Source organism: Sphaerotilus natans, assembly GCF_900156335.1.
GTDB classification, from domain to species: domain Bacteria; phylum Pseudomonadota; class Gammaproteobacteria; order Burkholderiales; family Burkholderiaceae_C; genus Sphaerotilus; species Sphaerotilus natans.
In genome coordinates this window covers 111,662-166,873 of the sequence record NZ_FTMZ01000007.1, presented here as the reverse complement: position 1 = coordinate 166,873, position 55,212 = coordinate 111,662, and the positions used below count along the sequence as shown (strand labels likewise).

Below are 55,212 nucleotides of genomic sequence, written 5' to 3'. Positions count from 1 at the left end.
TCATCAGGCGAGCCAGTCCGGGGGTGAAGTGCCCGATTCTCGGTGTTGCCCTTTGTGCAGATCGCGCCCTGTTGTGGAAAAAACGGTAATGCTCCGTGTCCGAGGTCCGGAAACGACAAGGCCCCGCCGAAGCGGGGCCCTGGTCATCGGATCATCGACTCATCGAGTCATCGAATCACTTGACCAGCTTGAACACCCAGACCGAGCCGCCCTGCTCGAGGAAGCTGACCTTCTTGGCCACGTCGCCACCCCACAGCGGCACGGCGCCGCCCCAGCCCGAAGCCACGGCGATGTACTGCTCGCCCTTGTCTTCCCAGGTGACCGGGGGCGCCACGATGCCCGAGCCGGTCTGGAACTTCCAGACCACCTTGCCGGTCTTGGCGTCCGCCGCCTGCAGATAGCCTTCCGGCGTGCCCCAGAACACCAGGTTGCCGCCGGTGGTCAGCACGCCACCCCACAGCGGGGCGTTGTTGGGCACTTCCCAGACGATCTTGCCGGACTTCGGATCGACCGCGCGCAGCGCGCCGATCGGGCCGTCGCCCAGCGTCTTGATGGTGAAGCCGGCGCCCAGGTAGGCGGCACCCTTCTTGTAGGTGATCGGCTCGTTCCAGATCTCCATGCCCCACTCGTTGGCCGGCACGTAGAACAGCTTGGTCTCCGGCGAGTACGCCATCGGCATCTGGTTCTTGCCGCCCAGGAAGGACGGGGCGGTGAACACCGAGCCGCCCTTCTTGCCGTCGGCCGAGGCGGTCGGGTCGCCCGGGCGGTTCTCCGGCACGAAGTTCGGGCGGCCGGTCTTCAGGTCGATGCCAGTGGCCCAGGTGATCTTCTTGACGAAGGGGAAGGCGTTGACCAGCTTGCCGGTCTTGGCGTCGTTGACGTAGAAGAAGCCGTTGCGGTCGGCCTTGCCGCCCAGCACCTGGCCGCCGTCGTCGAAGGTCACGAACTCGTTGACGCCGTCATAGTCCCAGCCGTCGTTCGGGGTGCTCTGATAGTGCCACTTGATCTGGCCGGTCTTGACATCGATCGCGACGGTCGAGGTCGAGTACAGGTTGTCGCCCTTGCGCAGGTGGCTGTTCCACGGCGCCGGGTTGCCGGTGCCGAAGTAGGCCAGGCCGGTCTTCTTGTTGTAGCTGCCGCCCAGCCAGGTGGCCGCGCCGCCGGTCTTCCACAGATCGCCCGGCCAGGTCTTGCCGCGCTCGCCGGAAATGCCGTTCTCGATCTTGTTGCCGTCCTTGTCGAACTTGTAGCCCATGTGGCCTTCGACGGTCGGACGCACCCAGACCAGCTCGCCGGTCTTCGGGTTGCGTGCCTCGACGCGGCCGACGATGCCGAACTCGCCGCCCGACACGCCGGTCAGCAGCAGGCCTTCGGCGATCAGCGGGGCGGCCGACGACGAGTAGCCGTCGGCGTAGTTGTCGATCTTTTCCTTCCAGACGACTTCGCCGGTGTCCTGGTTCAGCGCGACGATCTGGGCGTCCAGCGTGGCGAAGATGACCAGGTTGTCATAGAGCGCGGCGCCGCGGTTGATCACGTCGCAGCAGGGCATGATGCCGTCGGGCAGGCGATGCTCGTACTTCCACAGCTTGGCGCCGGTCTTGGCGTCCAGCGCGAAGATGCGCGAGTACGAACCCGTCACGAACATCTTGCCGTTGTGGATCAGCGGCTGGCTCTGCTGGCCGCGCTGCTTCTCGCCGCCGAAGGAGAAGGACCAGGCCGGCACCAGCTTCGACACGGTGCTGGTGTTGATCTTCTTCAGCGGGGAATAGCGCTGGCCTTCCTGGCCGATGCCCCAGCTGAGCACGTCGCCGGGGGTCGCGGCGTCGTTCTCGATCATCTTGTCGGTCACGGTGGCGTGGGCGATGGACGAAAGTCCGGCGCACACCAGCAGGCTCAGAAGTTTCTTCTGCATGGTCGGTCTCCTCGGAGAGGTGGCTGTGTCACGGAACGGCGAGGGTGCCGTTCGGGAACGTTTCCCGGGCAACAAATGTGCCACTGGCAGAAGACCGGCGAACCCTGGGGAACCTACTAGCTCCAGCCCCTGTGCGGCCGGCTTTGCGGTCGCTTTTGACGCTTCTCGGGCTTCGGGAACGCTTCCCGATCCAGGGTAAATGCGGAGGGTTGTTCCAGCCTCGCACAGCCGTGTCACGGTACGCCGCGGGGCCCACCTGTGCGCCCTGCGGGTGGTTCCCGTTCAGACCAGGCCGTCGAACAGCCAGACCTCGACCTCGTCGCCGGCGGCCACCGAGCCCTGCGCGTGGCCGAGCACCACCAGCGCATTGGCCTCGCTCATGCTGCGCAGCACGCCGGCGCCCTGGGTGCCGGTCAGGCGCACCGCCCAGCGGCCGTCCGCGTCGGGCGAGACGATGCCGCGCTGGAACTCGGTGCGGCCCGGGCGCTTGCGAACCGCGGTCGTGCAGCGCGCACGCAGCACCGGCAGCGGCTGCGGCGCGGCGCCGCCCAGCGTCAGCAGCGCGTCGCGCACGAAGGCGTAGAAGGTCACCAGCGCGGCCACCGGATTGCCCGGGAGCGCGAACAGCCAGGCCGCGTCCGCCTGTTCCGCGCGGCGCAGCGGCCCGAAGGCGAAGGGTCGGCCCGGGCGCATCGCCACCTTCCAGAAGGCGATCTCGCCGCGGCGGGCCAGCAGGTCCTTGGTGAAGTCGGCGTCACCGACGCTGACGCCGCCGCTGGTCAGCACCACGTCGGCGCGGGCGATGGCCTCGTCCAGCGTGGTGGCCAGGGCCTCGGGGTCGTCGCGCACCAGCCCGAGGTCGATCACCTCGACGCCCAGGCGATCGAGCGCGCCCATCAGGCTGTAGCGGTTGCTGTCGTAGATGCAGCCGGCGTTGAGCGGCTGGCCGAGCGTGCGCAGCTCGTTGCCGGTGGAGAACAGCGCCACCCGCAGCCGGCGCACCACCGCGACCTCGGCGATGCCCAGCGAGGCGATCAGGCCCAGGTCGGCCGGGCGCAGCCGCTGGCCGGCGGCCACTGCCGGGCGCCCACGCGTCAGGTCCTCGCCGCGCAGGCGGCGGTTGTCGCCGGCGCGCAGCGTGCCCGGCGCGATGTGGATGCGGCCGTCTTCCAGCCGGCACAGCTCCTGCGGCACCACGGTGTCCAGGCCCGGCGGCATCACCGCGCCGGTCATGATGCGCACGCAGTCGCCCGGCGCGGTCGTCATCGTCGGCACGTCGCCGGCATGCACGGTGGCGGCCACCCGCAGCACCGTCTCCAGGCCGTCGACCAGCGCGCTGCCGGCGAAGGCATAGCCGTCCATCGCCGAGTTGTCATGGGCCGGCACGTCGATCGGCGAGATCACGTCCTCGGCCAGGATGCGGCCGAGCGCCTGGCGCAGCGGCAGCGTCTCGCGGCCGGTGATCGGGCGGATGGCCGCGGCGATGGCGGCACGGGCAGCGGCGACGTCGAGCGAGTCGCCGCCGGTCATCAGGGGGGAGGGGCCGAGTTCGGGCATGGGGCGGGCGGGGTCGAAACAGATCAGATCGGCCGATGATAGGCCGATGCCTGCGCGTGCTGGCTATGCAGTCGTCGACATATGGTCAGCGGCAGGCGCTGCGGCAAGAATCGCGTCCGTTCCGATGCCGCCGCCCGATGAACACCTTCTCCGACAGCCTGAGCCTGGCCTGGCGCCTGATTTCCTCGCTCGATCCTGGGCTTCTCGACATCGTCGCGCTGTCGCTGCGGGTGAGTGCGAGCGCCTGCCTGCTGGGCGCGCTGGCCGGCGGGCTGCTGGGCGCCTGGCTGGCGGTGGCGCGCTTTCCCGGGCGCGGCGCGGTGCTGGGGCTGCTCAACACGCTGCTGGCGCTGCCCTCGGTGGTGGTGGGCCTGGCGGTCTATCTGCTGCTGTCGCGCTCCGGGCCGCTGGGCGCCTTCGGCCTGCTGTTCACGCCGACCGCGATGGTGATCGCGCAGAGCATCCTGGTGGTGCCGCTGATCGCGGCGCTGACGCATCGTCTGGTCAGCGAGGGCCTGCAGGAGGGCGGCGACCAGCTCGCCTCGCTCGGCGCCGGGCCGATGCTCTCGGCCGCGCTGCTGCTGCTGCACCAGCGGGTGGCGGCGCTGACCATCGTGCTGACCGCCTTCGGCCGTGCGGTGGCCGAGGTGGGGGCGGTGATGATCGTCGGTGGCAACATCGCCGGCTCCACCCGGGTGATGACCACCGCCATCGCGCTGGAGACCAGCAAGGGCGATCTGCCGCTGGCGCTGGCGCTGGGCCTGGTGCTGCTGGGCGTGGTCGGCCTGCTGCATCTGCTGATCGCGCTGGTGCGCTGGCGCGCAGCCGAGGCGGGCGCCGGCCGCGCTACCCAGGAGGCCTGGGCATGACCACGCTGCCTCCGGCGCCGCTGCTGCTGTCGCTCGAGAGCGCGCAGGTGCGCTTCGGCGCGCAGCAGGCCCTGCAGCCGCTCGACCTGCAGATCCATCGCGGCGAGCGCATCGCGCTGGTCGGCGCCAACGGCTCGGGCAAGACGACGCTGCTGCGGCTGCTGCACGGGCTGATCGTGCCGGCAGGCGGTCGCCGCGAGCTGCACCGCCTGCCGGCCGACGAGCGGCTGCCGCGCGCGGCGATGCTGTTCCAGCGGCCCTTCCTGCTGCACCTGTCGGTCTGGCGCAACCTGATGCTGGCGCTGTGGCTCGGGCGGGTGCCGCGCGATGAGCGGCGCGCGCGCGCGCTCGACGCGCTGGCGCGGGTCGGCCTGCAGTCCTGCGCCGACCGGCCGGCGCGTGCGCTCTCGGGCGGCCAGCAGCAGCGGCTGGCGCTGGCGCGGGCCTGGGCGCTGCAGCCCGACATCCTCTTTCTTGACGAGCCCACCGCCAGCCTCGACCCCAGCGCCCGGCGCGAGGTCGAGGCGCTGATTGCCGAGTTCGCCCAGGCCGGCCTGACGCTGGTGATGAGCACGCACAACCTCGGCCAGGTCAAGCGCCTGGCCACCCGGGTGCTCTATCTCGAAGGCGGCCGCCTGGTCGCCGACCGACCGACCAGCCGTTTCTTCGAGGCCCCGCCCGACGATCCGCTGCCGCCTGAAGCCGTCCAGTTCCTCAAAGGAGAGTTGCCATGGAATACCTGAACCCGAATCCGCTGCGCCGCCGCTGGGTGGCGGCCGCGGCGCTGTGCGTCGTCGCCGTGCTGCCGATGGGTGCCGCCGCGCAGGACGCGGCCAAGTCGATCGTCATGGCCTCGACCACCTCGACCGAGCAGTCGGGCCTGTTCGCGCATCTGCTGCCGAGCTTCAAGGCGGCCAGCGGTGTCGAGGTGCGCGTCGTGGCAGTCGGCACCGGCCAGGCGCTGGACATGGCGCGCCGCGGTGACGCCGACGTCGTCTTCGTGCACGACCAGGTGGCCGAGGAGAAGTTCGTCGCCGAGGGCTTCGGCCTCAAGCGCGTGCCGGTCATGTACAACGACTTCGTGCTGGTCGGGCCGGCCGCCGATCCGGCCAAGGTCAAGGGCGCGACCATCAGCGAGGCGCTGCGCAAGGTGGCCGCCTCGGGCGCGTCCTTCATCTCGCGGGGCGACAAGAGCGGCACGCACGCGGCCGAGCTGCGCCTGTGGCGCCAGGCCGGCAGCGATCTGGCCGCGCCCGGCGCGACCAAGCCCGCCGGCTACAAGGAATGCGGCTGCGGCATGGGTCCGGCGCTGAACATGGCCGCCTCCACCGGCGCCTATGTCTTCACCGACCGCGGCACCTGGCTGAGCTTCAAGAACCGCGCCGATCTGGCCGTGCTGGTCGAGGGCGACAAGGCGCTGTTCAACCAGTACGGCGTGATGGTGGTCAATCCCGCCAAGCACCCGCATGTGAAGCAGGCGGCGGCGCAGTCCTTTGCCGACTGGGTGACGTCGCCGGCGGGTCAGGCCACGATCGCCACCTACAAGATCAACGGCGAGCAGCTTTTCTTCCCGAACGCGCCGCGCTGAGCACATCGGGCCCCGGCTGCGGGGCCTGTCTCAGTCTGGAGCATTTGCAGCTCCGTGCATAAGGTGGCCCCTGCAAAAACCGCGGGGCGCACCGGTTCCCCTGCTGTTTCTAGGGTTAGGCCTAGGTTCCTTGCGTCGGTCGATATGCAGATGATTGCATAGACATCTGCCGATCACGGAGAACCGACCATGCAGAAAAGCCTCCACCTGAACCCGGACAAGTGCACAGGGTGCCTGCAGTGCGAGATGGCCTGCTCGTACGAGAACTACGGCGTGTTCGCGCCGGCGAAGTCCCGCATCAAGGTCTTCGACTTCCACGAGACCGGCCGCAAGGTGCCCTACACCTGCACGCAGTGCGACGAGGCTTGGTGCCTGCACGCCTGCCCGGTGGAGGCCATCACCATCGACAAGACCACCGGCGCGAAGGTCGTCGCCGAGACCACCTGCGTGGGCTGCAAGGTCTGCACCATTTCCTGCCCCTTCGGCACCATCAACTACGTCCAGGAAACCGGCAAGGTCCAGAAGTGCGACCTCTGCGGCGGCGAGCCCGCCTGCGCCGAGGCCTGCCCGACCGGTGCCATCACCTTCATCGACGCGAACTGGACCGGCATCGACAAGATGAAGGCCTGGGCCGACAAGCTCGGCAACCAGGCCTCCGCCTGAGCCTGTCCCGAAACATTCGCCTCACCCGGCACTAGGAGCACACACATGTCTTGGGCAGGAAAGATCCTCCGCGTCAACCTCACGAACGGCACCGTCGCCAGCGAACCGCTGCGCATGGACTGGGCCAGGCAGTACCTGGGCTCGCGCGGCCTGGGCACCAAGTATCTGGTCGAGGAGATGGACGCCACCGTCGACCCGCTGTCGCCCGACAACAAGATGATCTGGTGCACCGGTCCGCTGACCGGCACCATGGCCTCGACTGGCGGGCGCTACACCGTCATCACCAAGGGCCCGCTGACCGGCGCCATCGCCTGCTCGAACTCGGGCGGCTACTGGGGCTCGGAGCTGAAGGCCGCCGGCTGGGACATGGTGATCGTCGAGGGCGCCTCGGCCAAGCCGGTCTACCTCTACATCAACGACGATGTCGCCGAGCTGCGCGACGCCTCCCACCTGTGGGGCAAGAGCGTCTGGGAGACCGAGGAGTCGCTGAAGAAGTCGCACCAGGATCCGCTGCTGCGCATCTCCACCATCGGCCTGGCTGGCGAAAACAAGGTGCTGTTCTCGGCCATCGTCAACGACCTGCACCGCGCGGCCGGCCGCTCGGGCGTGGGCGCGGTGATGGGCTCGAAGAACCTGAAGGCGGTCGCGGTGCGCGGCACCAAGGGCGTGGGCAACATCGCCAACCCCAAGGAGTTCATGAAGGTCACCTTCGAGAAGAAGAAGATCCTGCATGACAACGCCGTCACCGGCGCGGGCCTGCCGACCTACGGCACCCAGGTGCTGATGAGCGTCATCAACGAGATCGGCGCGCTGCCGACCCGCAACCACCGCGACGTGCAGTTCGAGGGCGCCAAGGACATCGGCGCCGAGGCGATGGCCACCCCGCGCGCGACCGACGGCAAGAAGCATCTGGTGACCAACCAGGCCTGCTTCGGCTGCACCATCGCGTGCGGTCGCATCTCCAAGATCGACAAGACGCACTTCACGGTCGAAAACAAGCCGAAGTACTGGGGCGCCTCCGGCGGCCTGGAGTACGAGGCGGCCTGGGCGCTGGGCGCGGCCAACGGCGTCAACGACCTGGAGGCGCTGCAGTACGCCAACGTGCTCTGCAACGAGCAGGGCATGGACCCGATCTCCTTCGGCGCGACCATCGGCGCGGTGATGGAGCTCTACGAGATGGGCGTGCTCACGAAGGAGCAGCTGGGCATCGACGCCAAGTTCGGCGATGCACGCGCGCTGGCCCACTTCGCCGAGATCACCGCCCGGGGCGAGGGCTTCGGTGTCGAGATCGGCCAGGGCTCGGCCCGCCTGTGCAAGAAGTACGGCCACCCCGACCTGTCGATGAGCGTCAAGGGCCAGGAATTCCCGGCCTACGACTCGCGCGGCGTGCAGGGCATGGGCCTGACCTACGCCACCTCGAACCGTGGCGCCTGCCACCTGCGCTCCTACACCATCGCCTCCGAGGTGCTGGGCATTCCGGTCAAGACCGATCCGCTGACCGCCGACGGCAAGCCGGAACTGGTCATGGCCTTCCAGGACGCGACCGCCGCCTTCGATGCCGCCGGCATCTGCATCTTCACCAGCTTCGCCTGGACGCTGGCCGACGTGCAGCCGCAGGTGGCCGCGGCCTGCGGCGAAGAGTTCACGCTCGAGAACCTGAACCAGATCGGCGAGCGCATCTGGAACATGGAGCGCGACTTCAACAACCGCGCCGGCTTCACCGCCAAGGACGACACCCTGCCCAAGCGCCTGCTCGAAGAGCCCGCGCAGACCGGTCCGGCCAAGGGCTTGGTCAACAAGCTGCCGGAAATGCTGCCCAAGTACTACGAGATCCGCGGCTGGGACACGGAAGGCCGCCTGAAGCCCGAGACGCGCGAGCGCCTGGGCCTCTGAGCACGAAGGACGCAAGACGATGAGGCACGTGATCCTGGGGGCCGGCCCGTCCGGCGTCATCGCGGCCGAGACGATCCGCAAGCACGCGCCGCATGACGAGGTCATCGTCATCGGCGACGAGCCGGAGGCGCCGTACTCGCGCATGGCGATTCCCTATCTGCTGATCGGCAAGGTCGGCGAGGAGGGCACGCACCTGCGCCACGGCGAGGGCCACTACGAGCGGCTGGGCATCTCGCTGCGGCGCGGTCGTGCGAAGCGGGTGGACGTGCAGGCGCGCAGCGTCGAGCTCGACGACGGCAGCACGCTGGCCTTCGACCGGCTGCTGATCGCCACCGGCTCGTCGCCGGCCTCGCCGCCGATTCCCGGCATTCACGGCCGCGGCGTGCATCCGTGCTGGACGCTGAAGGACGCCCGCGCGATCGCCGCGCTGGCGCGCCCGGGCGCCAAGGTCATCCAGATGGGCGCCGGCTTCATCGGCTGCATCATCATGGAGGCGCTGCAGCAGCGCGGCGTCGAGCTGACCGTGGTCGAGATGGGCGACCGCATGGTGCCGCGCATGATGGGGCCGACCGCCGGCACCATGATCCGCGACTGGTGCGAGAAGAAGGGCGTGCGGGTGTTCACCAGCACCCGCGTCGAGGCGATCGAGCGCCGCGCGCCCGACCTGATGGACCGCTTGGCCGAGGCCGGCGGCATCGCCGACCATGTGCCGGTCACGCCGATGACGGTGCGCCTGTCCAGCGGCGAGCATCTGCCCGCCGACCTGGTCATCAGCGCCACCGGCGTGCGGCCGAACATCGGCTTCCTCGAGAACTCCGGCATCACCTGCCTGGTCGGCGTGCTGACCGACGAGCGGCTGCAGACCAATGTCGAGGGCATCTACGCCGCGGGCGACTGCGCCGAGGCCTTCGACAAGGTCAGCGGCCGGACCATCGTCAGCGCGATCCAGCCCAACGCGGCCGAGCAGGCGCGCGTGGCCGCGATGAACATGATCGGCCGCGACGCCACGCTCAAGGGCGTCACGCAGATCAACGTGCTCGACACGCTGGGCATGATCTCGGCGTCCTTCGGCCAATGGGACGGCGTGCCCGGGGGCCAGCATGTCGAGCTGACCGACCGCGAGGAGGGCCGGCATCTGAGCCTGCAGTTCGACGGCGACATCCTGGTCGGCTGCAACTCGATCGGCTGGACCGAGCATGTCGGCGTGATGCGCGGCCTGGTCGAGGGCCAGGTCCGCCTGGGCGACTGGAAGGACCGCCTGCTCGAGGATCCGACGCTGCTGATGGAAGCCTATCTGGCCTGTGCGCAGGCCCAGGGCGACTTCGGGGCGGTTCGCGCCAAGGCGTGATGCAAGGCATGATGCTGGCATGAGGATCACCTTCAAGCTGTTCGCGATGCTGGCCGAGCACCTGCCGGCCGACCGCCCGCCGGGCAATGCCGTCGATCTGGAGGTGCCGGACGGCTCGACGGTGGCGGCAGTCATCGAGCGCTTCCAGCTGCCGCCCGCGCTGGTGCATCTGGTGCTGGTCAACGGCAGCTATGTCGCGGCCGACCAGCGCGCCGCACGCGTGCTGGCCGAAGGCGACGCGCTGGCGATCTGGCCGCCGATCGCCGGCGGCTGACACGCCGGCGGCCGGACGTGAACGAGGTTCCCGCCGCCTTCTCGCGCGAGCAGGGCTGCACCGAGGCCGAGTGGCTGGGCTGGCTGCCCGGCGCGGTCGACGGCCGCGCGCTGGCGCTGCAGCCCGGTCAGGCGCGCATCGAGGGCATCGGGTCCGGTGGCCTGACGATCTGCTGGCGTGCGCTCGAGCCGCGCCGCATCGCGCTGATCCGCCTGCCGCGGCTGGCGGTGGATTTCCGCTTCGACGCGGGTGTCGAGGCGCCCGATCGTCAGCGCTTCATGCGCCGCTTCGATCTCTGGATGCAGCGCGGCGGAGGCTGAGGCGCGAGGTGCGCCGCGCTTTCCGCTATCGTCGCGGCCCATGAAGACCCGCGGCATCCATCTCCAGTACACCTTCGGTCCCCCGGACCAGCGCGGCGCCGACATCGGCAACCCGCTGTTCGACCTGCTCAGCGCCGTGCACGAGTGCGGCTCGATCCAGCATGCGGCGCGCTCGCTGGGTGCATCCTATCGCCATGTCTGGGGCGCGCTGAAGCAGTGGGAGGAGGCGCTGGGCGAGCCGCTGGTCACCTGGGCCCAGGGCCAGCCGGCGCGGCTGACGCCCTTTGCCGACCGGCTGCTGTGGGCCGAACGTCAGGCCCGCACCCGGCTGACGCCGCACATCGAGGCGCTGCGCGCCGAGCTCGAGCGGGTGCTGGCCGATGCCTTCGACGGCACGCAGCAGGTGCTGACGATTCATGCCAGCCACGACATCGCGCTGGCGCGGCTGCGCGAGCTCGCCAGCCAGGACGAGCGGCTGCACATCGAGCTGAAGTTCTCCGGCAGCCTGGACGCGCTGCGCTCGCTGGCCGAGGGGCGCTGCCAGGTCGCCGGCTTTCATGTGCCGGCGCTGGGTCAGGCGGTGCCGCTGTTCTCGCAGGCGCTCAAGCCGCTGCTCAAGCCGGGCCGCCACAAGCTGATCGGCTGCACGCGCCGGATGCAGGGCCTGATGGTCGCGCCCGGCAACCCGCGCGGCGTGCACGAGCTGAGCGATCTGGCTGGCCGCGGCCTGCGCTATGTCAACCGCCAGCCGGGCTCGGCGACCCGGCTGCTGGCCGATCACCTGCTGGAGCGCGCCGGGCTGGATGCCGCCACGCTCGCCGGCTGGAACGAGGGCGCGGAGGACAGTCATCTGGCGGTGGCCGCCGCGGTGGCCTCAGGCCAGGGCGATGCGGGTCTCGGCATCGAGGCGGCGGCGCAGGCCTTCGGGCTGGATTTCGTGCCGCTGGTCGAGGAGGACTATTTCCTCGTCGGCCTGAAGGAGACGCTGGACCATCCGGCGGTGCAGCGCCTGGGCCAGGTGCTGCAGGGCCCGCGCTGGCGCGAGCAGCTCGAGCGTCTGCCCGGCTATCACGCGGCCGAGCGCATCGGCGAGGTGCTGTCGCTGACCCGCGCGCTGCCCTGGTGGCACTACCGCACGCCGCGCGCCTGAGGCCCGGCCTGACCCAGCACCTTCTGCTCGTAGACCGGGTAGAGGTGCGCGACGTTGCGCACGTACTCGGTGCGGAAGGCCGCCCACTGGCGGAACTCGTCGGGCACCGGCGCGCGCAGCACCTCGTTCATGTCCCAGCCCTGCGCGGCCCAGGCGCTGAAGCTGCGGTCGATCCACTGCAGGAAGCGCCGGGTCTGCGCGATGCCTTCGGCTGCGCGCTCGGGGCCGATCTGCACCGGGCCGTGGCTGGGTACCAGCGTGCGCAGCCCCATCGCCTGCAGCCGCTCCAGGCTGTTCAGCCAGCGCTCGACCCGGGCGTGCGGCGTCGTCGGCACCCGCTGCACGAACACCAGCCCGCCGACGAAGGCCACGCCGCTGGCCCGGTCGATCAGCACCAGATCGGAGTCGGTGTGGCCGTCCAGCTCGACCAGATCGAAGCTGCGCCCGCCCACCGTCAGCGCGCCGCGCCCGCCCGTCGGCAGCGTGATGTCGGCGTCAGGCGCCAGCGCCTCGGTGCCGCGCATCCAGTCGCCGCACAGCCGGTAGAGGTTGTTCTCGTAGGCGGACGCCTCGCGGGCGATGCTGGCGCGTGTGACCGGCGTGGCCAGGCGCGGCACGTTGGCGAAGGCCTGGTTGCCGAGAAAGTAGTCCGGATGCAGGTTCAGATGGATGACCCGCGCGATGCGCTGGCCGGTGGTGCGCTCGGCCAGCGCGCGCAGCTGCTGGCCGTGCAGCCGGCTGGTGCCGGTGTTGACGACCACCGTGCCCTCGGCGGTGGCGATCAGGCCGAGATTGATGATGTTGCAGCCGTTGGCGACCGAGAAGTCGTCGTTGGCGCCCTCGACCACCCAGACGCCGTCGGCCAGCGCGCGCGCCTGCAGGCCGTAGTCGAGCCGGGCGACGTCGACCTGCGGCGCCTCGGCGGCAGCCGGCAGCGCGAGGCCACCGGCCAGCAGCGCGGCGGCCAGCAGCGCCGCCAGCGGGGAACGCATCGGGAGTTGCCGGTCGGTCCTCATGCCTTCACTCCAGCCGCGCGTCGATGCGGTTGCCGTTGTTGTCCGTGCCGACGATGCGCAGCTGCCCGGCCGGCTTGGCGGGAAAGTCGAAGGAGAACACTGGGTTCTCGCTGACCGGCTCGAAGGTCTGCAGGCGCAGCAGCTCGCGGTCCTGCGTGTCGCGCACGCTCAGGCGGTTGACGTAGAAGGCCGGGATGCCGCCGACCAGGCCGGTGTCCATCGGGTGCATGATCTTCAGCCGCAGCCGGCTGCCGGTGGCGACTTCCTCGGTGCCGGGCACCGGCGTGGCCTCGAAGACCCGGCCGCTGACCAGGCCGAGCGTCTGCGACCAGCTGCCGTCCTTGCGGGTGCTGCCGGGCACGGTGCAGCCGCCACCGGCCGATTCGACCCAGGTGCCGCCGATGTGCCAGACGCCGTCTGCGGTGCGCACCGCCGCGCGTACCGGACTGGCCTGCTCGAGCTTGAAGCGGAAGGACACGCTGGGCAGCGCGCTGACCGGCTGGTACTCGAGCACCTTGCGGATCGGGTTGCGGTCGACCAGCACGACGATGCGCTCGATGCCGGGCAGGTCGCGCACCGACACCGTGATCGGCACGTTCATCGGATCCTCGGCGAAGGCCGGGCCCTTGACCTGCACCCGCTCGTCGAAGACGGTGCGTGCGTCGCGGCCGAGGAACTCGCGGCGCATGTCCGGCCAGGGATGCGACTGGTAGGGGTCGCCCTCGAACAGGTCGGCCACCGTGGTGCCGGCCACCGCCGACAGCGCCGCCAGCGCGATGGCCAGCACCGCCGAGGCCAGGACCGGATGACGCGAGGAGAGGAACATCTGCAAATCTCCGTTGCGGCGCCGAGGCTCAGAATCGGCGCGAATAGCGCAGCGACACCAGCGCGCTGCGCCCGGCCGCCGGCTCGAAGAAACGGCCGTTGGCGTCGTTGACGATCACGCTGCCGACGACGCGGCGGTCGGCCAGGTTGTCGATGCGCGCCAGCAGCTCCAGCGCGCCCTCGGCATCCAGCGCCCAGCGGTGGCGGTAGCGCAGGTTGAACAGCGCATGACCGGCGGCGAAGTCGCTGTTGAGGTCGTTGACCGCGGTGCGGCCGCGTGCCAGCGCCTCCAGGCCCCACTCGCCGTCGGTGCTCCAGGGGGCGGCGCCAGCCAGTTCGAAAAAGCCCGAGGCCGGCTGGGTGCCGGCGATGCGGTTGCCGGCCGGCACGGCAGCGGTGTTGGTCGCCGAGCTCAGCGTGCAGGGCACGCCGGTGCAGGTGGTGAATCCATCCTGGTAGGACGCATGCAGCAGCGACAGCGCCATCTGGGCGCGCAGGCCCGGACGGATGCGCCAGGCACCGCCCAGCTCCAGGCCCCAGCGCCGGGTGGCGCCGACATTGCGGAAGGAGGAGCGGCCGCCCGCATTGGTCGCCACGCCGATCTCGTCGTCGGTGGCGATGTGGAACACGCTGGCGTCCAGCGAGAGTGCACCTTCGCGCCACTTGGCGCCCAGCTCGATCTGGCGGCTGGTCTGCGCCTTCAGGTCGGTGTTGAAGCCGCTGGCACCGTCGGGCCGGTAGGCCAGCTCGCCCAGCGTCGGCGATTCATGGCCGAGCGCGGCGGCCGCGTGCAGCGTCCAGGTCGGGCTGGCCCGCCAGCGCAGGCCGGCCACCGGGTTGGTGTAGCGGTAGGTCAGTTCGCCCGAGTCGTCGCCATTGCTCAGGTAGCGGTCCGCCACCTGCATGCGCACCCGGCCGCTGCGCACGCCCGCGCTGGCCTGCCAGGCGTCGGCCAGGGCCCAGTCGGCCTGGGCATAGGCCTCGCGGGTGTCGGCGCGGTTGGTCTCGTCGCGGCGCAGCCGGCCCTGCACGCCCAGCACCTGGCTGGCGCCGGTGCCGGTGTAGTTCTCGTAGCCTTGGCGGTCGTCCTTCTGGCGCTCCAGGCTCAGGCCGGTGGTCAGGTCGACCCGGTCCCAGTGCCACAGCGCGCGGGCGTCGAGGCCGTCGTAATGGCGGTCGAAGTCGACCAGGCCGCCGCCGTGGCGTGCATTGGCCTGGGTGGCCGGTGCGATCGCCAGGAACTGGCTGACCCCGCGCGAGCCGGCATAGGCCGAGACCCGGGTGCTCGAGAACGCGCCCGCATCAGTGAACTGGTGGCTCCAGCTCGCGCCGGCCTGGGTCTGGCGGATGGTCTTGCGGGTGTCGTACTGGGTGGCCACCGAGGCCGTCTGTTCCGGGTCGGCCTCGAACTGGGCGCGGGTCAGGCCGAGCGGATCGTCGGCGGTCTGGTTCTGGTCGCTGAGGGCCAGGGTGATGCGGTCGCGCTCGCCCTTCCAGTTCAGCCGCAGGTTGGCCAGACGGCGCTCGGCGCCGCTCTGCGGCCGGAAGCCGTCGATCGACATGTCCGAGAGGTTGCCCGACAGATCCAGCCCGTCGCCCAGTGGCGCGGCGAAGCCGACCCGGCCCTGGCGCAGGCCGGCGCTGCCGGCGTCCAGCCCGATCTCGAACTGGCGCTCGCGCACCGGCTTCGAGAACAGCGCGATCACGCCGCCGGAGGCATTGCCGTACAGCGCCGAGAACGGCCCGCGCAGCACCTCGACGCGCTCGGCGCCGGCGAGGTCGAAATGCGCCACCTGGCCCTGGCCGTCGGGCATGGTGGCCGGAATGCCGTCGGCATACAGGCGCAGGCCGCGCACACCGAAGCCCGCGCGTGCGCCGAAGCCGCGACTGCTGATCTGCAGATCCTGGGCGTGGTTGTTGCGGTTGGCCACCACCAGGCCGGGCACGCGCGCCATCGACTCCGACAGATTGATCATCGGGCCGCTGTCGCGCAGCGCGCTTTCGCCGACCGCGCTGATCGCGTAGGGCAGATCGGCGAGGCGGCGCTCGCGGGTCGTGCCGGTGACGACCACCGGCTCCAGCTCGGCCGCGGTGGCCGCCGGTGCGGTGGCGGCCGGCTGCGCGACGACCGTGCAGGGCAGGGCGCCCAGCAGGGCCAGCATCAGCGGGGACAGCCGCGCCGGCGAGGCGAGGCGGCGAAGGGGGCTCGGGCGGATCATGAGGCGGGACAGGTCATTCTGGAATCCTGGGCATGGTCCGGATCCGTGGCCTGCGCGGCCAGTCGGCATTTACCCGGTGCCCTGTCGTCGCCTCCGATCTGTACCGTGCGGGTGCGCCATAAAGTGACAGTCGTGTTCTTGGGCCGAAGGGTCAAGACCGCGGGAGGGTCTCCGATATCGACACCACTGCCTGTATCGGACGCGGCCCCGCGTTCTCCCGCCATGAAACCTGCTCTCCAAGACCGATCGCGCCTGTCTCTCGCTGTCCTGGCGCTGCTGCTGGGGGCCGGCCTGTCGCTGCAGGCGCGTGCGCAGTCTGGCGCCGGGGTCAAGGCGCTGGCCGAGCTCTCGCTCGAGGACCTGATGCGCGTCGAGGTGGTCAGCGCCGGGCGCGAGGCCGAGCGCCTGGCCGACGTGGCCGCGCCGGTCTTTGTCATCACCCGCGACGACATCGCCCGCACCGGGGTGCGCTCGCTGCCGGAAATCCTGCGCCTGGCGCCGGGCGTGGATGTGGCCAGGCTGTCGGCCGGGCGCTGGGCGGTCGGCGTGCGGGGCGACACCGGCCGCTTCTCGAACAAGCTGCAGGTGCTGGTCGACGGACGCAGCATCTATTCGCCCCTGTTTTCCGGCGTGCTGTGGGAGACGCATCAGGTGCCGCTGGGCGAGATCGAGCGCATCGAGATCATTCGCGGCCCGGCCGGTGCGGTCTGGGGCGCCAACGCGGTCAACGGGGTGATCAACATCATCACCCGGCCGGCGGACGGTGGCGGGCGGGCTGCCCGGCTCGAGGCGGTCGATGACGGCTCGCTGCGGCTGGACCTGCGTGCCGGCCAGAGGCTCGATGACGATGCTGGCGGATGGCGCGCCCATGCGCAGGTCGAGCGCCAGGGCGCCTCCGAGGCCCTGGAGGGTGGCGAGGCCCATGACGCCACCCGCGCCGCCACCGCCGGGCTGCGTCTTGAGCGCCGCATCGACGCGCGCACCCGGCTGGACCTGCAGGCCCAGATCGAGCAGTCCCGGGTCGAGGACACCCGGCTGCGCCAGATCGTGCGTCCGCCTTATCGGGAGGCCGTACCGACCCACCAGGACTATGACCGCGCCACCCTGAGCGGCACGCTGGAGCACCGGCTGCACGGCGGCTCCTCGCTGAAGCTGACCGGGCTGCTGATGGCCGACCAAGGCAGCGAGGCCGGCTTCGTGCAGATGCGCAGCCGCACCGCCGACCTGGAGCTCGAGCAGTCCTGGCGGCCCGAGGGCGCCGGCCACCAGCTCACCTGGGGCGGCGGGCTGCGACATCACCGCGATCACAACGAATCCCTCGGCGATGGCAGCTTCACGCCGGCGCAGCGCGAGATGAACGACTGGCGTCTGTTCGCCCAGGACCGCTGGACCTCCGAAAATGGACGGCTGGTGGCGGTGGGCGGACTGCGCGTCGACCACACCTTCTTCGGCGGGACCCGCACGCAGCCGAGCCTGGCGCTGTCCTGGCGGCCGACCGACGAGAACCTGACGCTCTGGTCCTCGGTGTCGCGGGCGGTGCGGGTGCCCTCGCGCGGCGAGAGCGATGCGAACGTGGCGGTGGCGGTGATCCCGCCCGGCCAGGCGGGCAATCCGCTGCCGGTACGGGTGCTGGCCAGCCACGTCAGCGGTCTGGTGGTGGAGTCGGTGCATGCGCTGCAGCTCGGGGCCCGGCGCCGCTGGGACGAGCAGCTTGCGCTCGATGCGGTGCTTTTCCGCCACGACTACGATCCGCTGAGCTTCAACCCGGTCGGACTGGGCACGCCCGAGCTGTCGATGCTGCCGCAGCCGCATCTTGACGCCGCGCTGCGGCGGGTTCCGGGGCGGGCGCGGATCACCGGCCTGGAGCTGTCGCTCGACTGGCATCCGCTGCCCTCGCTGCGCCAGCAGTTCAGCGGCGCCTGGAGCCGCGGCGAGGAGTTCCCGGCTGCCGCCGGCGACAGCACGCGGCTGCGCGAGCTGCTGCCTTCGCGCCTGCTGTCCTGGCGGACCTCGATCGATCTGACTCCGTACCTGGGGCTGGATGTCTGGGTGCGCCACACCGCCGCACGCGGCAGCGCAAGCACCGGCACCCGGGTGGATGCGCGCACCGTGCTCGACCTCAGCACCCGCTGGGCGGTCAGCCGCGATGTCACGCTGAGCCTGCGGGCCTGGAACCTGGGCGCGGCGAAGGCGGTTGAAATCCATCCGGATCTGGGCTACTCGAGGGCGGTCATCAGCAGTCCGGGCGTCGGCCTGCGCGCCGAGATGATCTTCTGAGCCGGGGCCGCGGCACCCCGCGCATCGCGATGAGAGCTGTCCTGTTCCCGCTCGTGACCGCGCTGGCCGTCGCGGTGCTGGCGCCGCTGCGCAGCGCGCAGGCCGGTCCGGACGAGGCGATGGTGCAGGCGGCCTTCGTCGCCAACTTCGCGCGCTTCACCCAGTGGCCGGCGGCCGTCTCGCCGCAGCGCCAGGGCGTGATGCAGCTGTGCCAGTACGGTCAGCGCGAGGACCTGGAGCAGGCGCTGCGCGCGCTGCAGGGTCGGCCGCTGCAGGGCGCGAGCGTGCAGTGGCGCCTGATCCAGCGGGCCGAGGAGGCGCGTGGCTGCCATCTGCTGTTCGTCACCGAGCCCGGCCTGGCGCTGGTGGCGCTGACCGGCCAGCCGGTGCTGACCATCAGCGACCAGCCCGGCTTCGTGCAGCGCGGCGGCATGATCGGGCTGCTGCGCCATGGCGGCCGGCTGCGCTTCGAGATCCATCTCGGCGCGGCCAGCCAGGCGGGGCTGAAGCTGTCCTCCGATCTGCTGTCGCTGGCGGTCGGCGTGATCGAGGCGCCGCTGCGGCGCGAGGGCGCACCATGATCGGCACGCTGGCCATCCTGCCCGTCCGGATCCGCCGCCGCTTCGCGCTGCTGCCGCTGCGCAGCAAGCTCGGTCTGCTGGTGGTCGGCTCGACGCTGCTGGCCTCGCTGCTGCTGTTCGTCGTCGTCACGGTGATGGAGTACCAGACCTCGCGCCAGCGGGTCGAGGAGCGCGGCCAGGCGCTGGCCCAGGTGCTGGCGCAGAACACCCGCGCGGCGCTGGCCTTTGCCGATGCGGCCGCCGCGCAGCGGGTGCTCGAGGCGCTCGGCCAGGTGGCCGAGGTGCGCTGGGCGGTGCTGGGCGATGCGCGCGGCGTCGTGGTCGCGCACTACCTGGCGCCGGGCGAGCCGATGCCGGACGCGGTGCACATGCTGGCGCTGCAGGCGGGCATCACCGATGCGGCCCGGGCGCATGCGGTGGCGACGGTCGAGCTCGACGGCGCGCCGCTGGGCCGGCTGCTGCTGTGCATCGATGCGACGCCGACCTTCAGTGCCACCGCGCTGCGCGCGCTGCTGGTGCTGCTGGGCGCGACGCTGATCGGCGGGCTGGCCGCGGCCGCGGCGATCGCCGGTCAGGACGGCGTGGTGCGGCCGATCGTGGCTCTGGCCGACGTGATGCGCACCGTCTCCCACACCCACGCCTACGCCACCCGGGTCAGCACCGACCGTGACGACGAGGTCGGCCAGCTCTACGCCGGCTTCAACCGCCTGCTCGAGGAGCTGGAGGTGCGCGAGGCGATGCTGAAGAAGCAGCAGCAGCGCCTGTTCACGCTGGCCCATGTCGATGCGGTCACCGGGCTGAGCAATCGGCATCATTTCAGGCTGCTGCTCGACGAGGCGCTGGCGGCGGTCGACACCCGCGGATTTGCGGTGCTGTGCCTGGACCTGGACCGCTTCAAGACGGTCAACGATGCGCTGGGCCATGATGTCGGCGATCGGCTGCTGAGCTGCGTCGGCGAGCGCCTGCGCGCCCTGGCCCGCGCGGGCGATCCGGTGGCGCGGCTCGGCGGCGACGAGTTCGCGGTGGTGCTGCGCGATGTGGGCTCGGCCGACGAGGCCCGTGCCTTCGCCGAACGGGTGCTGGCCGCGCTGTGCCAGCCGGTCGACATCGACGGGCTCACGGTGCCGATGGGCGTGAGCGTGGGCATCGCGCTGGCGCCAGCCGACGGCCGCCTGCCCGATCAGCTGCTGAAGAACGCCGATCTGGCGCTCTACGCCTCGAAGGCCGGCGGGCGCGGGCGTGCCAGCTTCTACTCGCCCCACATGAGCACCGGCGTGGTGCGGCGCCTTCAGCTCGAGCGGGCGCTGCGCAATGCCATCGCGCTGCGCCAGCTCTCGGTGGTGTTCCAGCCGCAGCTCGATCTGGACGAGGGCCGGGTGGTCGGCTTCGAGGCGCTGGTGCGCTGGCGCCATCCCGATCTGGGCCAGGTCTCGCCGGCCGAGTTCATCGCGGTGGCCGAGGATGCCGGCCTGATCAACGAGATCGGCGAGTGGGTGCTCGTGCAGTCCTGCCGCATCGCCGCGCAGTGGTCACGGCCGCTGTCGGTGGCGGTCAATCTCTCGGCGGTGCAGGTGATGACCCAGGATCTGCCGGCGCTGGTGGAGCGGGCGCTGCGCCAGTCGGGCCTGCCGGCGGCGCGGCTGGAGGTCGAGATCACCGAGTCGGTGCTGCTCAACGAGACCGAGGCGACGCTGGCGCAGCTGCACGGCCTGAACCGGCTGGGCGTGCGCATCGCGCTCGACGACTTCGGCACCGGCTACTCGTCGATGGCCTATCTGCGCCGCTTCCCCTTCGACAAGCTGAAGATCGACCGCTGCTTCGTCCAGGCGCTGAACCGCGATCCGCAGGCCCGGGTGATCGTGCGCGCGATCATCGACATGGCCACCGGCCTGCGCATGGCCACCCTGGCCGAGGGCGTGGAGACGCCCGACGAGCTCGAGGCGCTGCGTGCCGAGGGCTGCACGCTGGTGCAGGGCTATCTGGTGGCCCCGCCGCTGCCGGTCGAGCAGGTCGAGCCCTTCCTGGCGCGTCATGCCGCCTCAGGCGTGGCCGATCTGGGGGTCTGATCCGCGGACGGCGGCCACGCCGGTGATCCAGCCCTCGAGCGGATCGACCCCGGCGGGAAGGCCGAAGTCCGGCCGCTGGCCAGCCCGGGCGGCCTGCAACAGGCACAGCACGGCGTCGAGCCGGTCGCCGCGCGCGTCGTCGACCAGCGCGGTGCGCTGCTCGGCATCGATCTGCAGGCCGTCGTGCTGTTCCAGCGCCTGCACCAGCGTCTGTCGGGCCTGACGCCGGCTCTCGTCCTGGCGGGCCGGATCGTCGCTCTTGTAGCTGCGCCGGCCCAGCACCGCGCGGGCGCCGAGGCCGGGATAGCCCTCCAGCGCGATGCGGCTGCGGTCGCCCTCATGCAGGCCGGGCAGATGGCAGCCTGCGTCGAGCAGGGCGGGTGCGCCCGCATGCAGCATGAAGGCCACCGGCGGGTTGATCCATTTCATCGACGGCGAGGCGCCGGCTGGCCGATCGCAGGCCCGGTGCGCGAACTTCGCGCCCGCTGGCCGGGCAGCGCAGAAGGCGGCGAAGGCGGCGCGAATCTCCGGGCGCGACAGGCGCCGGTAATGCGCGATCAGCGCCGCCCAGCTGTGGTTCGGCCAGCCCAGCGTCTCGACCAGCTCGCGTGGCAGGCCGAACGGCAGATCGAAGGCGCCCAGCCAGGGGCCGGGCTCGGTCAGCAGGGCGGCGAAGGCGGCCGGGTCGGACAGCTCGCGCAGCCGGTCCAGGCGCAGCTGGCCTGATGCGTCGCACCGGTGGCCCTCGGCCACGACGATCGGCTTGCGCCGGTCGGGCCGGCTGCTGAAGTCGACGCCCAGCAGGCGCAGGCGCGGCGAAGGCTCAGCTGCCGGCACGCCCGACGATCGAGGCGGTGGCGATCAGCTCCTCGAGCATCGCCATCGAGGCGCGGCCCGGCACGGTGAACGGGTCGAGCACCGGACGGGCGCTGTACTTCAGCACGATCGACGGATTGACCCGGGTCAGGTTGACCACGCCCATCGTCCAGCCGGAGAAGCGCCGCTCGGCGATTTCCTCGAAATGCAGCAGCGTCACGTCGTGGTGGCGGCTGTCGCGCACGATCGAGCCGTAGAGCCGGTTGACCGCATCGCGCCCGCCCTCGAGCACCTGCATGAAGACATCGCCGCCGTGGCACAGGATGCCAGTGATGCCCTGCGTCGGATTGCGCGTGCGCGACTGCGCCAGGATCGCGTCGATCGTCTCGGGGCTGACCGCGGTGGCGCGGCTGGCATACAGAAGACGGACCATCATCGGGAATTCCTCTTCGCCCGGGAGGGGCAGTGGCAGGCGGTGGCAGGTTGTGGCAGGCGGTCGAGGTGCCGGGGGCGGCGGCCGTGCGGTCGGGCTCAGCCCTTGCGCTGCCCCAGCAGCGACAGGAATTCGCGGCGCAGGTTGGGATCCTTCAGGAAGGCGCCGCGCATCACGCTGTTGATCATCTTCGAGTCCAGATCGCGCACGCCGCGCCAGCCCATGCAGAAATGGTCGGCCTCCATGACCAGCGCCAGGCCGTCGGGCTGCATCTTGTTGCTGAGCAGGTCGGCGACCTGGATGATCGCCTCCTCCTGGATCTGCGGGCGGCTCATCACCCACTCGGCCAGGCGCGCGTACTTCGACAGGCCGATCAGCGCCGAGTGCTCGTTGGGCAGGATGCCGATCCACAGCTTGCCGATGATCGGGCACAGGTGGTGCGAGCAGGCGCTGCGCACGGTGATGGGCCCGACGATCATCAGCTCGCCCAGCCGCTCGGCGTTGGGGAATTCGGTGACGGCCGGCTGCGGCTCGTAGCGGCCGCGGAAGACTTCCTTCAGGTACATCTTGGCGACGCGGCGCGCGGTGTCCTGGGTGTTGTGATCGCTCTCGGTGTCGATCACCAGGCTGCGCAGCACGCCCGACATCTGGCCGGCGACCTCCTCGAGCAGCGCATCGAGCTCGCCCGGACGGATGAAGTCGGCGATGTTGTCGTTGGCGTGAAAGCGCCGGCCGGAGGCGCGGATGCGCTCGCGGATCACCGTCGAGATCGGCCGGCCCTCGTCATCCGGTCGGTCCTGCGGCGGGGTCGGAAGGCTCATGGCGCGGCGGGAGTCGTCGTTGTCTTGCACGTCTGTCTTTCAGGTCTCGGTCGCCATGCTAGCAGCGAGGTCATCCCCCCGCTTCCCGAGCGGTCGGGCGAACACAAAACCACACTTCGGTGCGGGCGAGAGGCTTCGGGTTTGCGAGAATCGACCCGCAAAGGATGTTCTGCCCATGTCTCGTCCGCCGCTGATCGGCATTTCCGCCCGCATCTATTTCCCGGCCGCGCCGGTGGCCGACATCGGCGGCGTCTTCACCCGCACGCTGCACTATCTGGAGCAGTCGGTGGCGCACTGGATCCTGGGGGGGCGGGCGCTGGCGGTGATGATTCCCGCCATCGAGAGTCAGGGCATGCTCGCGCGCAGCGAGATGAGCCTGGCCGAGTACGCCAGCCAGCTCGACGGCCTGGTGCTGCAGGGCGGCAACGACATCGCGCCCGAGAGCTATGGCGAGACGCCGCTGCGCCCCGAGTGGAGCGGCGACCGGGTGCGCGATCGCTACGAGATCGACCTGTTCGACGCCTTCGTCAGCGCGGGCAAGCCGGTGGTGGGCATCTGCCGCGGCTGCCAGCTGATCAATGTCGCGCTGGGCGGCACGCTCTACCAGGACATCCCGAGCCAGCGGCCCTCCGAGGTGCAGCACCTGCATGTGCAGCAGTACGACCGCCAGTTCCATGACGCCGAGATCCTGCCGGGCTCCGGGCTGGCTCGGCTCTATCCGGGCGTGGAGCGCACGACGATCAACTCGATCCACCATCAGGCGGTGAAGGACCTGGGACGCGATCTGGTGGTCGAGGCGCGCTCGGTGCCCGACGGTCTGGTCGAGGCGATCCGCTGGCGTGGCCCCAGCCTGGTCTTCGGCATGCAGTGGCATCCGGAGTTCATGGCCCAGGACCGGCACCACCCGTCGCAGCTCGACGGCCGGCCGATTCTCGAGGAATTCCTGGCCGCCTGTCTCAGGCGCCGAGGCTGAGGTCGGCTTCGGCGCGGTGGGTGCGGCAGCGCGCCAGCAGCGCGTCCATGTCGGCGGCGGCCATCGGCCGGCCGAGCAGATAGCCCTGCATCTCGTCGCAGCCCAGGCGGGTCAGCATCTCGTGCTGCGCGCCGGTCTCGACGCCCTCGGCGACGATGCGCAGGTTCATCTTGCGCGCCATCGCGACGATGGCCTCGACGATGGCGATGTCGTCGCCATCGTCCGGGATGCCGTCGACGAAGGAGCGGTCGATCTTGAGCCGCTGCAGCGGGAAGCGCTTCAGGTAGGCCAGGCTGGAGTAGCCGGTGCCGAAGTCGTCGACCGAGAGCTGCACGCCGATGCCGCGCAGCGCATGCAGCAGCGTCATCGTGCCGGCCGGATCCTCCATCATGCTGGACTCGGTGATCTCCAGCTCGAGGTAGGCCGCCTCCAGGCCGCTGCGGCGCAGCTCCGAGCGCACCGTCTGGTCCAGACCCCGGCGCTGCAGCTGGCGCACCGACAGGTTGACGGCCACCCGCATTTCCGGATGGCCCTGCCGCTGCCACTGCCGCACCTGCCGGCAGGCCTCGCCGAGCACCCAGTCGCCCAGCGGATGGATCAGGCCGCTTTCCTCGGCGATCGGGATGAACTCGGCCGGGCTGATCATGCCGCGCTGCGGATGGGGCCAGCGCAGCAGCGCCTCGACGCCGACGAGCCGGCCGCGGGCATCGAACTGCGGCTGGTAGTGCAGGCAAAGCTCGCTGCGGTCGATCGCATGGCGCAGATCGTTCTCCAGGCGCAGCCGGGCATGCGCCTGCCGGTCCATCTCCGGGCTGAAGAAGCAGTAGGTGCTGCGGCCAGAGGCCTTGGCGCGGTAGAGCGCGGTGTCGGCGTACTTCAGCAGCAGGTGCTCGTCATTGCCGTCGCGTGGATACAGGCTCACGCCGAGACTGGCGCTCACATGCAGGTCGTGGCCGTCGATCAGGAAGGACGGCTCGAACTCGCGGACCAGCTCCTCGGCGGTCTGCGCGACCTGGGCCGCCTCGGTCAGATCCTCGATCAGCACCAGGAACTCGTCGCCGCCGAGCCGCGCCAGCGTGACCTCCGGCGGCAGCCGCTGGCGCAGCCGCAGTGCCACCTGGCACAGCAGCTCGTCGCCGACCAGGTGGCCGAGCGTGTCGTTGATGTTCTTGAAGCGGTCCAGATCGATGAAGATCACCGCGAGCATGCGGCCACGGTGGTGCGCCATGCGCAGGCCCTGCTCGAGCCGGTCGAGCACCAGCGAGCGGTTGGGCAGGCCGGTCAGCGCATCGTGATAGGCCATGTGCTGGATGCGCAGCTCCTGCAGATGCTGCTCGGTCACATCCTGCGCGATGCCGGCGCGGCGCACGGTGCGGCTGCGCTCGTCCTGCACCGCGAAGCTGCGCAGATGCACGTAGCGCACTTCGCCGGAGGGCTTGATCACCCGGAAGCGGGTGTCGTAGTTGTCTCCATCGATGGCGCCGGCGCGAATCTCGCGCAGCGCGCGCTCGCGGTCCTCGGGATGAATGTATGCGGTCCAGGCATGCCAGTCGTTGAGCAGATCGGCGGCGGGCAGGCCCCAGATCCGCTCGATTGCCGGGCTGATGTACAGCAGCCGGCCGGCGACCGGATCGCTGAGCCAGACCACATCGTCGATGGCGTCGGCCAGCTCGCGCAGCCGGCGCTCGCTCTCGGCCAGCGCGCGGCGCTCGCGCTCGAGCTGCACCCGCAGGCAGGCCGATTCCAGCGCGATGTGCAGGCGCGGCATCGCCAGGTCGCGCTTGACCAGGTAGTCGTGTGCACCGAGCCGGATCGCCTGTGCTGCGGCCTCCTCGTCACCCTGGCCGGTGATGACGACGATCGGCAGGTCCAGGCCGCGCACCTCGCGGATCTCGTGGATCAGCTCGAGCGCGTTCATGCCCGGCAGCAGGTAGTCGATCAGCAGCGCATCGACCGGGCCGAGCCCGTCGGGGCTGCCGTGCTCGAGTGCGGCCAGCACCTCCGCGCCGCTGCCGACCACGTCGAGCAGGATGTGCGGCGCCTGCTGACGCAGGTGGCGGCGCAGCAGGTCGACATCGCTGGCGGTGCGCTCGGCGTAGAGCACATGCAGCACCTGGGCCGGCGCATGGTCGGGCCGCTCGAGCCGGCGCTGGCGCGCCGCGGCGATGGTCTGGGTCAGCGTGTCGAGATAGCGGGTGTCCTTGACGATGTAGTCGTCGGCACCGCTGCGCAGCGCGCGCACCGCCGCCTCCTCGTCGCCGCAGCCGGTCAGCAGCAGCACCGTGATGTCGGGCCGGCTGTGGCGGACCTGCGCCACCAGCTCGATGCCGTTGCCGTCGGGCAGGTTCATGTCGATCAGCAGCACGTCGCAGGGGCGGGCATCGTCGTCCAGCAGTGCGCGGGCCTGCCCGAGCGTGCCGGCCAGTCGCAGCTGCATCTGCGGGGCCTGCTGCGCCAGCATCCGGCGGGTCAGGTCGGCATCGAGCGGGTTGTCCTCGACGTAGATCAGGTTCATGGGACTGGGGCGCCGATGCTGCCGGCGGCAGGGGGGAATTCAAGCACGAAGGTGGCGCCGCGACCGGGCTCGGCGCGGGCGTGAATGCGGCCGTTCATGCGCTCCATCGCCTTGCGCACGATCGCCAGGCCGATGCCGGTGCCGGGATAGTCCTCGACCCGGTGCAGGCGCTGGAAGATCTCGAAGATGCGGTCGTGATAGCGCATGTCGAAGCCGATGCCGTTGTCGGCGATCGTCAGCTCGGTGCCGCCGCCAGGCGCCTCGAGCGGTCGCGCGGTGATCGTGATCTGGCAGGGCCGGTCCGGGCGTCTGAACTTGATCGCGTTGTCGAGCAGGTTGCGCAGCACCAGCAGCAGGCCGCGCCGCTCGCCCTGCACCGACAGCGTGCCGGTGTCGATGCGGATCTCGGCGGCGTGGCTGCTCAGGCTGTCGTCCAGCTCGGCCAGCGCCTGGTCGATCAGGCTGCGCAGCGGGATCGGCACCAGGGTCGGGCGCAGCCGCTCGACACGCGAGTAGGCCAGCAGATCCTCGATCAGCTGGCTCATCTGGCGGGCCGCCTGGCGGATGTTGTCGACGAAGAGCCGCCCCTCGTCGTCGAGCTGCTCGCACTTCTCGGTCAGCAGCAGCCGGCTGTAGCCGTCGAGCCCGCGCAGTGGCGCCTTCAGGTCATGCGAGACCGAGTAGGTGAAGCGCTCCATCTCGCGGTGCTTGGCCTCGAGCTCCGCGGTGCGCTCGCTCACCCGCTGCTCCAGAACGACGTGCAGGGCCTCGAGCTGCTGCTCCGCCCGCTTGCGCGCGCTGATGTCGAGCAGATAGCCGTAGGCGCCGGGCCGCCCGGCCGCATCGATCTCGATCGTGGCCCGGGCTTCGTGCCAGACCGGGCCGCGCACGGGATGCAGCAGGCGGAACTCATGATGGAAGTCCGTCCGATGAAGTGCGGCCTCGCGCATCGCCTGCGCCAGGGCGTCGCGGTCCTGAGCATGCACATGCGGCAGCACCCGGAAGTCCGGCTCGGCCAGCTCGCGTTCGTCGCGGCCGAAGGCCCGGCACAGACCCGGCGAGATGATGGTGAAGCGCAGCCGCGCCGGCTCGCCGTCGAGCTCTACCGCGAAGGGCGCGCCTGGCGAGAGCTGCATGAATCGCGCCAGCAGCCGGTCCGCCTGCTGGCGATGGCGCTCGGCGCGCACCCGCTCGCTGATGTCGACCAGGGCGCAGACATGGCTGGTCGTCGGCAGGCCCGGCAGCAGCGCCACCGAGGTGGCCGACAGGTCGAGCCAGCGCTCGGGGCGCCCGTCCCGCTCGGGCAGGCAGAGCTGTCGGCTGCCGCGCGGCTGGCCGGGAGCGGCCGGGGCCGCCAGCATCTCGTGCAGCATGCCGGCATCGAAGACACGCGGGCATCCCTGGTCGTCGAGATGGAGCCAGCCGAGCTGGTCGATGCGTCGGCCACGCAGCGCCTGGGGATCGAGCGCGAAGAGTTCCAGGGCCGCCGCATTGCCCGCCAGGACCCGGGCCTGGTGATCCACCACCAGCATCGCGTGCGGCATCGCGTCGAAGATGCGCAGGTGCAGCGGGTCATGGCGCTCCGGCCGGCCCAGCTCCTCGAACTGCCAGAGGCGCAGTCCTGCGTGGGCCGCGCCGACGCGCAGCATCGCCCGCGGGCTCAGGCCGGCCGGCGCCCCTGTCTCCAGCCGCAGCGGCAGCCGCCGCGCCACCGCTTCGACCGGCAGAGCGAGCAGATCGGCGAGCGCACGGCGGTTCTCGGCGCCGATCAGCAGGCTCATCGCCCGGTCCTGCTGCAGCGCAGAGCCGAACAGCTGCGTGGCCGCCGCGTTGAAGCCGCGCACCTGGCCGCTGCCGGCGTCCACCAGGACGGCCGCATCGGGCACGAGCGCTGCCAGCAGTTCAGGGGGCACGGTGGCGGACATGAGAACCGGAATCGAGTCGAAAAGATGAAAGATGTCGCAGAACGCGAGTCTGGCGGCAGTCTCGCATGGATGTCCGGTGATCTTTCTCGGATTCCCTCGTGTCAGACAGGAAAAACCTTCCAGTACCCTTGTCAACACCGGGTCAGGCCGGAACGCTGCAATCGTCGAATTGTGCTTTGATGCAGGCTGGTCGAGAGTTTCTTGACTCCTGGCCTTGACTTCCGACTCCAAGAACAGGGCTCGCCCGCATGACGGCTGCCCACGATCCCCATGAAATTTGCCCCCCTTTTCTGCCTTGGCAGGTGCGTCGAGGTCCGTGATGTCCTCTGATCCGCGCTCTCTGCGTCGCCGCGCCGCGGCACAGGTCCTTCAGCCGCTGCTGCATGAGGCGGCCCTGCACGAGGCGCTGTGGCTCCAGCACGACACCATGCGGGCCGATCAGGTCTCCGACATCATCGCCTTCGTCGATCGCCTGGCGGCGCAGCATCTCTTCGATGCGGCCACCGTCAAGCGGCTCTACAGCGACTTCTACAAGGCCCTGCGCGAACGCGAGGATCGGCTGCCTGTCGATCCCTGGCCGCAGATGCAGGCGGCCCGCGCCGCGGCTCAGCCGCCGGCGCCGGTCATGCCGCCCGCGCCGGTGGCGGCACCGGCCGCGCCGGCTGCACCGGTCATCAATCCGGTCGAGCGCGCCTTGCAGGCCGCGCGCGACGAGGGCCGGGTGCCGCCGGCAGCGCCGGCCGCGCCGCCCCGGGCGCCGGAGAGCGAGCCGGCCGCGGTGCTGTTCGGCGTGCTGGTCGGCGCGGTGGTGGCCGAGGTTCAGCGCTTCCATGTCGAGGCGCTCGACGAGGTGCGCCGCGACGTGCTGCGCCGTGCCGATACCGCCGCGGCGTCGCCTTCGCTGCGGCTGGCCTTCCGCGCCGCCTGGAGCCGGCCGCTCGACAGCGACTGGCGCCTGCCCGGCGCGCCCGGCGATCTGGCCGATCTGGTGCGGGTGCTGCATGTGGCGCTGGTCGATGCCTTCGGCCGCAATGGCGCCGAGCAGATTCTCGGCCGTGCGCTGCGCGCCGCCGAGGCACGCCCTGAGGCGGCGCACTTCGCGCCGCGCCAGCTGCTCGAGACGATCGCGGGGCTGCGCCTGTGATGTCCGCCGTCCTGTCCTTCCCCGCTGTTTCCGTCCTGGAGTGATCGATGTCCCGCCTGCCGGATTCCCCTGACCTGTCCGACGAGATCGATCGCGACGAGCGCCTGCCGATGACGACGCAGGAGCGTCGCCTGGTGCTGACCTCCTCGATCGGCACGATCTTCCAGTGGTACGACTTCTTCCTGTACGGCGCGATGGCCTCGGTCATCGCCCGGCAGTTCTTCACCTCGCTCGAGCCGGGTGCGGCCTTCATCCTGACGCTGCTGGCCTTTGCGGCCGGCTTCGTGGTGCGTCCGGTCGGTGCGGTGATCTTCGGGCACCTGGGCGACCGCATCGGCCGCAAGCAGACCTTCCTGGCCACCGTGCTGCTGATGGGCATCTCGACGGTGCTGGTGGCGCTGCTGCCGACCTACAGCACCGCCGGCGTGTTCGCGCCGATCGCGCTGGTGGCGCTGCGCATGCTGCAGGGTCTGGCGCTGGGTGGCGAGTACGGCGGCGCGGTGATCTATGTCGCCGAGCATGCGCCGCAGCACCAGCGCGGCGCTTACACCGGCTGGATCCAGACCACCGCGACCATCGGCCTGCTGCTGTCGCTGCTGGTGGTGCTGGGCGTGCGCACGGCGCTGGGCGAGGCGGCCTTTGCCGACTGGGGCTGGCGAGTGCCGTTCGGCCTGTCGGCGCTGATGCTGTCGCTGTCGCTGTGGCTGCGCCTGTCGCTGACCGAGTCGCCCGCCTTCCGGCGCATGCAGCAGGAGGGTCGCGGCTCGAAGGCGCCGCTGGCCGAGTGCTTCGGCCAGTGGAAGAACCTGCGGGTGATCGTGCTGGCGCTGTTCGGCCTGGTCGCCGGGCAGGCGGTGATCTGGTACACCGGCCAGTTCTACGCGCTGTTCTTCCTGACCGGCGTGCTGAAGGTGGAGGCCAGCACCGCGACCTGGCTGATGACGGTGGCGCTGCTGATCACGCTGCCGCTGTTCGTCGGCTTCGGGATGCTGTCGGACCGCGTCGGCCGCAAGCCGATCATCATGACCGGGCTGCTGCTGGCCTGTCTGGGCCTGCAGCCGCTCTATCACGCGCTGACCCACTTCGCCAATCCGGCGCTGGCCGAGGCGCAGCAGAAGGTGCGCATCGTGGTGCGCGCCGATCCGGCCACCTGCTCCTTCCAGGCCAATCCGCTGGCGACCGACACCAGCTTCTCGTCGGCCTGCGACATCGCCAAGCGCACGCTGGCCCAGCTGTCTGCCAGCTATCACAACGAGGCGGTGGCGCCGGGCACGCCCACCGAGGTGCGCATCGGCGAGACGGTGCTGCAGCCGCCCGAGGGCATCCTGATCGACGACGGCAGCCGTTTCGACCAGGACAGCCTGCTGGAGATCTCGCACTTCCGCAAGGAGGTGCTGCCGGATGCGCTGGCCGCGGCCGGCTATCCGGCCAAGGCGGATCCGGCCCGGCTCAGCCATGCCGGCGTGGTGCTGGTGCTGGTGGCGCTGATGGTGCTGGTCGCGATGGTCTACGGTCCGCTGGGCGCGGCCCTGGTCGAGATGTTCCCGACCCGCATCCGCTACACCGCGATGTCGCTGCCCTATCACCTGGGCAACGGCTGGTTCGGCGGTCTGCTGCCGTCGATCGCCTTCGGCATGTCGGCGCAGGACGGCAGCATGTACCACGGCCTGTGGTTCCCGATCGCGGTGGCCGGTCTGACTTTCGCGGTCGGCATGGCCTTCATCCGGGAGACCAAGGACGTCGACATCTACGCCAAGTTCCTGTACTGGCACCCGAACCGGCTGGGGCGCTGAGGCCCGGCCCGCTCAGGACGTGCCGTCGTCCTCGGCGCCCAGCGCGGCGAGGTCGTCGGCCTCGACCTCGCGCAGCGGCGGCGGCACCAGCGTGACCGGCACCCGGGCCCGGCGCACCACCTCGTGCGAGACGGCATCCTGCAGTCGCCCGAGCAGCGCGCCGTGGCTCAGCGTGGTCATGACGATTTGTTCGCAGCCCAGCAGCAGCGCCTGCTCGGCGATCTCGTGGGCGGCATCGCCGGTGACGACCACCGTCTCGAAGGCGATGTCTGCGGTCTGCAGCAGCGCCGCGGCCGGAGCGAGTGCATGTTCTCCAGCCTCGTGGCTGGCACTGTCGATCAGCTCGGCATCGGGCGCGAGCACCACCTCGTACAGGTGGGGCGGATCCTGCACGTTCAGAAGCACCGCCTCGATCTCGAGGCCCGCCTGCCTCATCCCGATCACGTGACGCACGGCGTCGAGCGCATGTTCGCCTCCATCCAGGGGCAGCAGGATGCGGATCATCAGGTTTTCTCCTTGGGACGATGGACAGGGCTCATCGTAGTCCCGCTCGACCGCGCTTGCAGGCCGAATGGCACAAGGAATCTCGAGAAAGGCGGGAGGGGGAGAAAGAAGAGAGATCGCGCGAGGCGGGGGAGGGTGACGAGCCTTGACCCTGGCACTGAGTGCTAACGGTTAGGGCTGCTTCGTTCCCGACCTGACCCGGTTGGCCGCGCCCCCATGCAGGGAGGCCCGTCAAATCGCATTGTAGCTGATGTTTTCCACACATTTCCCGCCGGGTCGCTCGGAATGGGTCTGTGCCACCATGCGCATGGTCCTCCCGCACCCGAGACAATCGACGGATGAAGAAGAACATCGAATCGCGGTCTGACACGGATGGCGCCGCAGATGGCGCGCATGACGGTCAGGCAGAACGGCAGATCGCCCTGCGCAAGATCCATCGCCTGATGGCGTTCTGGCGCATCGAGCCCCATGAGCTGCGCGGGCCGATCCCCCGTGCCGCGCCGGCTGCGCCGGCCGAGGTGCGCTATCGCCATCCGGTGTCCGGTGCCACCTGGGACGGCCAGGGCGCCCAGCCGGCCTGGCTGCGCGAAGCCCTGATCCGCGAGGGCTACACCGTCGACGAGCTGCGCCGTGCGGTCGGGGAGGGGTGATCGGCACCTGAAATGCAAAGCGCCGCAGGCCTGCGTACCGTGCGACGCGATGGAAAGCGCGGCGCTGACGGACAAAAGCGCCAACGCGGCAGCCAACAAGGAAAAACGCCCCAGCGCTTGTGACGCTAGGGCGTTGATCTTCTTGAACCTTTGGCTCCCCGACCTGGACTCGAACCAGGGACCTGCGGATTAACAGTCCGTCGCTCTACAACTTGGAGCTCCGGATGAATTGTTCTAAGTACTTGAAAGTAAAGGAAAACGCGGCGATTCGGCCCGACGGCATTGGACGCCAAAGCGGGCCGGATGGTGGCCATGCGGCTCCGGCGGGACCGGAATCAGACCGGCGCAGTGACCGAGCTCATCGCTTCGCAGCGGCCCTGTAGACCGCCTCGCGCTCCCGTTTGCCGACGGCCACGACCAGCACCGTGACGATCTCGTCCTGGACTTCATAGACCAAGCGGTAGCCGGCGTCGCGCAGCTTGATCTTGTAGCGGTCCTTCTGGCTGTGCAGCTTGGCCGATGGCACGTGCGGTTGCTCCAGGCGCTCGGCCAGCTTCTTCTTGAAGACAGCCTTCACCGACCCATCCAGCTTCTTCCACTCGTCCAGCGCAGCCGGCAGGAACGCCAGCTCATAAGTCACCGAGCGAGACCTTCACAGGGGCGTCACCGGCCGCCAGGCGAGCATCGACCAAGGCGTTCAGCTCGAGGTTTTCGAGTCGTTCCAGCAGCGCTTCGTAGGCCGATGCCGGCACGCAGTAGAAGGTCGGCTCGTTGCGGTTGAGGATCGCCACCGGCAAGCCTTCCCCCGCTGCGACGGTCGCCATCGGGTTGCGCTTGAGTTCGGAGATGCTGGCCGTGGTGGTCGCCAGGATGGTGTGGGCCATGAGATCACTCCTGATGACTCTTTGGGAGTGCTGATTTTAGTGCTGTTCTTGGTGCGTCAATCAGGGCGTATTGTCCCAGCCGGCTCTGGCCTGCGCCATGAGCGTGCCCCAATCATCAGGCGGTCGTCCCCGCCCGAGCATCTTCTGAAACACGGCGTAGGGGTCGGAGGAGCTGCCGGATGACCGCAGGGTAGTCTCGTCGTTGACCCAGGCGTAGACGATCACCTTGGACTTGGAATCGAAGCGGAAGAACAGCCTGAAGCGCCGCCCGATCTTGGCTCGCCGCCAGTGCCGGAAATCGGCCCCCATGGTGTTGCCCTGGCGGTAGTCTTCCCGGTTCGGGTCGATCGGCACGACCTCGAGGATCAGGTGCGACAGCGCCTTGAAGAGCTTGACGTTGGCGTTGCCCTCCGCCCCGCTGGGGTCCTGGCGCTGGGCCCGGGCCGCTGCGGCTTCTAGCTTGCGCAGTTGTTCAATCAGGCAATCGTGGAACAGCAGCGTCCAGCCGTGGCGCTGCATCACAGGTCCACGTCACCGCTGATGTCGGCATCGAGATCGACACCCCCATGCAACTGCGCCAGCATCGAGGTGGCCAGATAGGCCGGCAGGGTGCCGATGTGGCGCCCTTGCTGGATGTCCTGCGCCAGCAGCGACAGGAAGCTGCCGATGGCCGGGTCTTCGTGAACATCGGACTCCACTCGACTCACGACCACCTGTGAGCCGAGCAGGTCGAAAGCCACCTTGCTGCCGGTGTCCAGCCCCAACGCCTGCCGGACGGCCTTGGGCAAGGTGACTTGGCCCTTCGAGGTCAGGGTCGCGACTTCATGGATGTGGGGCATGTGTACTCCCGATGGATGCATGGATTGTAAGGATTACTCCTTACTTTCTGCAAGTGATCGGAAAGGGCAAGTAGGCTGGATTGATCGGTGTACCTATGCGTTCCTGGGCGATTTCCAGCACTTCGCGGCGGTCGTCGGCGCTGAGCCCGAAGATCGCCTCAGCCACGCAGCGCCTCCCGGCCGATGGCCGCGGCCATCCACGACGGCAGGCTGGCGCGTTGGCCCATCAGGGCCTGCCACTCCTCGGCCGGCAGGCTGTGGTGCAGCTTCTCGATCGATGCCTGAGCCTGCTCCCGGCCGGGATCCCAGCGCGAACATCCAGCGCGGTGCCTGGCGGACGATGACTTCCGACCGACCGACCGACCTGGAGAGCTTGCGGGTGCGCCCGGTGGTCAGGTAGGCCTCACGGATCGGCACCTGTTGGGTCAGGCCCAGCGCGTTGGCCGACGCGGCCTGATCCACCGCGGCCCGGCTGCCCAGGAGATGAGTCTGACCGGTCTGGCTGATGCGGGAAGACCGGAACGTGACCGGAGCACGTCACCCGCTGCGGTCACTCCGAGCGGTGGCGGCTGGTCCGATGCAGCTTCGCGGTCATGGGCTGGTCCTGTGGCGGACAGCCATCAGGCAGTTCGGCACAGCCGATGTGCGCGAGGAGGCCCGCTGCGACCGGTGATGTCTGTCTGGCGACCGGAAATTGACCAGAGCGTGGCCAACAAGGAAAAACGCCCCAGCGCTTGTGACGCTAGGGCGTTGATCTTCTTGAACTTTTGGCTCCCCGACCTGGACTCGAACCAGGGACCTGCGGATTAACAGTCCGTCGCTCTACCGACTGAGCTATCAGGGAACAGTCTGGCTGATGGTGCAGGTGAATCTGATGTTTGGCTCCCCGACCTGGACTCGAACCAGGGACCTGCGGATTAACAGTCCGTCGCTCTACCGACTGAGCTATCAGGGATCAGATTTGTCTGCGTCAGCTGACAAGAATTGAATTCTATTGCGAAACTTTGATGGTCTGCAAGAGATCAGGCTGCTTTTTTTTGCGATGTGTCGGATTGACGGGGATCCGAGCGCTCCGGGGCGGTGTGTGGCAGCCAGAAGTCGAAGACACCGCCGCCTTGCGGGTGGGGCTGGTAGCTCAGGTCACCCCCCAGTTCGCGCATGATCTGGCGGCAGATGGCCAGCTCGAGGCCGCTGCCCTGGCTGGCATTCGGGGCGGCGCCGTTGCGGCGGGACTGGAAGAAGGCGTCGAACACCGTCTCGTGCTCGCTGTCGGGCAGCACTGCACCGATCTCGCGAACACGCCAGTGCAGCCGCGCCTGCGTGTCGACCTCGGCGCTGAGCGTGATCGGCTCGGAGGCGGGTGTCAGCGACAGCGCCCGCTCGATCAGCAGTCGCACCACCTGCTGGAACCGCAGTGGATCGACACGGGCCCAGGCGACCAGATCGCTGGCGTGCTCGACCCGGATCGAGCGGCCCAGGCTTGCGGGTGCCTCGCGCGCATGTCCGACGACCTCGCGCACCAGCGCCAGGGTGTCGCTGGGCGTGCAGTGCAGCGTGCCGGCCGAGCTCTTGATCCGCGACAGGTCCAGCAGGTCATCGACCACGCCGAGCATGCGCAGACCGGCCTGATGCACATGTCCGAACAGCTCCTGCAGCGCTGCATCGCGCCGGGTGCGCAGCCGGCCCAGCTCGGAGAAGCCGATGATCGACTGCAGCGGCGTGCGCAGCGCGTGGCTGAGATTGCCGATGAATTCCGACTCGGCCCGGTAGGCGGCCTCGATGGTCTGGCGAGCCTCGGCCGCGCGCTGCTCGGCCTCGTGGAAGCTGGTGACGTCGGTCAGGCTGCCGATGATGCCGCCGGTGCGCTCGCCCGGGCGGCGCAGCGTGACCTTGGTGACCAGCATCTGCCGGCGCTCGCCGCCTTGGAGCACAAATTCCTCGACATAGTGGCTGCGTCCGCTGCCGCTGCTGCTCCAGAGCGCGTGGTCGAGCGCCTGGTGGTAGGCGAGCTGGCGCAGCCGCTCATGGCTTTCACCGCGCTGGCCCAGCAGCTGCTCGCGGCGCACGTCGAGCAGATCCTCGAAGGCCTGGTTGACCATCGCGTAGCGTCCGAGCGGGTCGATCACGAACATCGCTGCCGGCGCGGCCTCGATCAGGGTGCGCAGATGGCCCTCGCTGTCGACGAGCTGGCTGCGGGTCTGCTGCAGCGCGAGCATCAGCTGCTCCTGCGTTCTCAGGGCACGCCAGGCCAGCAGCGTGCCCAGGCCGATCAGGCCCATCGATGCGCACATCATCATCACCGACCACAGCAGCTTGTCGCGCACGATGGTCTCGACCGCGTCGACCGGTTGCTCCAGCAGCGTGAACACCGGCCAGCGCCCGCTGGCATCGAAGCTGCTGAGCGCCTGAGCGCCGTCGATGCCGGTGCTGTCGTAGTGGCCGTGCTCTCGTTCCGGCAGGAAGTCCTGCAGCGCCGGCAGCGTCGGGCGGGATTCGCCCGGGCTGGCGGCGAGCTGATCGGTGCCGCCGAGAATCTGGCCCTGGAAATCCAGCAGCGCGGCCGACAGCGTGCCGTGGCCCAGCAGGCGCTGCTGCTGCGAAGCCAGCGCATCGGGGTTGAGGGTGGCGATCAGATGGCGCACGGGTAGGCGTGCCGTGCCGACTTCAGGCGTCGCGATCCGGGTCGACAGGGTCATCACGCCCACGCCAGCGGGCGGCACGCCGCCCTGGCGCAGATCTCGGCCGGGCAGCCAGCCGCCCAGCCGGATCTCCCCGGCCTCGCTGGCCAGCGTCAGCCGGCCGGTGTCGAGCGGGCGCAGGTCCTGCGGCGCGTGGGTGGCCGCCAGGATCCGGCCTTCGGCGTCGATCAGCCACAGGCTGCGCATCTGCGGGGCGATGCGCAGGGTCGCGAGCATGTTCTCGCGCAGCGCGTCGGTCTCGCCCGCAGGCTGGCGGTCGATCTGGCTGGCCAGGGTCTGCAGCATCAGCGCGCTGGTGTCGAGCAGGCGCTGCGTCTCGCCCTGGAGCACCCGCACCAGCGTGTCCATGCGTCGGGTCTCGTCGGCGATGACGGTCTGGCGCTGGCGCGCGGCATAGGCGGCAGTCAGCAGCGCCACGCCGACCAGCAGCGTCATGCCGAGCCAGAGCAGCCGGCTGCTGTCGATCAGCGTGCGGGCTTGCGGCACCTCGGCCGGCTTCATGGCTCGTTCCTGGTGCGCTGGACGATCTCGGACAGGCCGTGCCGGCGCGCGGCGGCCGCGAGCCGGCCGTCCTGGCGAATGTGCGCGACGAACTGGTCCACCCGGGCCAGCCAGGCCACGTCGCCCTGCCTCAGCGCATAGGCGTAGGGCATCACGTGCAGCTGCTGGGGCGGGCTCAGCAGCCGCGCCCAGTCTGCGCTGTCGAGCAGGCGCCTGCTGTAGGGATAGTCGGTCATGAAGACATCGATGCGGCCGGATTCGAGTTCCTGCTCGCGGGTTTCCGGCGCCTTGACCACCACCAGCGTGGCGTGACGCAGCTCGTCGCGCATGACGGTCGCCATGAAGGTGCCGGCCTGCACGCCCACCAGCACGCCCGGACGGTCGATGTCCTCCCAGCGGCGCACCACCCGGTTGCTGCGGGTGGTGATCGCATGAATGCCGCTGCTCAGGTAGGGCTGGCTGAAGGCCAGATGCTGGCGACGCTGCGGCAGCGCCGCGACCGCGAACATCGCGATGTCGCAGCGGAGCTCGCGCAGGTCATCGATCAGGGTCGCGAACGAGGAGTCGACATGCTGCAGCCGCACGCCCAGCTCGCGCGCCAGCTCGGCCGACAGGTCGATGTCGAGCCCGCCGAGCTGGCGGGTCTTGGGATTGCGGTAGCTGATGCCGTAGTAGTCCGGCCAGATGCACACCCGCAGCTCGCCACGGCGCTGGATCTGCTTGAGCGTGTCGGCGCCGGCGGCCTGCGCCGTCGGCGGCAGCAGGGCGCCGGGCAGGCAGAGCAGAAGCGCCATGGCCTGGAGCAGGCGCGTGCGTAGAACCTTCTTCTTCATCTTGTTCGAGGTGTCCGCCACCGATGCGACGAATCAGAAGTGTGACGGCAGGGGTCCGGGTTCGGACAAGAGGGGGATGCGCTGCAGCGCTTTTTCCGATATTGCGCGTGCCGGATTTTACGGAAATAAGCCGTGCGAGGCGATGTCTCGCACTCAAGTGTCAGGCGTGTCAGATGTTTCAGGTGCGCCTACCGAGGCGCTGCTGCAGCAGCGTGCTGCTGCTGGTGTAGAGCAGCGGGCCGCGCTCGTCGGGGCGCAGGCGCTCGTGCGCGGCATGTGCGGCCAGCGTGGCCTCATGGAAGCCGCACAGGATCAGCTTCTTCTTGCCGGGATAGCTGACGATGTCGCCGGCGGCATGGATGCCGGGCTGGCTGGTCTCGAAGGTGGCAGGATCGACGCTCAGCAGCTTGCGCTCCATCGCCAGGCCCCAGTCGGCGATCGGGCCCAGGCGCGGGCTCAGGCCCAGGCAGACGATCAGCGCGTCGAGGTCCAGCGTGCACAGGCTGCCGTCCGGCTGCGTGATGTCGACCTGCAGCAGCCGGCCGGCCGCGTCCTGGCGCGCTGCGGCGAGTTGCGCCGCATGGAAGACGATGCGCCCGGTCTGGCGCAGTGCGTCGATGCGTGCCAGCAGCGGCGCCTCGGCCTGCAGCACGTCGCGGCGGTGCATCAGCTGCACCGGAGGCTGCCCGTCGCGCTCGGCCAGCGCGGCGGCGCGGCTCAGGGCCGCCTCGTCGCCGCCGATGACCAGCACCCGGCGGCCGGCAAAGCGCGCCAGCGTGGCGGCATCGGTGCCAGGGTGGTAGTGGAGATGGCGGCCCTCGAGGCCGTCGAGGCCCGGCACCTTCAGGCGACGCGGCTGGAAGGCGCCGACGCCAGCGCAGACGAAGACGGCGCCGGCGTCGAAGGCGGTGCCGGCGGCGCAGGCCACATCGAAGCGGCCGTCGTCACGGCGGGTCAGCCGTGTGACCTCCTGCCCGAGGTGCCAGCCCGGTGCCAGGGGCGCGAGCTGCGCCAGCAGCCGCTCGATCAGCTCGCGGCCGCTGCACTCGACGAGGCCGGGAATGTCGAGGATCGGCTTGTCGGCATAGAGCTCGACGCATTGGCCGCCGGCCTGCGGCAGCGCGTCGACGATCTGCACCGACAGGCCGAGCAGGCCGAGCTGGAAGGCCTGGAACAGGCCGACCGGGCCCGCGCCGATCACCAGCGCATCGGTGCGAAAGGTCGGTGCGGCAGGGGGCATCGGCAGGGCAGGACGCGGGCTGGCGTCAGCCGCTCAGCGGATCAGCTGGTCGAGCTTGCCGGTCACGTTCTTCCACTGCTCGTGGTCGGGCAGCGGATCCTTGCGCTTGGTGATGCTGGGCCACTTGGGCGACAGCTCGGCGTTGAGCTTGATGTAGGCCAGCTGGTCGGCCGGCACATCCTCCTCGGGGAGGATGGCGCTGACCGGGCACTCGGGAATGCAGACCGCGCAGTCGATGCACTCGTCCGGGTCGATCACCAGGAAGTTCGGGCCTTCGCGGAAGCAGTCGACGGGGCAGACATCGACGCAGTCGGTGTACTTGCAGCGGATGCAGGCTTCGGTGACGACGTGGGTCATGACGGAGGATTCGGTTCAGGGTTGAAGGGCGGGATTCTACGGGCTCAGGCCGTGGGGGCCGGGGCAGGGGCTTGATCGGTGTCATGCGCCTCGGGCGCATCGTCGGGCCGGACGGGGCGGGCGCCGGCGCCGACGGTGACCAGGGTCGGGCGGCCGTGGTGCAGCGCGTCGGCCTCGGCCAGCGTGGCCACCGTGTGGCGGCTGGAGCGCTCGTCGGGCCAGCCGGCGCGCGAGATCACCCCCACCGGCGTGTCCTGCGGCCAGCCGACCTCGGCCAGACGCTCGGCCAGCGAGGGCAGCTGGCGCCCGGCCATGTAGAAGACCTCGGTGTCGGCGCTGCGCCGGGCCTCGAGGTCGCCGGTGCGGGTCATCGCGGTGCTGAAGGCGACGCTGCGGCCGATGCCGCGCCGCGTCAGCGGCTGCTGCGTGGCCGCGGCCGCCGCCAGCGCCGAGGTGATGCCGGGCACCACCTCGCTGGCGATGCCGGCCTGGCCGAGCGCGTGCAGCTCCTCCTCGAGGCGGCCGAACAGGCTCGGGTCGCCGCCTTTCAGGCGCACCACCCGCGCCGAGCGGCGCGCCGACTCGACCAGCAGCAGGTTGATGCGGGCCTGACCGGTGCTCTCGGCGCTGAAGCCGCGCTTGCCGACGTCGATCCATTCGGCGTCGGGCGCCTCCTGGCGCAGCGCCGGGTCGGTCAGCGCATCGGCCAGCACGATCTCGGCCTGACGCAGGCGTTGCAGCCCGCGCAGGGTGATCAGGTCGGCCGAGCCGGGGCCGGCACCGACGAAGACGACACGCACCTCGCTCATGGCGGAGCTGCCGTGCTCAGGCGCCGACCAGCAGCGCGCCGCTGGTACGGTTGGTGGTCGGATCGACCACGATCAGCGCACCGCCGACGCGGTTGTCGGCATAGGCCTCGACCGGCAGGGCCTGCTGGGTCTGGATCTGCACGCGGCCGATCTCGTTGACCGACAGCTGCTCGGCCTCGACCTGCTCCAGCGTGTTGATGTCCAGGCGGTGCTCGATGGCGGTGATGCGCGCCTGCACCCAGCGGTTGCCGTGGCGCACCCAGTACTTGCGGCCCAGCACGGCCGGCTCGGTGTCGAGCCAGGCCAGCGTGCCGCCGAAGTTCTGCTGCACCGGCGCGGTGCCGGGCGTGAAGATCCAGTCGCCGCGCGAGACGTCGACCTGGCGGTCCAGCACGATGCCGGCGGACTGGCCGGCCTCGCAGCCATCGACCACCAGACCGGCGTGACGCACCTCGGCCACCACCGCGGTCTCGCCGCTGGGGAAGATCTGCACGGTGTCGCCGGCCTTCACGCCGCCGTGGGCGATGCGGCCCCACATCACGCGGTGCTGGTGGCCGGTGCCCTGGCCGTCGTCGCGGGCGACGTACTGCACCGGCACCAGCAGGTTGCCGTCATGGGCCTCGTCGGTGACCGGCAGGGTCTCGAGCAGCTGCAGCAGCGTCGGGCCGGTGTACCAGTCCCAGTTCGCCGACGGGGTGGCGACGTTGTCGCCGCGCAGCGCCGACACCGGGATGATGCCCTGGACCGCGATGCCGGCTTCCTGCGCGAACTTCTCCAGCGCGCGGGCGGTCGCCTCGAAGGCGGCCTGCGTGCCGGTCTCGATCGCGTCGAGCTTGTTGATCGCGAAGACGATGCTGGGCACGCGCAGCAGGCGCGCCAGCAGGCTGTGGCGGCGCGTCTGCGGCAGCAGCACCACCTCGTCGACCGAGGTGTCGAGCTTGGTGATGTCCACCAGCACCACCGCGGCGTCCGAGCCGGCCGCAGCCGTCACCATGTTGCGGGTGTACTGCTCGTGGCCGGGGGCGTCGGCGATGATGAACTTGCGGCTCTTGGTCGCGAAGTACTGGTAGGCGACGTCGATGGTGATGCCCTGCTCGCGCTCGGCCTCCAGGCCGTCGGTCAGCAGGGAGAGGTCGATCGGGGCGCCGGCGGCGCGCTTCTCCAGCGCGTCGAGCTTGTCGGCCAGGATGCCGCGGCTGTCGAACAGCAGGCGGCCGATCAGCGTGCTCTTGCCGTCATCCACGCTGCCTGCGGTCAGGAAGCGCAGGGCCTTGTGCGCGAGTTCCTCGCCGGCGTCGATGTGTTCCACGGTGCTGGTCACGTCAGTCATCAGAAGTAGCCTTCCTTCTTGCGGCGCTCCATCGAGGCCTCGGAGGTGCGGTCGTCCATGCGGGTGGCGCCGCGCTCGGAAACGGTCACCTGCAGCGTCTCGGCGACGATGTCGGCGGTGGTGGCCGCGTCGGACTCGACCGGGCAGGTGCAGGTCATGTCGCCGACGGTGCGGAAGCGCACGTCCACGGTCTCGACCACGTCCTCGGCCGAGGGCGGCGTCACGTCCGTCACCGGCACCAGCAGGCCCTTGCGGCGGTAGATCTCGCGCTTGTGCGTGTAGTAGATGCTCGGCAGCGGGATGTTCTCGCGGGCGATGTAGAGCCAGACGTCGAGTTCGGTCCAGTTCGAGATCGGGAAGGCGCGGAAGTGCTCGCCCGGCTTGATGCGGGTGTTGAACAGGTTCCAGAGTTCGGGGCGCTGCTCCTTGGGCTGCCACTGGCCGAAGGCGTCGCGGTGGCTGAAGATGCGCTCCTTGGCACGCGCCTTCTCTTCATCCCGGCGGGCGCCGCCGATCATGCAGTCGAAGCGGTGCTCCTCGATCGTTTCGAGCAGCGTCACCGTCTGGTGGCCGTTGCGCGACTCCAGCGGGTGGGCCAGGCGGATCGTGCCCTTCTTCATCGAGTCCTCGAGGTGCCCGACGATCAGGCGCTCGCCCATCTCCTTGATGCGCTCGTCACGGAACTGGATGACTTCGGGGAAGTTGTGGCCGGTGTCCACATGCACCAGCGGGAAGGGCAGGCGGCCGCTGAAGGTCGGGCGCTCGCCGGGCTTCGAGGTCTTCTGCTTGAAGGCCTTCTCGGCGAGGTGCAGCACCACGCAGGAGTCCTTGCCGCTGGAGAACAGCAGGCCGGGGCGCTCGAAGGCGCCGGCGACCTCGCGCAGGATGAAGATGGCCTCTTCTTCCAGCGCGTCGAGGTGGCGGTGGTCCACGTCGGGAAGCGTTTGGGTCATGGTCTCGGGGACAGTCGTCGTGTGTTCGGGAGGGCAGGGCGGGCGCGGCTCTCGCGCTCAGGCCGCCGGCTTCTGGGAGACGTGCAGGCCGCATTCCTTGGCCGACTCGTCCTCCCACCACCAGCGCCCGGCGCGGAATTCCTGCCCCACCGCGATCGCGCGGGTGCAGGGTGCGCAGCCGATGCTCGGCATGAACTGGTCGTGCAGCGGGTTGTAGGGCACATCGTTGGAGGCGATGTAGTGCCACACGTCGTTCCAGGACCAGTCCACCAGGGGATTGATTTTGGCACGACCCTGGTCGTCGGCCTCGACGGTGCGGACCTCGCCGCGGGCGTTGGACTGCTCGCGGCGCAGGCCCGTCACCCAGGCGCTGCGCCCGGAGAGCATGCGCGAGAGCGGCTCCATCTTGCGCACGCCGCAGCAGGCCTTGCGCAGCGCGATGCTCTCGTACATCGCCTGCTCGCCGTTCTTCTGCACGAACTCGATCACCGCCTGCTCGACCGGGCGGTAGACCTCGACCTTCAGGCCGTAGTGCGCCTCGATGCGCGGGATCAGCGCGACCGTCTCGGCGTGCAGCGCGCCGGTCTCCAGCGTGGCGATGGTGATCGGCAGCTGGTGGCGGGCGATCAGGTCGGTGACGACCATGTCCTCGGCGCCGAGGCTGGTGGCCTGGACGATGGTGCCGGGGTGGCTGGCGGCGGCGTCCTTCAGCGCCTGCAGGGCGGCTTCCAGACGATCCTCGAAGCCCGGCTTCTTGCGGCCGTACAGGGCGATCGCGCTCATATCGCGGCTCCGGCGTTGATGAAGTCGGTGCCGCCGGCCGCGGCCGGACGGGCGAAGACCGGGCGGGCTTCGCCGACCGCGCCCTGGTAGTGGCCGGCGAAGAAGCCCAGCGCCCGCTCGGCGGCCTCGCGCGACTGGTCGCGGCGCAGCACGACGGCGTCGAAGCCGGTGCGCTGCATCAGCGGCAGCATGTCGACCAGGGCCTCGCCGGTGGCGCGGATCTGGCCCGGGAAGCGGTAGCGCACCCGCAGCAGGCGGGCCTGGGTGTAGGCGCGGCCGTCGACCCATTTCGGGAACTGCAGCGCGACGAGCGACAGGCGCGGCAGGTCGGCGGCGAGCGTCTCGACGTCGACGCTGTTGGGCAGGATCACGCCGACGGCCAGGCCGGCCGGCCAGGTCTCGCGCACCGCGTGCCACTGCTCCAGCGTCAGCAGCAGGTGGTCCTTGGGCTGCGGATGCGGGATCGGGCCGTCCTCGCCGCCGACGGTGTGCCACGGGTCATGGGCGATGTCGATGAACTTCATGGTGTGTCGTGTTCCGGATGTCGGTCGGCCGCGGCTCAGGCGCGGGCGGTGGCGGTGCGCTGGGCGTTGGCCGCGGCCTTGAACGGGTCCAGGCCGATGCGGTGCAGCGCGTCGATGAACTTCTCGTCGGCCTGGCGCAGCTCGCGGTAGGTGTCGAGAATGGCCTCGACCGCGTCGGTGATCTCGCTGGCGGCGAACGACGGGCCGATGACCTTGCCCGGCACGGCCAGCGGCGCATGGGCCGAGCCGTCCGAGCCGCCCAGCGTGACCTGGTACCACTCGCTGCCGTCCTTGTCGACGCCGAGGATGCCGATGTGGCCGCTGTGGTGGTGACCGCAGGAGTTGATGCAGCCGCTGATGTGCAGGTCGATCTCGCCGAGGTCGAAGACCTCGTCGAGGTCGGAAAAGCGCTCGGTCAGCTCGGCGGCCACCGGAATCGAGCGCGCGTTGGCCAGATCGCAGAAGTCGCCGCCCGGGCAGGCGATCATGTCGGTGACCAGGCCGATGTTGGGCGTGGCGTAGCCGGCGGCCTTGGCCGCGGCGTGCACCTCGGGCAGGTCGCTGGCCTTGACCCAGGGCAGCAGCAGGTTCTGGTCGTGCGTGACGCGCAGCTCGCCCAACGAGAAGCGGTCGGCCAGGTCGGCGGCGGCGTCGAGCTGGGCGTCGGTGGCGTCGCCCGGGGCCTGGCCGGCGCGCTTGACCGACAGCGTGACCGCGCGCCAGCCCGGCACCTGGTGCGCGTGCACGTTGCGCGCGAGCCAGCGGGTGTAGGCCAGCGGCGCGTCCGGCGCGGCGGCCGGCTCGGGCAGCGGCTCGACGCCAGCCGGGCGGGTGAAGCAGGCCGCCACGCGGTCGAGCTCGGCCTGCGGGATCAGGTGCAGCGCGCCGTCCGGGTCGTTCTCGAGGATCTGGCGGAACTCGGCCTCGACCTGGTCGAAGTACTTCTGGCCCTCGGCCTTGACCAGGATCTTGATGCGCGCCTTGTAGGCGTTGTCGCGGCGGCCGTAGCGGTTGTAGACCCGCACCACGGCCTCCAGATAGACCAGGATCTGGTTCCAGGGCAGGAACTCGCGGATCACCGAGCCGATGATGGGCGTGCGGCCCATGCCGCCGCCGACCAGCACCTTGAAGCCGATCTCGCCGGCCTCGTTCTTGACCAGCTGCAGGCCCACGTCATGCCAGCCGATCGCGGCGCGGTCCTCGGCGGCGCCGGAGATGGCGATCTTGAACTTGCGCGGCAGGAAGGCGAACTCGGGGTGCAGCGTGCTCCACTGGCGCAGCACCTCGGCGTAGGGGCGCGGATCGACCAGCTCGTCGGCGGCCACGCCGGCCAGGCCGTCGGTGGTGATGTTGCGGATGCAGTTGCCGCTGGTCTGGATGCCGTGCATGTCCACCGCGGCCAGCTTGTCCATCACGTCGGCGGCCTGGCTCAGCGGGATCCAGTTGTACTGGACGTTCTGGCGGGTGGTGAAGTGCACATAGCCGCGGTCATGCACCCGCGAGATCTCCGCCAGCGCGCGGATCTGGCTGCTGCCGATGGCGCCGTAGGGCACAGCCACGCGCAGCATCGGCGCATGGCGCTGGATGTACCAGCCGTTCTGCAGGCGCAGCGCCTTGAAGTCGTCGCCGTCGAGCTGGCCGGCGAAGTGGCGGTCGAGCTGATCGCGGAACTGGGCCGCCCGGGCACGGACGAACTGGCGGTCGAAGTCGGTGTACTTGTACATGGTGGCTCTGGAGGCTCGGCTCGGTGATCCCGGACTCGGGGAGAACTCAGTGGAACGCCCGGTAGAGGTTGTAGATGCTGATGAGGGAGATGACGGTGCCGACCAGGGCCAGCAGCGCCTTCGTGTGCAGATGGCGGGTCAGCAGCGCGGCCAGCGGTGCGGCGAACAGGCCGCCGATCACCAGCCCGGCCACCGTCGGCCACGGGCTCTCGCCGACCAGCATCGCGAAGACGCCGGCGCTGACGAAGGTCAGGAAGAACTCGGCCAGATTGACCGAACCGATGGTGGTGCGCGGGTCGGAGCCGGTGCCCACCAGCGTGGTGGTCACCACCGGGCCCCAGCCGCCGCCGCCCACCGCATCGACGAAGCCGCCCACCAGCCCGAGCTTGGCGACATGGCGCGGCTCCTCGTGGCGGCGCTTGATGGTGCGGAAGATCTTGCTGATGACATACAGCCCCATCAGCAGCAGATAGATCGAGATGATCGGCTTGATGGTGGCCGCGTCGATGCTGGAGACCACCCAGGCACCGGAGATCGCGCCGATCATGCCCGGCACCAGCAGGCGCAGGAACAGGCTCTTGTTGACGTTGCCGAGCTTGATGTGGGAGATGCCCGACACGCCGGTGGTGAAGACCTCGGCGATGTGCACTGCCGCGCTGGCCACGGCCGGGCTGGAGCCGGTGGCCAGCAGGAAGCTGGTGGAAGTGATGCCGTAGGCCATGCCGAGCGCGCCGTCGACCGTCTGCGCCAGCAGGCCGACCGCCACCGCGCTCCAGAAGGCGCGGCTCTCCAGCGTCTCGGCGATGATCTGGAAGCCGGTGTGGCCATCGGGCTGGTTGAACAGCCGCGTGCCGAGGAAGACCGTCACGCCCATCAGCAGGAAGACCACCGACCACATCGCGAAACGCAGGACCGGATGGTCGCCCGAGTGCGTCACCGCATTCTCGAGCGGCGGCAGACCGAGCTGCTGGTGTTCGGCGTTGACAGGGCTGTCGGTGAGGTCGAGGTCGCGGATCTTCATACAGGGGGCGCATGCTATCCGGCCCCTTTATGGCGACAAACAACAAAAAAGTGAATAGCTTATGTCAGTTGGTTATTTGGTGGCGGTGCCGACCGGGCGAAACGGCTCACCGCCGATGCGGCTGCCGGCCGACAGGCCCTTCTTCGCGAACCAGCCCTGGTTCATCTCGAGCACGAAGCGCACCGGCTTCTTCGAGCAGTGCGAGTCCTCGGTCTGCGGCTTCATGTCCTCGATGTTGACGATGCGGCCCTCGTCGTCGAGAAAGGCCGCCGACAGCGGGATCAGCGTGTTGCGCATCCAGAAGCACTGCACGCCGGGCTGCTCGAAGATGAACAGCATGCCCTCGCCGGCAGGCATCGCGCTGCGGTGCATCAGCCCGATCTGGCGCTGCAGGTCGGTGCGCGCCACCTCGGCGCGGATCTGGTGCATGCCGGCCGTCAGCGTGATCGCCGGCAGCTTCTGCGGTCCTTCCTGGGCGACAGCGGCACCTGGCGACAGCAGGCTCAGCGCCAGACCCAGCGCCGACACCCGCGCCGACAGGGCCCGTCCAGACCGCTTCTGGCGCCGAGGGCGATCCGGATGTTGATCTTTCGTGGTGGAATCCCCACAGTGGTGCAGGTGGGTGAAGCGCGTCAACACGGCACATCCGGGTTGAACCGGATCGAACTTGATGTGGATCATGTTTTGAGGGGGGCTGGCCCCAAAGAATAGCGCATGCGTGGCGGCCGCCCGGTCGTCCCATGCCCCCCATGCCCGCCACAACCCCACCCTCCGCTCGTGTCGATGCTTCATTGACGCCGTCTTCGGCCGCGTCCGGAATCGTCACGTCGGTGGTGCCGGGGCAGTTCAGCGGCGACCCGGCGCTGACCGCCACCCAGGCCGCCGCGGTCGACGACCGCGCCCAGCAGCAGGCCTTCACTCAGTGGATCGACGACGGCCAGGGCGGCGAGCTGGGCCAGTCGCGCCTGCTGATCGGCGGCATGTACTGCGCGGCCTGCGCCGGCCAGATCGAGGAGGCGCTGCTGCAGGTCGACGGCGTGCGCCGGGCCGACGTCAGCGGTGCTGCACAGCGTGCGGTGGTGGTCTGGGATCCGAAGCGTACCCGGGTCTCCGCGATGATCGAGGCGGTACGCTCGATCGGCTACGGGGCTTTTCCCGACACCGGGGCGCAGGCCGTCGCGCTGGCCACCAAGGCGTCACGCCAGTCGCTGTGGCGGCTCTTCGTCGCCTCCTTCTGCATGATGCAGGTGATGATGTACGCCACGCCCACCTATGTGGCGGCGCCCGGCGACATCACGCCCGACATGCTCGGCCTGCTGAACTGGGCGAGCTGGGTGCTGAGCATCCCGGTGATCATCTTTGCGGCCGGCCCCTTCTTTCGGGGCGCCTGGAACGGCCTGCGCGAGCGCCGTGTCTCGATGGACCTGCCGATCGCGCTGGGCATCGCGGTTACCTTCGTCGCCAGCTCGGTGGCCACCTTCGACCCGGCCGGACCCTTCGGCTCGGAGGTCTACTTCGACTCGCTGACGATGTTCGTCAGCTTCCTGTTCGCGGCGCGCACGCTCGAGGCGCGGGCACGCCAGCGCGCGGCGCAGTCGCTCGACGCGGTGATGCGCCGGCTGCCCGATGCGGTCGAACGCCTGGACGCGGCCGGCCGCGGCGAACTGGTGCCCTCGTCGGCGCTGGCCGTCGGCGACCGGGTGCGGGTGCATGCCGGCCAGGCCTTCGCCGCCGATGGCCGCCTGCTCGAGGGCCGCACCCAGGTCGACGAGGCGATGCTGACCGGCGAGTCGCGTCCGGTCGACCGTGCCGTCGGCGACGAGGTCTCGGCCGGCTGCCTGAACCTGGGCGCGCCGGTGGTGATGGAGGTGCTGCAGCTCGGCGCGCAGACCCGCTACCAGCGCATCGTCTCGCTGGTCGAGCGCGCGCTGACCGAGCGTCCCGCCTTCATCCTGGCCACCGACCGGCTGGCCGGCCCCTTCCTGATCGCGGTGCTGGTGCTGGCGGCGCTGGCCTGGGGCGCGTGGATGTTCATCGATCCGTCGCGGGCGCTGTGGGTGGCCGTCGCGGTGCTGGTGGTGACCTGCCCGTGCGCGCTGTCGCTGGGTGCGCCGGTGGCGCTGCTGGCCACCGCCGGCGAGCTGGCGCGCCGCGGCATCGTCGTGCAGCGCCTGGACGCGCTGGAAGTCCTGACCCGGGTGGGCGACGTGGTCTTCGACAAGACCGGCACTGTCACCGAGGATCGGCTGGCGCTGGCCGCCACGGTCGAGATGCAGCCGGTCGCGCCGGTCTGCGCCGGTCTGCCGGCCGGGCTGCTGCGCGATGTGGCGCGCCAGCTGGCCGAGCGTTCCTCGCATCCGCTGTCGCGTGCGCTGGTGCAGGCGCTGCCGCCGGCCGACTGGTCGGCCGAGCCGGCCGATCTGCTCGAGCAGGCCGGGCAGGGCGTGCAGGCGAGCGTGCGCATCGCAGCCTGCAGCCTGGAGGTCCGCCTGGGCTCCGGCGCCTGGTGCGGTGCGGCCGAGGCGGCCGCCGCCGTGCAGCGCCCCCAGGTCTGGCTGGCGCTGCGCGATCGCGAGGCCGGTGCCGCCTCGCCCTGGCAGCCGGCGCTGCGCTTCGAGTTCGACGAGGTGCTGCGCGCCGATGCGGCCAGCGGCACGGCCCGCCTGGCCGCAGACGGCCTGGCGCTGCACCTGCTCTCAGGCGACCAGCCCGGCAGCGTCGCGGCGATGGCCGCGCGGCTGGGCATTGCCGACGCACGCTCGCGCTGCACGCCGCAGGACAAGCTGGAGGCGGTCGAGGCCCTGCAGCGTCAAGGCCGTGTCGTTGCGATGGTCGGCGACGGGATCAATGATGCGCCTGTGCTGGCGCGCGCCGACGTGTCGATCGCGATGGGCACCGCGGCGGCGCTGGCCCAGGCCCGCGCCGACGTGATCGTGCTGTCCGACCGCATCGAGGATCTGCCGGTGGTGTTCGCGACGGCGCGTCGCACGTTGGCGGTGGTGCGGCAGAACCTGCGCTGGGCACTGATCTACAACGCGGTGTCGGTGCCGCTGGCGCTGGTGGGCTGGATGCCGCCCTGGCTGGCGGGCGTCGGCATGGCGGCCAGCTCGCTGCTGGTGGTGGTCAACGCGCTGCGCCTGACGACTTGGCGGCCGCGTCTGCCGGGAAAGGGCTGAGCGATGGACATCCTTTTCCTGCTGATTCCGCTGTCGATCGTGCTGGTCTTCCTGATCATCGTGATCTTCGCCTGGGCCCTGAAGGCCGGCCAGTTCGATGACATCGAGCGAGAGGGCGAGCGCATGCTGCGCGCAGACCCGGACGAGCTTGATTCGAGTCAACCTCGTCGCTGACGGGGTGCCAAAGAATTCCCGTCCGGGATCGAGAGAGTTTCCAAGGAGCAACCAATGGCAATCAACACACAGACGGCTGGCCCCGTCTACAGCGATGCGGTGGTACGGCAGTTTGCCGTGGCCGCCGTGCTGTGGGGCATCGTGGGGATGTTCGTCGGGGTCGTGATCGCGGCCCAGCTGGCATTTCCCGAACTGACCAACGGCATTTCCTGGCTGAGCTACGGCCGGCTGCGACCGCTGCACACCAATGCGGTCATCTTCGCCTTCGGCGGCTGCGCGCTGTTCGCGACCAGCTACCACGTGGTGCAGCGCACCTGCCAGACCCAGCTGTTCGCGCCGGCGCTGGCCCAGTTCACCTTCTGGGGCTGGCAACTGGTGATCCTGGCCGCGGCCGTGTCGCTGCCGCTGGGCTTCACCTCGGGCAAGGAATATGCCGAGCTGGAGTGGCCGATCGACATCCTGATCGCCGTCGTGTGGGTCAGCTATGCGATCGTGTTCTTCGGCACGGTCGGCATCCGCAAGGTCAGCCACATCTATGTGGGCAACTGGTTCTTCGGCGCCTTCATCCTGGCCGTCGCGCTGCTGCACATCGTCAACTCGGCTGCGATTCCTGTCAGCCTGACCAAGTCCTACTCGGCCTACGCCGGCGTGCAGGACGCGATGGTGCAATGGTGGTATGGCCACAATGCGGTGGGCTTCTTCCTGACCGCCGGCTTCCTGGGCATGATGTACTACTACATCCCCAAGCAGGCCAACCGTCCGGTCTACTCGTACCGCCTGTCGATCGTGCACTTCTGGGCGCTGATCTTCACCTACATGTGGGCGGGCCCGCACCATCTGCACTACACCGCGCTGCCGGACTGGACGCAGTCGGTGGGCATGATCTTCTCGCTGGTGCTGCTGGCGCCGAGCTGGGGCGGCATGATCAACGGCATCATGACCCTGTCGGGCGCATGGAACAAGCTGCGTGACGACCCGATCCTGAAGTTCCTGATCGTCTCGCTGTCGTTCTACGGCATGTCGACCTTCGAAGGTCCGATGATGTCGATCAAGACCGTCAACGCGCTGAGCCACTACACCGACTGGACCGTCGGCCATGTGCACTCCGGCGCGCTGGGCTGGGTCGGCATGGTGTCGATCGGCTCGCTGTATCACCTGATCCCGCGCATGTTCGGCCGCAAGCAGATGTTCAGCGTGCGCGCCATCGAGCTGCACTTCTGGCTGGCCACCATCGGCATCGTGCTCTACATCGCCGCGCTGTGGATCGCCGGCGTCATGCAGGGCCTGATGTGGCGTGCCACCAACCCCGACGGCACGCTGGTCTACAGCTTCGTCGAGAGCGTCAAGGCGTCCTATCCGTTCTACGTCATCCGTCTGGGCGGCGGTCTGATGTACCTGACCGGCATGCTGCTGATGGCCTGGAACACTGTCATGACCATCCGCGCCGGCAAGGCCGAGCCGGTGGCCATCCCGCCGGTGGCCGCGGCCCACGCCTGACCCCGACCCACGGAGCAACATCACCATGGCAAACAAGAATGCACCGGTGACTGGTCACGAGAAGATCGAGACCAGCAACTTCCTGATGATCGTGCTGACGCTGGTCACCATCCTCTTCGGTGGCCTGACGGAGATCGTCCCGCTGTTCTTCCAGACCTCGACCACCCAGCCCGTGGACGGCCTCAAGCCCTACACCGCGCTGCAGCTCGCCGGCCGTGACGTCTACCTGCGCGAGGGCTGCTACAACTGCCACTCGCAGATGGTCCGTCCCTTCCGTGCCGAGACGCTGCGCTACGGCGAGATCTCCAAGGCGGGCGAGTTCGTCTACGACCATCCGTTCCAGTGGGGCTCGAAGCGCACCGGTCCGGACCTGCACCGCGTCGGCGGCAAGTACAGCGACCAGTGGCACTACGTGCACCTGATGAACCCGCGCGACGTGGTGCCCGAGTCGAACATGCCGGCCTACCCCTGGCTCGACACCGCGCCGGCCAATGTCGACATCGGCAAGAACATGGCTGCGCTGCGCAAGGTCGGCGTGCCCTACACCGACGACGAGATCGCCAAGGCGGCCGACGAGGTCAAGGGCAAGACGGAAATGCAGGCGCTGATCGCCTTCCTGCAGGTGCTGGGCACCGCAGGTGGCAAGGCGACCCCGGCCGCGACCACCGCGGCTGCGCAGTGACCGGAGGAGGAGCGTCATGGACATCGTCAACGACCTCCGCAGTCTCGTCACCGTCTTCTTCCTGATCCTCTTCCTGGGCATCGTCGCCTGGGCCTATTCCAGCCGCAACCGATCGGCCTTCGACGAGGCCGCGTCGCTCGCGCTCGAAGGCGACGAGCCGGCTGACCTCAAGACAAGCACAAGCAACGGAGGCACCCGTGAGTGACTTCATTTCGAGTTTCTGGTCGTGGTACATCATCGCGATCGTTGTGGGCGGACTGGTGTTCTGCGTGTTCGTGCTGGCGGTGGCCAGCAAGCGCACCGTCATGGCGGACGACAATTCGACCGGCCATGTGTGGGACGAAGACCTCAAGGAGATGAACAATCCGCTGCCGCGCTGGTGGATGGGCCTGTTCATCATCACGGTGGTGTTCGCTGCCACCTACCTGACGCTCTACCCGGGCCTGGGCGGCAGCAAGGGTGTGCTGAACTGGTCGTCCAAGGGTCAGCTCGAGGCCGAGCATGCCAAGGCCCGCGAGGCGATGGCGCCGATCTACGCCGGCTTCATGACGATGACGCCGGAAGCGCTGGCGGCTGACACGAAGGCCATGGGCATCGGCGAGCGTCTGTTCGTCAACAACTGCGCCGGCTGCCACGGCTCCGACGCGCGCGGCGGCAAGAGCTTCCCGAACCTGACGGACAACGACTGGCTCGGCGGCACCGGCGTCGACTACATCGCCAAGACCATCGCCGAAGGCCGTCAGGGCATGATGCCCCCGATGGCCGCGGCGGTCGGCTCGGCCGAGGACGTCAAGAACGTCGCCAACTATGTGCTGAGCCTGTCGGGCAGCGCGCATGACTCGATCCGCGCGCAGCTGGGCAAGAGCAAGTTCGGTGCCTGCGCTGCCTGCCACGGTGCCGATGGCAAGGGCATGCAGGCCATGGGCGCGCCGAACCTGACCGACAAGGTCTGGCTGCACGGCTGGGGCGAGGCTGCCGTGATCGCGATGATCAACAACGGCAAGACCAACGTCATGCCGCAGCACGCCAGCCGCCTGTCGCCGGAACAGATCAAGGTGCTCGCCGCCTATGTCTGGAGCCTGTCGCACAAGGGTGACAAGCAGACCGCGCTCGCTCCCGCAGGGGATGCGAAAGCGCAATAACCCCGGGCTTGTCCTGGGTTAAAACTGAGGCCATGGATACCAGCAAGACGGGCGCTTCGCCCATTCCCTCGCCCTCCGTGGCCTCTGCCTCCGCCGGTCCTGCGCCGGCTGCCGAGTCGGCAGCCGCCAGGACCGTCTCGCTTTATCAGAAGTCGAAGAAGATCTATCCGCGCGCCGTCAGCGGCTATTTCGCGAAGTGGCGCTGGGCCCTGGTGTGGCTCACGCAGATCGTCTTCTACGGCCTGCCCTGGCTGATGTGGAACGACCGCCAGGCGGTGCTGTTCGATCTGGTCAGCCGGCGCTTCTACCTGTTCGGTCTGGTGCTGTATCCGCAGGACCTGATCTACCTGACCGGACTGCTGATCATCTCCGCCTACGGGCTGTTCCTGTTCACCGCGGTGGGCGGGCGACTGTGGTGCGGCTACGCCTGCCCGCAGACGGTCTACACCGAGATCTTCCTGTGGTTCGAGCACCGCTTCGAGGGCGACCGCGCCCAGCGGATGAAGCTCGACGCCGGCCCGTGGACGGCCGAGAAGATCCGCCGCAAGGGCGCCAAGCATCTGGTGTGGGTGCTGTTCGCGCTGTGGACGGGCTTCACCTTCGTCGGCTACTTCACCCCCATCCACACGCTGGCGGCCGAGGCGATGACCTTCGGCTTCGGCCCGTGGGAATGGTTCTGGGTGCTGTTCTACGCCTTCGCGACCTGGGGCAATGCCGGCTTCATGCGCGAGCAGGTCTGCAAGTACATGTGCCCGTACGCGCGCTTCCAGAGCGCGATGTTCGACAAGGACACGCTGATCATCAGCTACGACGCCGAGCGCGGCGACCCGCGCGGCTCGCGGGGCAAGAAGGTCGACCCGAAGAGCAAGGGCCTGGGCGACTGCGTCGACTGTGGCGTGTGCGTGCAGGTCTGCCCGACCGGCATCGACATCCGCAACGGCCTGCAGTACGAGTGCATCGGCTGCGCCGCCTGCATCGATGCCTGCGACGGCATCATGGACAAGATGAACTACCCGCGCGGCCTGATCCGCTACGCGACGCAGAACGGCCTGAAGGAGCATTTCACCCGTGCGCAGATGTGGCGCCGCGTGCTGCGTCCGCGGGTGCTGATCTACACCGTGATCCTGGTGCTGATCGTGGCGGCGGTCGGGGCGAGCATCTGGATGCGCACGCCGTTCCGGGTCGACGTGATCCGGGATCGTGCCTCGCTGGCACGCATCGTCGACGAAGGGCAGATCGAAAACGTCTATCGCCTGCAGGTGATGAATGCCGGCGAGCAGCCGCATCGCTACCGCCTGGGCGTGAGCGGCCTGAGCGGTGTCACGGTCGATCCGGCCACGGAGATCGAGGTCGGCGCGGCCGAAGCCCGCTGGGTGACGGTGTCTGTCCGGGTTCAACCGGAGGCGGCAGCCGAAGCCGGACCGGGCTCGCACGAAATACACTTCGACATCGCGCGTGTCGATGCTCAGGATCCGGCGCCTCTGGTCGTGCGCGAGAAGTCGACCTTCATCATTCCGCGCTGAGGAGATCTCCGCATGAGTCGAACCCCTGCGAATTCCACCCCCACCCCCGCTTCCGCCCCGGTCGACGATCCGCGGCCGTGGTGGCGCTTCAAGATGATGTGGCTGGTGGTCGGCGGGCCGCTGGTCGTCGTCGCGGCCAGCTTCGCGACGCTGACCCTGGCGCTGAAGAATCCCGATCCTGTCATCCAGACGGCCGAGCATGTCTCGGCCGATCAGGCCGCCAACGCGCCGGCCATACAGGGGCGCAACCATGCCGCCACCGGGGGCGTCAAATGAAGACCGACCCGCTCGAGCATGACGGTTCGCCGGTGTTCGAGGGCGGGGCGGAGGTCCAGCCCGCGGCCTCGGCGCGCGAGCGTCGCTGGCCGGCCGTGCTGTGGCCGTCCTTC

53 protein-coding genes, 3 tRNA genes and 1 other RNA gene (2 of these 57 only partly in view) are annotated in these 55,212 nt (G+C 69.7%); 25 read left to right on the top strand and 32 right to left on the bottom strand.

Annotation, left to right across the window (positions count from 1 at the left end):
* The 3 genes from BW996_RS09020 to moeA all read right to left on the bottom strand — a co-directional run.
* Window positions 1–4: the 5' end (the start) of a hypothetical protein gene (locus BW996_RS09020; RefSeq protein ID WP_037479488.1), read on the bottom strand. It extends 698 nt beyond the left edge of the window; the window shows 4 of its 702 coding nt (coding positions 1–4); the start codon lies at window positions 2–4; its stop codon lies beyond the left edge, outside the window.
* A 171-nt stretch (window positions 5–175) separates the two neighbouring features.
* Window positions 176–1,912, bottom strand: coding sequence for a PQQ-dependent methanol/ethanol family dehydrogenase (locus tag BW996_RS09015; RefSeq protein WP_037479491.1), 1,737 nt, complete (start codon window positions 1,910–1,912; stop codon window positions 176–178).
* Window positions 1,913–2,194: 282 nt separating this feature from the next.
* Window positions 2,195–3,469, bottom strand: a complete 1,275-nt coding sequence (moeA, locus tag BW996_RS09010) for a molybdopterin molybdotransferase MoeA (protein WP_037479494.1) — start codon at window positions 3,467–3,469, stop codon at window positions 2,195–2,197.
* Between the two features lie 137 nt (window positions 3,470–3,606).
* On the opposite strand from moeA, the gene BW996_RS09005 reads away from it, so the two are divergent.
* From BW996_RS09005 to BW996_RS08965, 9 genes are all read left to right on the top strand, one after another.
* Window positions 3,607–4,338: an ABC transporter permease gene (locus tag BW996_RS09005; RefSeq protein WP_037479497.1), complete on the top strand. Its 732-nt coding sequence runs from the start codon at window positions 3,607–3,609 to the stop codon at window positions 4,336–4,338.
* Window positions 4,335–5,081, top strand: coding sequence for an energy-coupling factor ABC transporter ATP-binding protein (locus tag BW996_RS09000; RefSeq protein WP_037479500.1), 747 nt, complete (start codon window positions 4,335–4,337; stop codon window positions 5,079–5,081). The genes BW996_RS09005 and BW996_RS09000 overlap by 4 nt, the downstream gene beginning before the upstream one ends.
* A gap of 65 nt (window positions 5,082–5,146) precedes the next feature.
* Window positions 5,147–5,926, top strand: coding sequence for an ABC transporter substrate-binding protein (locus BW996_RS08995; RefSeq protein WP_139330813.1), 780 nt, complete (start codon window positions 5,147–5,149; stop codon window positions 5,924–5,926).
* A 189-nt stretch (window positions 5,927–6,115) separates the two neighbouring features.
* On the top strand, window positions 6,116–6,589 hold the full coding sequence (locus BW996_RS08990; protein WP_037479503.1) for a 4Fe-4S dicluster domain-containing protein: 474 nt from the start codon (window positions 6,116–6,118) through the stop codon (window positions 6,587–6,589).
* A 45-nt stretch (window positions 6,590–6,634) separates the two neighbouring features.
* The gene (locus BW996_RS08985; protein WP_037479506.1) at window positions 6,635–8,482 is read left to right on the top strand and encodes an aldehyde ferredoxin oxidoreductase family protein; all 1,848 of its coding nucleotides are present in this window, start codon (window positions 6,635–6,637) and stop codon (window positions 8,480–8,482) included.
* Window positions 8,483–8,501: 19 nt separating this feature from the next.
* The gene (locus BW996_RS08980) at window positions 8,502–9,830 is read left to right on the top strand and encodes an NAD(P)/FAD-dependent oxidoreductase (protein WP_037479509.1); all 1,329 of its coding nucleotides are present in this window, start codon (window positions 8,502–8,504) and stop codon (window positions 9,828–9,830) included.
* A gap of 19 nt (window positions 9,831–9,849) precedes the next feature.
* On the top strand, window positions 9,850–10,104 hold the full coding sequence (gene thiS, locus BW996_RS08975; protein ID WP_037479512.1) for a sulfur carrier protein ThiS: 255 nt from the start codon (window positions 9,850–9,852) through the stop codon (window positions 10,102–10,104).
* Between the two features lie 17 nt (window positions 10,105–10,121).
* Window positions 10,122–10,424, top strand: coding sequence for a hypothetical protein (locus BW996_RS08970; RefSeq protein WP_037479515.1), 303 nt, complete (start codon window positions 10,122–10,124; stop codon window positions 10,422–10,424).
* Window positions 10,425–10,464: 40 nt separating this feature from the next.
* On the top strand, window positions 10,465–11,574 hold the full coding sequence (locus tag BW996_RS08965; RefSeq protein ID WP_037479520.1) for a substrate-binding domain-containing protein: 1,110 nt from the start codon (window positions 10,465–10,467) through the stop codon (window positions 11,572–11,574).
* Here BW996_RS08965 and BW996_RS08960 read toward each other — a convergent pair.
* The 3 genes from BW996_RS08960 to BW996_RS08950 are packed head-to-tail and all read right to left on the bottom strand — an operon-like array spanning window position 11,553 to window position 15,634.
* Window positions 11,553–12,566, bottom strand: coding sequence for a quinoprotein relay system zinc metallohydrolase 1 (locus tag BW996_RS08960; protein ID WP_037479524.1), 1,014 nt, complete (start codon window positions 12,564–12,566; stop codon window positions 11,553–11,555). The genes BW996_RS08965 and BW996_RS08960 overlap by 22 nt on opposite strands.
* A 28-nt stretch (window positions 12,567–12,594) precedes the next feature.
* Window positions 12,595–13,416 carry a quinoprotein dehydrogenase-associated SoxYZ-like carrier gene (locus BW996_RS08955; RefSeq protein WP_037479529.1) on the bottom strand — a complete coding sequence of 274 codons (822 nt, stop codon included), beginning with the start codon at window positions 13,414–13,416 and terminating at the stop codon, window positions 12,595–12,597.
* A gap of 28 nt (window positions 13,417–13,444) precedes the next feature.
* Window positions 13,445–15,634, bottom strand: a complete 2,190-nt coding sequence (locus BW996_RS08950) for a TonB-dependent receptor family protein (RefSeq protein ID WP_081837998.1) — start codon at window positions 15,632–15,634, stop codon at window positions 13,445–13,447.
* Between the two features lie 222 nt (window positions 15,635–15,856).
* Between BW996_RS08950 and BW996_RS08945 the strand changes: the two genes are divergently transcribed.
* The 3 genes from BW996_RS08945 to BW996_RS08935 are packed head-to-tail and all read left to right on the top strand — an operon-like array spanning window position 15,857 to window position 20,558.
* Window positions 15,857–17,911, top strand: a complete 2,055-nt coding sequence (locus tag BW996_RS08945) for a TonB-dependent receptor plug domain-containing protein (protein ID WP_037479531.1) — start codon at window positions 15,857–15,859, stop codon at window positions 17,909–17,911.
* Window positions 17,912–17,940: 29 nt separating this feature from the next.
* On the top strand, window positions 17,941–18,492 hold the full coding sequence (locus tag BW996_RS08940) for a YfiR family protein (RefSeq protein ID WP_081837999.1): 552 nt from the start codon (window positions 17,941–17,943) through the stop codon (window positions 18,490–18,492).
* Window positions 18,489–20,558, top strand: a complete 2,070-nt coding sequence (locus BW996_RS08935) for a putative bifunctional diguanylate cyclase/phosphodiesterase (RefSeq protein ID WP_051631678.1) — start codon at window positions 18,489–18,491, stop codon at window positions 20,556–20,558. The genes BW996_RS08940 and BW996_RS08935 overlap by 4 nt, the downstream gene beginning before the upstream one ends.
* Here the strand turns inward: BW996_RS08935 and BW996_RS08930 are convergent.
* The 3 genes from BW996_RS08930 to folE all read right to left on the bottom strand — a co-directional run bounded on the left by BW996_RS08930 (window position 20,532) and on the right by folE (window position 22,628).
* Window positions 20,532–21,395, bottom strand: coding sequence for a DUF429 domain-containing protein (locus tag BW996_RS08930; protein ID WP_241461883.1), 864 nt, complete (start codon window positions 21,393–21,395; stop codon window positions 20,532–20,534). The two genes, BW996_RS08935 and BW996_RS08930, sit on opposite strands and share 27 nt — an antisense overlap.
* A complete protein-coding gene (locus BW996_RS08925) occupies window positions 21,382–21,810 on the bottom strand; it encodes a BLUF domain-containing protein (protein WP_037479533.1) in 429 nt (142 codons plus the stop codon). The genes BW996_RS08930 and BW996_RS08925 overlap by 14 nt, the downstream gene beginning before the upstream one ends.
* Window positions 21,811–21,905: 95 nt before the next feature.
* The gene (gene folE, locus BW996_RS08920) at window positions 21,906–22,628 is read right to left on the bottom strand and encodes a GTP cyclohydrolase I (protein ID WP_037479578.1); all 723 of its coding nucleotides are present in this window, start codon (window positions 22,626–22,628) and stop codon (window positions 21,906–21,908) included.
* Between the two features lie 175 nt (window positions 22,629–22,803).
* On the opposite strand from folE, the gene BW996_RS08915 reads away from it, so the two are divergent.
* Window positions 22,804–23,601: a gamma-glutamyl-gamma-aminobutyrate hydrolase family protein gene (locus tag BW996_RS08915; protein ID WP_037479536.1), complete on the top strand. Its 798-nt coding sequence runs from the start codon at window positions 22,804–22,806 to the stop codon at window positions 23,599–23,601.
* Here the strand turns inward: BW996_RS08915 and BW996_RS08910 are convergent.
* On the bottom strand, window positions 23,585–26,116 hold the full coding sequence (locus tag BW996_RS08910) for a two-component system response regulator (protein ID WP_051631679.1): 2,532 nt from the start codon (window positions 26,114–26,116) through the stop codon (window positions 23,585–23,587). The two genes, BW996_RS08915 and BW996_RS08910, sit on opposite strands and share 17 nt — an antisense overlap.
* Entirely contained in the window at window positions 26,113–28,041 is a 1,929-nt protein-coding gene (locus BW996_RS08900) for a sensor histidine kinase (RefSeq protein WP_051631680.1), read from the bottom strand. Before BW996_RS08900 ends, BW996_RS08910 begins: the two co-directional genes overlap by 4 nt.
* A gap of 319 nt (window positions 28,042–28,360) precedes the next feature.
* On the opposite strand from BW996_RS08900, the gene BW996_RS08895 reads away from it, so the two are divergent.
* Together BW996_RS08895 and BW996_RS08890 are read left to right on the top strand one after the other, a co-directional pair.
* Window positions 28,361–29,185, top strand: a complete 825-nt coding sequence (locus tag BW996_RS08895; protein ID WP_037479538.1) for a hypothetical protein — start codon at window positions 28,361–28,363, stop codon at window positions 29,183–29,185.
* Between the two features lie 47 nt (window positions 29,186–29,232).
* Window positions 29,233–30,978, top strand: coding sequence for an MFS transporter (locus tag BW996_RS08890; RefSeq protein WP_241461885.1), 1,746 nt, complete (start codon window positions 29,233–29,235; stop codon window positions 30,976–30,978).
* A 12-nt stretch (window positions 30,979–30,990) separates the two neighbouring features.
* Here BW996_RS08890 and BW996_RS08885 read toward each other — a convergent pair whose 3' ends face one another.
* Window positions 30,991–31,482: a universal stress protein gene (locus BW996_RS08885; protein ID WP_037479541.1), complete on the bottom strand. Its 492-nt coding sequence runs from the start codon at window positions 31,480–31,482 to the stop codon at window positions 30,991–30,993.
* A 134-nt stretch (window positions 31,483–31,616) separates the two neighbouring features.
* An RNA gene (gene ffs, locus BW996_RS08880) (signal recognition particle sRNA small type) lies at window positions 31,617–31,715 on the bottom strand.
* A gap of 105 nt (window positions 31,716–31,820) precedes the next feature.
* Between ffs and BW996_RS08875 the strand changes: the two genes are divergently transcribed.
* A complete protein-coding gene (locus BW996_RS08875; RefSeq protein ID WP_051631681.1) occupies window positions 31,821–32,132 on the top strand; it encodes an H-NS family nucleoid-associated regulatory protein in 312 nt (103 codons plus the stop codon).
* 151 nt (window positions 32,133–32,283) lie between these two features.
* Here BW996_RS08875 and BW996_RS08870 read toward each other — a convergent pair.
* The 19 genes from BW996_RS08870 to BW996_RS08780 form a co-directional block, all read right to left on the bottom strand.
* Window positions 32,284–32,357, bottom strand: a tRNA-Asn gene (locus BW996_RS08870).
* A 133-nt stretch (window positions 32,358–32,490) separates the two neighbouring features.
* Complete coding sequence (locus tag BW996_RS08865; RefSeq protein WP_037479543.1) at window positions 32,491–32,772, bottom strand: type II toxin-antitoxin system RelE family toxin; 282 nt, start codon at window positions 32,770–32,772, stop codon at window positions 32,491–32,493.
* Window positions 32,762–33,016 carry a type II toxin-antitoxin system Phd/YefM family antitoxin gene (locus BW996_RS08860; protein ID WP_037479545.1) on the bottom strand — a complete coding sequence of 85 codons (255 nt, stop codon included), beginning with the start codon at window positions 33,014–33,016 and terminating at the stop codon, window positions 32,762–32,764. The genes BW996_RS08865 and BW996_RS08860 overlap by 11 nt, the downstream gene beginning before the upstream one ends.
* A 60-nt stretch (window positions 33,017–33,076) precedes the next feature.
* The gene (locus BW996_RS08855) at window positions 33,077–33,535 is read right to left on the bottom strand and encodes a type II toxin-antitoxin system YhaV family toxin (RefSeq protein ID WP_037479548.1); all 459 of its coding nucleotides are present in this window, start codon (window positions 33,533–33,535) and stop codon (window positions 33,077–33,079) included.
* Window positions 33,535–33,855 carry a type II toxin-antitoxin system PrlF family antitoxin gene (locus BW996_RS08850; RefSeq protein WP_037479551.1) on the bottom strand — a complete coding sequence of 107 codons (321 nt, stop codon included), beginning with the start codon at window positions 33,853–33,855 and terminating at the stop codon, window positions 33,535–33,537. The genes BW996_RS08855 and BW996_RS08850 overlap by 1 nt, the downstream gene beginning before the upstream one ends.
* A 768-nt stretch (window positions 33,856–34,623) precedes the next feature.
* Window positions 34,624–34,699, bottom strand: a tRNA-Asn gene (locus tag BW996_RS08845).
* Window positions 34,700–34,734: 35 nt separating this feature from the next.
* Window positions 34,735–34,810, bottom strand: a tRNA-Asn gene (locus BW996_RS08840).
* A gap of 67 nt (window positions 34,811–34,877) precedes the next feature.
* A complete protein-coding gene (locus tag BW996_RS08835; protein WP_076458846.1) occupies window positions 34,878–37,055 on the bottom strand; it encodes an ATP-binding protein in 2,178 nt (725 codons plus the stop codon).
* Window positions 37,052–37,849, bottom strand: a complete 798-nt coding sequence (locus BW996_RS08830) for an ABC transporter substrate-binding protein (protein WP_081838239.1) — start codon at window positions 37,847–37,849, stop codon at window positions 37,052–37,054. The genes BW996_RS08835 and BW996_RS08830 overlap by 4 nt, the downstream gene beginning before the upstream one ends.
* A 217-nt stretch (window positions 37,850–38,066) precedes the next feature.
* Window positions 38,067–39,128 carry an NAD(P)/FAD-dependent oxidoreductase gene (locus tag BW996_RS08825; protein ID WP_037484225.1) on the bottom strand — a complete coding sequence of 354 codons (1,062 nt, stop codon included), beginning with the start codon at window positions 39,126–39,128 and terminating at the stop codon, window positions 38,067–38,069.
* A 33-nt stretch (window positions 39,129–39,161) separates the two neighbouring features.
* Complete coding sequence (fdxA, locus tag BW996_RS08820; protein WP_037484223.1) at window positions 39,162–39,485, bottom strand: ferredoxin FdxA; 324 nt, start codon at window positions 39,483–39,485, stop codon at window positions 39,162–39,164.
* Window positions 39,486–39,529: 44 nt separating this feature from the next.
* Window positions 39,530–40,294, bottom strand: coding sequence for a uroporphyrinogen-III C-methyltransferase (gene cobA, locus BW996_RS08815; RefSeq protein WP_037484221.1), 765 nt, complete (start codon window positions 40,292–40,294; stop codon window positions 39,530–39,532).
* A gap of 16 nt (window positions 40,295–40,310) precedes the next feature.
* Complete coding sequence (locus BW996_RS08810) at window positions 40,311–41,624, bottom strand: sulfate adenylyltransferase subunit 1 (RefSeq protein ID WP_051632151.1); 1,314 nt, start codon at window positions 41,622–41,624, stop codon at window positions 40,311–40,313.
* The gene (cysD, locus tag BW996_RS08805; RefSeq protein WP_037484218.1) at window positions 41,624–42,577 is read right to left on the bottom strand and encodes a sulfate adenylyltransferase subunit CysD; all 954 of its coding nucleotides are present in this window, start codon (window positions 42,575–42,577) and stop codon (window positions 41,624–41,626) included. The genes BW996_RS08810 and cysD overlap by 1 nt, the downstream gene beginning before the upstream one ends.
* Window positions 42,578–42,634: 57 nt before the next feature.
* Window positions 42,635–43,360: a phosphoadenylyl-sulfate reductase gene (locus tag BW996_RS08800; protein ID WP_037484215.1), complete on the bottom strand. Its 726-nt coding sequence runs from the start codon at window positions 43,358–43,360 to the stop codon at window positions 42,635–42,637.
* On the bottom strand, window positions 43,357–43,884 hold the full coding sequence (locus BW996_RS08795) for a DUF934 domain-containing protein (protein ID WP_037484213.1): 528 nt from the start codon (window positions 43,882–43,884) through the stop codon (window positions 43,357–43,359). Before BW996_RS08795 ends, BW996_RS08800 begins: the two co-directional genes overlap by 4 nt.
* Before the next feature lie 35 nt (window positions 43,885–43,919).
* On the bottom strand, window positions 43,920–45,608 hold the full coding sequence (locus BW996_RS08790) for a nitrite/sulfite reductase (protein ID WP_037484212.1): 1,689 nt from the start codon (window positions 45,606–45,608) through the stop codon (window positions 43,920–43,922).
* Between the two features lie 46 nt (window positions 45,609–45,654).
* The gene (locus BW996_RS08785; RefSeq protein ID WP_037484209.1) at window positions 45,655–46,629 is read right to left on the bottom strand and encodes a sulfite exporter TauE/SafE family protein; all 975 of its coding nucleotides are present in this window, start codon (window positions 46,627–46,629) and stop codon (window positions 45,655–45,657) included.
* A 72-nt stretch (window positions 46,630–46,701) separates the two neighbouring features.
* Window positions 46,702–47,157 (bottom strand): DUF192 domain-containing protein, encoded by a 456-nt coding sequence (locus tag BW996_RS08780; protein ID WP_310732048.1) that lies wholly within the window; start codon window positions 47,155–47,157, stop codon window positions 46,702–46,704.
* A 263-nt stretch (window positions 47,158–47,420) separates the two neighbouring features.
* Here BW996_RS08780 and BW996_RS08775 point away from each other — a divergent pair, with 263 nt between their 5' ends.
* The 9 genes in view from BW996_RS08775 to BW996_RS08735 are tightly spaced (at most 54 nt apart) and all read left to right on the top strand, a layout consistent with a single transcriptional unit that may run on beyond the window.
* Complete coding sequence (locus BW996_RS08775) at window positions 47,421–49,805, top strand: heavy metal translocating P-type ATPase (RefSeq protein ID WP_310732929.1); 2,385 nt, start codon at window positions 47,421–47,423, stop codon at window positions 49,803–49,805.
* A gap of 3 nt (window positions 49,806–49,808) precedes the next feature.
* Complete coding sequence (gene ccoS, locus BW996_RS08770) at window positions 49,809–49,979, top strand: cbb3-type cytochrome oxidase assembly protein CcoS (RefSeq protein ID WP_037484206.1); 171 nt, start codon at window positions 49,809–49,811, stop codon at window positions 49,977–49,979.
* Between the two features lie 54 nt (window positions 49,980–50,033).
* Entirely contained in the window at window positions 50,034–51,476 is a 1,443-nt protein-coding gene (gene ccoN, locus BW996_RS08765) for a cytochrome-c oxidase, cbb3-type subunit I (protein ID WP_037484205.1), read from the top strand.
* A 25-nt stretch (window positions 51,477–51,501) separates the two neighbouring features.
* Entirely contained in the window at window positions 51,502–52,158 is a 657-nt protein-coding gene (gene ccoO, locus BW996_RS08760) for a cytochrome-c oxidase, cbb3-type subunit II (protein WP_051632150.1), read from the top strand.
* 16 nt (window positions 52,159–52,174) lie between these two features.
* Window positions 52,175–52,363 (top strand): CcoQ/FixQ family Cbb3-type cytochrome c oxidase assembly chaperone, encoded by a 189-nt coding sequence (locus BW996_RS08755; protein WP_037484203.1) that lies wholly within the window; start codon window positions 52,175–52,177, stop codon window positions 52,361–52,363.
* Complete coding sequence (ccoP, locus tag BW996_RS08750) at window positions 52,356–53,300, top strand: cytochrome-c oxidase, cbb3-type subunit III (protein ID WP_037484201.1); 945 nt, start codon at window positions 52,356–52,358, stop codon at window positions 53,298–53,300. Before BW996_RS08755 ends, ccoP begins: the two co-directional genes overlap by 8 nt.
* Window positions 53,301–53,332: 32 nt before the next feature.
* A complete protein-coding gene (gene ccoG / locus BW996_RS08745; RefSeq protein ID WP_051632149.1) occupies window positions 53,333–54,823 on the top strand; it encodes a cytochrome c oxidase accessory protein CcoG in 1,491 nt (496 codons plus the stop codon).
* 12 nt (window positions 54,824–54,835) lie between these two features.
* Window positions 54,836–55,099 (top strand): hypothetical protein, encoded by a 264-nt coding sequence (locus BW996_RS08740; RefSeq protein ID WP_051632148.1) that lies wholly within the window; start codon window positions 54,836–54,838, stop codon window positions 55,097–55,099.
* A protein-coding gene (locus BW996_RS08735; protein WP_241462030.1) for a hypothetical protein crosses the window boundary here: on the top strand, window positions 55,096–55,212 show its 5' end (the start). 213 nt of this gene lie beyond the right edge of the window; the window shows 117 of its 330 coding nt (coding positions 1–117); the start codon lies at window positions 55,096–55,098; its stop codon lies beyond the right edge, outside the window. Before BW996_RS08740 ends, BW996_RS08735 begins: the two co-directional genes overlap by 4 nt.

Bases quoted from the DNA above. Each gene is read 5' to 3' on its own strand.
- BW996_RS09015 (WP_037479491.1), bottom strand. From the start codon at position 1,912: ATGCAGAAGAAACTTCTGAGCCTGCTGGTGTGCGCCGGACTTTCGTCC.
- moeA (WP_037479494.1), bottom strand. From the start codon at position 3,469: ATGCCCGAACTCGGCCCCTCCCCCCTGATGACCGGCGGCGACTCGCTC.
- BW996_RS09005 (WP_037479497.1), top strand. From the start codon at position 3,607: ATGAACACCTTCTCCGACAGCCTGAGCCTGGCCTGGCGCCTGATTTCC.
- BW996_RS09000 (WP_037479500.1), top strand. From the start codon at position 4,335: ATGACCACGCTGCCTCCGGCGCCGCTGCTGCTGTCGCTCGAGAGCGCG.
- BW996_RS08995 (WP_139330813.1), top strand. From the start codon at position 5,147: ATGGGTGCCGCCGCGCAGGACGCGGCCAAGTCGATCGTCATGGCCTCG.
- BW996_RS08990 (WP_037479503.1), top strand. From the start codon at position 6,116: ATGCAGAAAAGCCTCCACCTGAACCCGGACAAGTGCACAGGGTGCCTG.
- BW996_RS08985 (WP_037479506.1), top strand. From the start codon at position 6,635: ATGTCTTGGGCAGGAAAGATCCTCCGCGTCAACCTCACGAACGGCACC.
- BW996_RS08980 (WP_037479509.1), top strand. From the start codon at position 8,502: ATGAGGCACGTGATCCTGGGGGCCGGCCCGTCCGGCGTCATCGCGGCC.
- thiS (WP_037479512.1), top strand. From the start codon at position 9,850: ATGAGGATCACCTTCAAGCTGTTCGCGATGCTGGCCGAGCACCTGCCG.
- BW996_RS08965 (WP_037479520.1), top strand. From the start codon at position 10,465: ATGAAGACCCGCGGCATCCATCTCCAGTACACCTTCGGTCCCCCGGAC.
- BW996_RS08960 (WP_037479524.1), bottom strand. From the start codon at position 12,566: ATGCGTTCCCCGCTGGCGGCGCTGCTGGCCGCCGCGCTGCTGGCCGGT.
- BW996_RS08955 (WP_037479529.1), bottom strand. From the start codon at position 13,416: ATGTTCCTCTCCTCGCGTCATCCGGTCCTGGCCTCGGCGGTGCTGGCC.
- BW996_RS08950 (WP_081837998.1), bottom strand. From the start codon at position 15,634: ATGATCCGCCCGAGCCCCCTTCGCCGCCTCGCCTCGCCGGCGCGGCTG.
- BW996_RS08945 (WP_037479531.1), top strand. From the start codon at position 15,857: ATGAAACCTGCTCTCCAAGACCGATCGCGCCTGTCTCTCGCTGTCCTG.
- BW996_RS08940 (WP_081837999.1), top strand. From the start codon at position 17,941: ATGAGAGCTGTCCTGTTCCCGCTCGTGACCGCGCTGGCCGTCGCGGTG.
- BW996_RS08935 (WP_051631678.1), top strand. From the start codon at position 18,489: ATGATCGGCACGCTGGCCATCCTGCCCGTCCGGATCCGCCGCCGCTTC.
- BW996_RS08925 (WP_037479533.1), bottom strand. From the start codon at position 21,810: ATGATGGTCCGTCTTCTGTATGCCAGCCGCGCCACCGCGGTCAGCCCC.
- folE (WP_037479578.1), bottom strand. From the start codon at position 22,628: ATGAGCCTTCCGACCCCGCCGCAGGACCGACCGGATGACGAGGGCCGG.
- BW996_RS08915 (WP_037479536.1), top strand. From the start codon at position 22,804: ATGTCTCGTCCGCCGCTGATCGGCATTTCCGCCCGCATCTATTTCCCG.
- BW996_RS08910 (WP_051631679.1), bottom strand. From the start codon at position 26,116: ATGAACCTGATCTACGTCGAGGACAACCCGCTCGATGCCGACCTGACC.
- BW996_RS08900 (WP_051631680.1), bottom strand. From the start codon at position 28,041: ATGTCCGCCACCGTGCCCCCTGAACTGCTGGCAGCGCTCGTGCCCGAT.
- BW996_RS08895 (WP_037479538.1), top strand. From the start codon at position 28,361: ATGTCCTCTGATCCGCGCTCTCTGCGTCGCCGCGCCGCGGCACAGGTC.
- BW996_RS08890 (WP_241461885.1), top strand. From the start codon at position 29,233: ATGTCCCGCCTGCCGGATTCCCCTGACCTGTCCGACGAGATCGATCGC.
- BW996_RS08885 (WP_037479541.1), bottom strand. From the start codon at position 31,482: ATGATCCGCATCCTGCTGCCCCTGGATGGAGGCGAACATGCGCTCGAC.
- BW996_RS08875 (WP_051631681.1), top strand. From the start codon at position 31,821: ATGAAGAAGAACATCGAATCGCGGTCTGACACGGATGGCGCCGCAGAT.
- BW996_RS08860 (WP_037479545.1), bottom strand. From the start codon at position 33,016: ATGGCCCACACCATCCTGGCGACCACCACGGCCAGCATCTCCGAACTC.
- BW996_RS08855 (WP_037479548.1), bottom strand. From the start codon at position 33,535: ATGCAGCGCCACGGCTGGACGCTGCTGTTCCACGATTGCCTGATTGAA.
- BW996_RS08850 (WP_037479551.1), bottom strand. From the start codon at position 33,855: ATGCCCCACATCCATGAAGTCGCGACCCTGACCTCGAAGGGCCAAGTC.
- BW996_RS08835 (WP_076458846.1), bottom strand. From the start codon at position 37,055: ATGAAGCCGGCCGAGGTGCCGCAAGCCCGCACGCTGATCGACAGCAGC.
- BW996_RS08830 (WP_081838239.1), bottom strand. From the start codon at position 37,849: ATGGCGCTTCTGCTCTGCCTGCCCGGCGCCCTGCTGCCGCCGACGGCG.
- BW996_RS08825 (WP_037484225.1), bottom strand. From the start codon at position 39,128: ATGCCCCCTGCCGCACCGACCTTTCGCACCGATGCGCTGGTGATCGGC.
- fdxA (WP_037484223.1), bottom strand. From the start codon at position 39,485: ATGACCCACGTCGTCACCGAAGCCTGCATCCGCTGCAAGTACACCGAC.
- cobA (WP_037484221.1), bottom strand. From the start codon at position 40,294: ATGAGCGAGGTGCGTGTCGTCTTCGTCGGTGCCGGCCCCGGCTCGGCC.
- BW996_RS08810 (WP_051632151.1), bottom strand. From the start codon at position 41,624: ATGACTGACGTGACCAGCACCGTGGAACACATCGACGCCGGCGAGGAA.
- cysD (WP_037484218.1), bottom strand. From the start codon at position 42,577: ATGACCCAAACGCTTCCCGACGTGGACCACCGCCACCTCGACGCGCTG.
- BW996_RS08800 (WP_037484215.1), bottom strand. From the start codon at position 43,360: ATGAGCGCGATCGCCCTGTACGGCCGCAAGAAGCCGGGCTTCGAGGAT.
- BW996_RS08795 (WP_037484213.1), bottom strand. From the start codon at position 43,884: ATGAAGTTCATCGACATCGCCCATGACCCGTGGCACACCGTCGGCGGC.
- BW996_RS08790 (WP_037484212.1), bottom strand. From the start codon at position 45,608: ATGTACAAGTACACCGACTTCGACCGCCAGTTCGTCCGTGCCCGGGCG.
- BW996_RS08785 (WP_037484209.1), bottom strand. From the start codon at position 46,629: ATGAAGATCCGCGACCTCGACCTCACCGACAGCCCTGTCAACGCCGAA.
- ccoS (WP_037484206.1), top strand. From the start codon at position 49,809: ATGGACATCCTTTTCCTGCTGATTCCGCTGTCGATCGTGCTGGTCTTC.
- ccoN (WP_037484205.1), top strand. From the start codon at position 50,034: ATGGCAATCAACACACAGACGGCTGGCCCCGTCTACAGCGATGCGGTG.
- ccoO (WP_051632150.1), top strand. From the start codon at position 51,502: ATGGCAAACAAGAATGCACCGGTGACTGGTCACGAGAAGATCGAGACC.
- BW996_RS08755 (WP_037484203.1), top strand. From the start codon at position 52,175: ATGGACATCGTCAACGACCTCCGCAGTCTCGTCACCGTCTTCTTCCTG.
- ccoG (WP_051632149.1), top strand. From the start codon at position 53,333: ATGGATACCAGCAAGACGGGCGCTTCGCCCATTCCCTCGCCCTCCGTG.
- BW996_RS08740 (WP_051632148.1), top strand. From the start codon at position 54,836: ATGAGTCGAACCCCTGCGAATTCCACCCCCACCCCCGCTTCCGCCCCG.